Origin of the sequence: Streptomyces sp. NBC_00400 (genome assembly GCF_036048035.1) — a bacterium.
Taxonomy (GTDB): Bacteria; Actinomycetota; Actinomycetes; order Streptomycetales; family Streptomycetaceae; genus Streptomyces.
In genome coordinates, this window is record NZ_CP107940.1 from 4,598,783 (window position 1) to 4,656,453 (window position 57,671).

51 protein-coding genes and 3 tRNA genes (2 of these 54 running past the window's edge) are annotated in these 57,671 nt (G+C 71.4%); 41 read left to right on the forward strand and 13 right to left on the reverse strand.

Features of this window, described 5'->3' with window-relative positions; translation table 11 throughout:
• A protein-coding gene (locus OHS81_RS20070) for a C40 family peptidase (RefSeq protein WP_328386100.1) crosses the window boundary here: on the reverse strand, positions 1-432 show its 5' portion. Its footprint begins 369 nt before the window's first position; only the first 432 of its 801 coding nucleotides appear in the window; it begins with the start codon at positions 430-432; its stop codon lies beyond the left edge, outside the window.
• Between the two features lie 726 nt (positions 433-1,158).
• Here OHS81_RS20070 and OHS81_RS20075 point away from each other — a divergent pair.
• Genes OHS81_RS20075 through nuoN form a run of 14 tightly spaced genes read left to right on the forward strand, consistent with a single transcriptional unit; the run spans position 1,159 to position 17,357 of the window.
• Positions 1,159-1,518, forward strand: a complete 360-nt coding sequence (locus OHS81_RS20075; RefSeq protein ID WP_006604811.1) for an NADH-quinone oxidoreductase subunit A — start codon at positions 1,159-1,161, stop codon at positions 1,516-1,518.
• 9 nt (positions 1,519-1,527) lie between these two features.
• Positions 1,528-2,082, forward strand: a complete 555-nt coding sequence (locus OHS81_RS20080; protein WP_030074638.1) for a NuoB/complex I 20 kDa subunit family protein — start codon at positions 1,528-1,530, stop codon at positions 2,080-2,082.
• Entirely contained in the window at positions 2,079-2,843 is a 765-nt protein-coding gene (locus OHS81_RS20085; RefSeq protein WP_328386101.1) for an NADH-quinone oxidoreductase subunit C, read from the forward strand. Before OHS81_RS20080 ends, OHS81_RS20085 begins: the two co-directional genes overlap by 4 nt.
• Entirely contained in the window at positions 2,843-4,219 is a 1,377-nt protein-coding gene (locus OHS81_RS20090; RefSeq protein ID WP_328386102.1) for an NADH-quinone oxidoreductase subunit D, read from the forward strand. Before OHS81_RS20085 ends, OHS81_RS20090 begins: the two co-directional genes overlap by 1 nt.
• Positions 4,220-4,254: 35 nt before the next feature.
• Positions 4,255-5,112, forward strand: coding sequence for an NADH-quinone oxidoreductase subunit NuoE (nuoE, locus tag OHS81_RS20095; RefSeq protein WP_328391282.1), 858 nt, complete (start codon positions 4,255-4,257; stop codon positions 5,110-5,112).
• Complete coding sequence (gene nuoF, locus OHS81_RS20100; protein ID WP_328386103.1) at positions 5,112-6,494, forward strand: NADH-quinone oxidoreductase subunit NuoF; 1,383 nt, start codon at positions 5,112-5,114, stop codon at positions 6,492-6,494. Before nuoE ends, nuoF begins: the two co-directional genes overlap by 1 nt.
• Entirely contained in the window at positions 6,491-9,022 is a 2,532-nt protein-coding gene (locus tag OHS81_RS20105; protein ID WP_328386104.1) for an NADH-quinone oxidoreductase subunit G, read from the forward strand. Before nuoF ends, OHS81_RS20105 begins: the two co-directional genes overlap by 4 nt.
• Positions 9,019-10,404, forward strand: a complete 1,386-nt coding sequence (nuoH, locus tag OHS81_RS20110; RefSeq protein WP_443058734.1) for an NADH-quinone oxidoreductase subunit NuoH — start codon at positions 9,019-9,021, stop codon at positions 10,402-10,404. Before OHS81_RS20105 ends, nuoH begins: the two co-directional genes overlap by 4 nt.
• A complete protein-coding gene (nuoI, locus tag OHS81_RS20115; protein WP_328386105.1) occupies positions 10,397-10,987 on the forward strand; it encodes an NADH-quinone oxidoreductase subunit NuoI in 591 nt (196 codons plus the stop codon). Before nuoH ends, nuoI begins: the two co-directional genes overlap by 8 nt.
• A complete protein-coding gene (locus OHS81_RS20120) occupies positions 10,984-11,853 on the forward strand; it encodes an NADH-quinone oxidoreductase subunit J (RefSeq protein ID WP_328386106.1) in 870 nt (289 codons plus the stop codon). The genes nuoI and OHS81_RS20120 overlap by 4 nt, the downstream gene beginning before the upstream one ends.
• Positions 11,850-12,149 (forward strand): NADH-quinone oxidoreductase subunit NuoK, encoded by a 300-nt coding sequence (gene nuoK / locus OHS81_RS20125; protein ID WP_018090964.1) that lies wholly within the window; start codon positions 11,850-11,852, stop codon positions 12,147-12,149. Before OHS81_RS20120 ends, nuoK (OHS81_RS20125) begins: the two co-directional genes overlap by 4 nt.
• A gap of 13 nt (positions 12,150-12,162) precedes the next feature.
• A complete protein-coding gene (nuoL, locus tag OHS81_RS20130) occupies positions 12,163-14,046 on the forward strand; it encodes an NADH-quinone oxidoreductase subunit L (RefSeq protein WP_328386107.1) in 1,884 nt (627 codons plus the stop codon).
• 3 nt (positions 14,047-14,049) lie between these two features.
• Positions 14,050-15,708 (forward strand): NADH-quinone oxidoreductase subunit M, encoded by a 1,659-nt coding sequence (locus OHS81_RS20135; protein WP_328386108.1) that lies wholly within the window; start codon positions 14,050-14,052, stop codon positions 15,706-15,708.
• Positions 15,705-17,357, forward strand: a complete 1,653-nt coding sequence (nuoN, locus tag OHS81_RS20140; RefSeq protein WP_328386109.1) for an NADH-quinone oxidoreductase subunit NuoN — start codon at positions 15,705-15,707, stop codon at positions 17,355-17,357. The genes OHS81_RS20135 and nuoN overlap by 4 nt, the downstream gene beginning before the upstream one ends.
• Positions 17,358-17,461: 104 nt before the next feature.
• On the opposite strand, the gene OHS81_RS20145 is transcribed toward nuoN, so the two are convergent.
• Together OHS81_RS20145 and fahA are read right to left on the reverse strand one after the other, a co-directional pair.
• On the reverse strand, positions 17,462-17,947 hold the full coding sequence (locus tag OHS81_RS20145; protein ID WP_328386110.1) for a hypothetical protein: 486 nt from the start codon (positions 17,945-17,947) through the stop codon (positions 17,462-17,464).
• A gap of 270 nt (positions 17,948-18,217) precedes the next feature.
• Positions 18,218-19,420, reverse strand: a complete 1,203-nt coding sequence (gene fahA / locus OHS81_RS20150) for a fumarylacetoacetase (protein ID WP_328391286.1) — start codon at positions 19,418-19,420, stop codon at positions 18,218-18,220.
• Positions 19,421-19,705: 285 nt separating this feature from the next.
• Between fahA and OHS81_RS20155 the strand changes: the two genes are divergently transcribed.
• The 6 genes from OHS81_RS20155 (at position 19,706) to OHS81_RS20180 (ending at position 27,517) form a co-directional block, all read left to right on the forward strand.
• Complete coding sequence (locus OHS81_RS20155) at positions 19,706-20,986, forward strand: carboxylate--amine ligase (protein ID WP_328386111.1); 1,281 nt, start codon at positions 19,706-19,708, stop codon at positions 20,984-20,986.
• Complete coding sequence (locus OHS81_RS20160; protein ID WP_328386112.1) at positions 20,983-22,185, forward strand: FAD-dependent oxidoreductase; 1,203 nt, start codon at positions 20,983-20,985, stop codon at positions 22,183-22,185. The genes OHS81_RS20155 and OHS81_RS20160 overlap by 4 nt, the downstream gene beginning before the upstream one ends.
• Before the next feature lie 545 nt (positions 22,186-22,730).
• Positions 22,731-23,744 carry a polyprenyl synthetase family protein gene (locus tag OHS81_RS20165; protein WP_328386113.1) on the forward strand — a complete coding sequence of 338 codons (1,014 nt, stop codon included), beginning with the start codon at positions 22,731-22,733 and terminating at the stop codon, positions 23,742-23,744.
• A 369-nt stretch (positions 23,745-24,113) separates the two neighbouring features.
• The gene (locus OHS81_RS20170) at positions 24,114-25,379 is read left to right on the forward strand and encodes a LolA family protein (protein ID WP_328386114.1); all 1,266 of its coding nucleotides are present in this window, start codon (positions 24,114-24,116) and stop codon (positions 25,377-25,379) included.
• 163 nt (positions 25,380-25,542) lie between these two features.
• Entirely contained in the window at positions 25,543-26,661 is a 1,119-nt protein-coding gene (locus tag OHS81_RS20175; RefSeq protein WP_328386115.1) for an ABC transporter ATP-binding protein, read from the forward strand.
• Positions 26,648-27,517 (forward strand): ABC transporter permease, encoded by an 870-nt coding sequence (locus OHS81_RS20180; protein ID WP_328386116.1) that lies wholly within the window; start codon positions 26,648-26,650, stop codon positions 27,515-27,517. The genes OHS81_RS20175 and OHS81_RS20180 overlap by 14 nt, the downstream gene beginning before the upstream one ends.
• On the opposite strand, the gene rarD is transcribed toward OHS81_RS20180, so the two are convergent.
• The 6 genes from rarD to OHS81_RS20210 form a co-directional block, all read right to left on the reverse strand.
• On the reverse strand, positions 27,507-28,565 hold the full coding sequence (rarD, locus tag OHS81_RS20185; protein WP_328386117.1) for an EamA family transporter RarD: 1,059 nt from the start codon (positions 28,563-28,565) through the stop codon (positions 27,507-27,509). The two genes, OHS81_RS20180 and rarD, sit on opposite strands and share 11 nt — an antisense overlap.
• 268 nt (positions 28,566-28,833) lie before the next feature.
• A complete protein-coding gene (locus tag OHS81_RS20190) occupies positions 28,834-29,928 on the reverse strand; it encodes a 2-oxoacid:ferredoxin oxidoreductase subunit beta (protein WP_328386118.1) in 1,095 nt (364 codons plus the stop codon).
• Positions 29,921-31,873, reverse strand: coding sequence for a 2-oxoacid:acceptor oxidoreductase subunit alpha (locus OHS81_RS20195; protein WP_328386119.1), 1,953 nt, complete (start codon positions 31,871-31,873; stop codon positions 29,921-29,923). The genes OHS81_RS20190 and OHS81_RS20195 overlap by 8 nt, the downstream gene beginning before the upstream one ends.
• Before the next feature lie 293 nt (positions 31,874-32,166).
• Entirely contained in the window at positions 32,167-32,826 is a 660-nt protein-coding gene (locus tag OHS81_RS20200; RefSeq protein ID WP_328391288.1) for a response regulator transcription factor, read from the reverse strand.
• A 162-nt stretch (positions 32,827-32,988) separates the two neighbouring features.
• Positions 32,989-34,302, reverse strand: coding sequence for a sensor histidine kinase (locus OHS81_RS20205; RefSeq protein ID WP_328386120.1), 1,314 nt, complete (start codon positions 34,300-34,302; stop codon positions 32,989-32,991).
• Positions 34,303-34,544: 242 nt separating this feature from the next.
• Positions 34,545-35,843 carry a sensor histidine kinase gene (locus OHS81_RS20210; RefSeq protein WP_328386121.1) on the reverse strand — a complete coding sequence of 433 codons (1,299 nt, stop codon included), beginning with the start codon at positions 35,841-35,843 and terminating at the stop codon, positions 34,545-34,547.
• A gap of 156 nt (positions 35,844-35,999) precedes the next feature.
• Between OHS81_RS20210 and OHS81_RS20215 the strand changes: the two genes are divergently transcribed.
• From OHS81_RS20215 to OHS81_RS20280, 14 genes are all read left to right on the forward strand, one after another.
• A complete protein-coding gene (locus tag OHS81_RS20215) occupies positions 36,000-37,217 on the forward strand; it encodes a secretion protein snm4 (RefSeq protein ID WP_328386122.1) in 1,218 nt (405 codons plus the stop codon).
• Positions 37,218-37,646: 429 nt separating this feature from the next.
• Positions 37,647-39,089, forward strand: a complete 1,443-nt coding sequence (locus OHS81_RS20220; RefSeq protein WP_328386123.1) for a hypothetical protein — start codon at positions 37,647-37,649, stop codon at positions 39,087-39,089.
• A gap of 277 nt (positions 39,090-39,366) precedes the next feature.
• Entirely contained in the window at positions 39,367-39,768 is a 402-nt protein-coding gene (locus tag OHS81_RS20225) for an NADH-quinone oxidoreductase subunit A (protein ID WP_328386124.1), read from the forward strand.
• A complete protein-coding gene (locus OHS81_RS20230) occupies positions 39,759-40,421 on the forward strand; it encodes an NADH-quinone oxidoreductase subunit B (RefSeq protein WP_328386125.1) in 663 nt (220 codons plus the stop codon). The genes OHS81_RS20225 and OHS81_RS20230 overlap by 10 nt, the downstream gene beginning before the upstream one ends.
• On the forward strand, positions 40,418-41,584 hold the full coding sequence (locus OHS81_RS20235) for an NADH-quinone oxidoreductase subunit C (RefSeq protein ID WP_328386126.1): 1,167 nt from the start codon (positions 40,418-40,420) through the stop codon (positions 41,582-41,584). The genes OHS81_RS20230 and OHS81_RS20235 overlap by 4 nt, the downstream gene beginning before the upstream one ends.
• Positions 41,581-42,549 carry a complex I subunit 1/NuoH family protein gene (locus OHS81_RS20240; protein ID WP_088798433.1) on the forward strand — a complete coding sequence of 323 codons (969 nt, stop codon included), beginning with the start codon at positions 41,581-41,583 and terminating at the stop codon, positions 42,547-42,549. The genes OHS81_RS20235 and OHS81_RS20240 overlap by 4 nt, the downstream gene beginning before the upstream one ends.
• Complete coding sequence (locus tag OHS81_RS20245) at positions 42,546-43,205, forward strand: NuoI/complex I 23 kDa subunit family protein (RefSeq protein WP_328386127.1); 660 nt, start codon at positions 42,546-42,548, stop codon at positions 43,203-43,205. Before OHS81_RS20240 ends, OHS81_RS20245 begins: the two co-directional genes overlap by 4 nt.
• Positions 43,202-43,846 carry an NADH-quinone oxidoreductase subunit J family protein gene (locus OHS81_RS20250; protein WP_328386128.1) on the forward strand — a complete coding sequence of 215 codons (645 nt, stop codon included), beginning with the start codon at positions 43,202-43,204 and terminating at the stop codon, positions 43,844-43,846. Before OHS81_RS20245 ends, OHS81_RS20250 begins: the two co-directional genes overlap by 4 nt.
• Entirely contained in the window at positions 43,846-44,208 is a 363-nt protein-coding gene (gene nuoK, locus OHS81_RS20255) for an NADH-quinone oxidoreductase subunit NuoK (protein ID WP_088798430.1), read from the forward strand. Before OHS81_RS20250 ends, nuoK (OHS81_RS20255) begins: the two co-directional genes overlap by 1 nt.
• A complete protein-coding gene (locus OHS81_RS20260; protein ID WP_328386129.1) occupies positions 44,205-46,202 on the forward strand; it encodes an NADH-quinone oxidoreductase subunit 5 family protein in 1,998 nt (665 codons plus the stop codon). The genes nuoK (OHS81_RS20255) and OHS81_RS20260 overlap by 4 nt, the downstream gene beginning before the upstream one ends.
• A gap of 186 nt (positions 46,203-46,388) precedes the next feature.
• Positions 46,389-48,017: a complex I subunit 4 family protein gene (locus OHS81_RS20265; RefSeq protein ID WP_328391290.1), complete on the forward strand. Its 1,629-nt coding sequence runs from the start codon at positions 46,389-46,391 to the stop codon at positions 48,015-48,017.
• Complete coding sequence (locus OHS81_RS20270; protein ID WP_328386130.1) at positions 48,017-49,582, forward strand: NADH-quinone oxidoreductase subunit N; 1,566 nt, start codon at positions 48,017-48,019, stop codon at positions 49,580-49,582. The genes OHS81_RS20265 and OHS81_RS20270 overlap by 1 nt, the downstream gene beginning before the upstream one ends.
• Before the next feature lie 287 nt (positions 49,583-49,869).
• Positions 49,870-50,730, forward strand: coding sequence for a zinc metalloprotease HtpX (htpX, locus tag OHS81_RS20275; RefSeq protein WP_328386131.1), 861 nt, complete (start codon positions 49,870-49,872; stop codon positions 50,728-50,730).
• A gap of 132 nt (positions 50,731-50,862) precedes the next feature.
• Entirely contained in the window at positions 50,863-51,255 is a 393-nt protein-coding gene (locus tag OHS81_RS20280; protein WP_328386132.1) for a YccF domain-containing protein, read from the forward strand.
• A gap of 110 nt (positions 51,256-51,365) precedes the next feature.
• Here the strand turns inward: OHS81_RS20280 and OHS81_RS20285 are convergent, their stop codons facing one another.
• Positions 51,366-51,854, reverse strand: coding sequence for a YajQ family cyclic di-GMP-binding protein (locus OHS81_RS20285; protein ID WP_018090929.1), 489 nt, complete (start codon positions 51,852-51,854; stop codon positions 51,366-51,368).
• A 190-nt stretch (positions 51,855-52,044) separates the two neighbouring features.
• Between OHS81_RS20285 and OHS81_RS20290 the strand changes: the two genes are divergently transcribed.
• A tRNA-Tyr gene (locus OHS81_RS20290) sits at positions 52,045-52,126 on the forward strand.
• Between the two features lie 459 nt (positions 52,127-52,585).
• Here OHS81_RS20290 and OHS81_RS20295 read toward each other — a convergent pair.
• Both OHS81_RS20295 and OHS81_RS20300 read right to left on the reverse strand, forming a co-directional pair.
• The gene (locus OHS81_RS20295; RefSeq protein WP_328386133.1) at positions 52,586-53,254 is read right to left on the reverse strand and encodes an NAD(P)H-binding protein; all 669 of its coding nucleotides are present in this window, start codon (positions 53,252-53,254) and stop codon (positions 52,586-52,588) included.
• A gap of 76 nt (positions 53,255-53,330) precedes the next feature.
• Positions 53,331-54,593, reverse strand: coding sequence for an amidohydrolase family protein (locus OHS81_RS20300; protein WP_328386134.1), 1,263 nt, complete (start codon positions 54,591-54,593; stop codon positions 53,331-53,333).
• A gap of 182 nt (positions 54,594-54,775) precedes the next feature.
• On the opposite strand from OHS81_RS20300, the gene OHS81_RS20305 reads away from it, so the two are divergent.
• From OHS81_RS20305 to OHS81_RS20330, 6 genes are all read left to right on the forward strand, one after another.
• Positions 54,776-54,848 (forward strand) — tRNA-Thr (locus OHS81_RS20305).
• A 47-nt stretch (positions 54,849-54,895) separates the two neighbouring features.
• A tRNA-Met gene (locus OHS81_RS20310) sits at positions 54,896-54,968 on the forward strand.
• Between the two features lie 89 nt (positions 54,969-55,057).
• On the forward strand, positions 55,058-55,222 hold the full coding sequence (gene rpmG / locus OHS81_RS20315) for a 50S ribosomal protein L33 (protein ID WP_006604855.1): 165 nt from the start codon (positions 55,058-55,060) through the stop codon (positions 55,220-55,222).
• Positions 55,223-55,306: 84 nt separating this feature from the next.
• Complete coding sequence (locus OHS81_RS20320) at positions 55,307-55,759, forward strand: MaoC family dehydratase N-terminal domain-containing protein (RefSeq protein ID WP_088798422.1); 453 nt, start codon at positions 55,307-55,309, stop codon at positions 55,757-55,759.
• Between the two features lies 1 nt (position 55,760).
• Positions 55,761-56,195 carry a MaoC family dehydratase gene (locus OHS81_RS20325; protein WP_088798421.1) on the forward strand — a complete coding sequence of 145 codons (435 nt, stop codon included), beginning with the start codon at positions 55,761-55,763 and terminating at the stop codon, positions 56,193-56,195.
• A 61-nt stretch (positions 56,196-56,256) separates the two neighbouring features.
• On the forward strand, positions 56,257-57,312 hold the full coding sequence (locus tag OHS81_RS20330; protein ID WP_328386135.1) for a UDP-N-acetylmuramate dehydrogenase: 1,056 nt from the start codon (positions 56,257-56,259) through the stop codon (positions 57,310-57,312).
• Between the two features lie 29 nt (positions 57,313-57,341).
• On the opposite strand, the gene OHS81_RS20335 is transcribed toward OHS81_RS20330, so the two are convergent.
• On the reverse strand, positions 57,342-57,671 hold the 3' end of the coding sequence (locus tag OHS81_RS20335; protein ID WP_328386136.1) for an adenosine deaminase. Its footprint extends 714 nt past the window's final position; 330 of the gene's 1,044 nt are visible here — the last part of the coding sequence; the start codon falls outside the window, past its right edge — the gene reads right to left on this strand; it ends in the stop codon at positions 57,342-57,344.

The window sequence follows — 57,671 nt, forward strand, 5'->3', positions numbered from 1 at the left end:
CGACGGGGCGGACAGGGTCGAACGCTCGGAGGAGCGCGAGGCACGGGCCTGCGCGGCCTCCTTGGCCTTACGGGCTTCCTCGGCCTTCTTCTTCGCCTCGGCCTTGGCCTTCTTCACGGCCTCGGCCTTGTCCTTCTCGGCGGCCTTGGAGGCCTTGGAGAAGGCACTGTCCTGGAGAGCCTGGCGCTCGTAGTTGAACGCGACCTGCTCGGCGGTGTCGGCGCTCCTGGCGGCGCTGGTGGCCAGCGCCGTCGTGATCGTCGGCATCTCCTGGGTTTCGGAGACGGGCTTCTCCGCGGCGTTGGCCGGCACGGTGGCGCCGGTCACCGCAAGGGTGAGGAAGCCACCGGTCACGCCCGCGCGCAGCGCCCGCGAGGACGCGGAAGGACGGCGGGGCTTCCGGTGGCTGGGTATGAGTGCGTTCGGGGACATGGCAATAACGGCTATCAGGAGCCACAGGTTGCTGCCAAGAAAGGTGCAGTGCGCCACACTTGACGTGTACGCGGCGAATAAAACGGACTTTTGACCGCCCGGCGACCCGGCGACGGGATGTCCGAATTTCGCGATCATGTTCCTACGCATGGCATTTGCTGCTCGGCGCGGGGGCGGTGGGCGCCTATCACTTCCTCATCCGCCACGCCAAGGCTTCCCGGGCGTCAAGCACTTAGTGCTGGAAATAGCGTGGGATAGGTCACTCTTGAGTGTCCGTTATGTTCCCGTGACCTGGCGTCGGGCCGGGCGCTCGTGAATCGATGCACGTACCGATGATCACGGTCCGGTCACGAGCGGATCGCACCTGCGGGCCGCCGCCGTATAGCAGTTGACCGCACCCGGCGCCAATTTGCCTGTATCGGCCTTCGCTTGATAGTGGCAACCCCGCCCTGACCAGCGGTAACCCATGCGAATGTCACCTCTCGTGATCACTCGCGCGCTTCACGTATGAAGATCACCGCTCATCCGACTTCATGATCCTTCGCCGGGTGGTGGAGATCACAAAGACGTTCGTCACTCCCGTGTCGCAGATCACAGACCGACGGGCATAAGATGCTGGCGGTTCGGGCTTGTGAACTGCCTCACATGTGCACGGTCTCCATGGGGCAGCCGGCGGGCCCGGGCGGACCGCCATCCAGTCATCGTCGACTGAAGGGAGCGAGGACGGTGAACGCTTACGCGCCCATCCTCGTACTGGGAGCCCTCGGGGCAGGCTTTGCGATCTTCTCCGTCGTGATGGCCACCCTCGTCGGGCCCAGGCGCTACAACCGGGCCAAGCTCGAGGCGTACGAGTGCGGAATCGAGCCGACGCCACATCCGTCCGGTGGCGGTCGCTTCCCGATCAAGTACTACCTGACGGCGATGCTCTTCATCGTCTTCGACATCGAGATCGTCTTCCTCTACCCCTGGGCCGTCACCTTCGACGCCCTGGGGCTGTTCGGGCTCGTCGAGATGCTCCTCTTCGCGCTCACCGTCTTCGTCGCCTACGCCTATGTCTGGCGTCGCGGCGGCCTGGAATGGGACTAGGGGGCACACATGGGACTGGAAGAGAAGCTGCCCAGCGGCTTTCTGCTGACCACTGTCGAACAGGCCGCGGGCTGGGTGCGCAAATCATCGGTCTTCCCCGCGACCTTCGGGCTGGCCTGCTGCGCCATCGAGATGATGACGACCGGCGCCGGGCGCTACGACCTGGCCCGCTTCGGCATGGAGGTCTTCCGCGGCTCCCCGCGGCAGGCGGACCTGATGATCGTGGCCGGCCGGGTGAGCCAGAAGATGGCTCCCGTTCTGCGGCAGGTCTACGACCAGATGCCGGACCCGAAGTGGGTGATTTCCATGGGGGTTTGCGCATCGTCGGGCGGAATGTTCAATAACTACGCGATCGTGCAGGGCGTCGACCACATCGTTCCCGTCGACATCTATCTGCCGGGCTGCCCGCCGCGCCCCGAGATGTTGATGGACGCCATCCTCAAGCTGCATCAGAAGATCCAGAACACCAAGCTCGGGGTCAATCAGCAGCAGGCCGCCCGCGAGGCGGAGGAGGCGGCGCTCAAGGCACTCCCGCTGATCGAGATGAAGGGGCTGCTGCGGTGAGCGAGCAGAAGAACCCCGGTGAGCCGAACGGCGAGAACGGCACGGACGAGGCCGTTCCCGCGCAGCGCGACGACACCGGCGAGGCGATCGCCACCCACCGCGGGATGTTCGGCGCCGACAACGGCGGCGACACCAGCGGCTACGGCGGCCTGGTCCGGACCGTCCGGCTGCCCGGCGCGAGCACCCGGCCGTACGGCGGGCCCCGTGGCGAGGACTCCTACGGAGAGTTCGACGAGATCGCCGACGAGCTGGAGGGCGCCCTGGACGAACAGGGCCTGGTCCCCGAGAACGTCATCGAGAAGACGGTCGTGGACCGCGCCGAGCTGACCTTCCACATCGAGCGCAGCTACCTGCCGACGGTCGCCAGGATCCTGCGCGACGATCCGGCGCTGCGCTTCGAGCTGTGTACGGGCGTGAGCGGAGTGCACTTCCCCGGCGACACCGGCCGCGAACTGCACGCCGTCTACCACCTGCGCTCGATCACCCACAACCGGCTGATCCGGCTGGAGGTCTCCGCCCCGGACGCCGACCCGCACGTGCCCTCGCTGGTGGAGGTCTATCCGACCAACGACTGGCACGAGCGCGAGACCTACGACTTCTTCGGAATCGTTTTCGACGGCCACCCGGCGCTGACCCGGATCATGATGCCCGACGACTGGCAGGGCTTCCCGCAGCGCAAGGACTACCCGCTCGGCGGCATCCCCGTCGAGTACAAGGGCGCCCGGATTCCGGCTCCCGACCAGCGGAGGTCGTACAGCTGATGACTACTGCACCGCACTCCCACTCCCCGAACGGCCACCGCACCTCCAGCGACTTCGACACGACGGAGTCCCTGGCCCGGGAGACCACCGAGGGCACCGTCTACAACGTCTCCGGTGGCGACTGGGACGAGATCGCGGCCGCCGCCGTGAAGTCCGACGACGAGCGGATCATCGTCAACATGGGGCCGCAGCACCCCTCCACCCACGGCGTGCTCCGGCTGATCCTGGAGATCGACGGCGAGACCGTCACCGAGGCCCGCTGCGGCATCGGCTATCTGCACACCGGCATCGAGAAGAACCTCGAATTCCGGACCTGGACGCAGGGCACCACCTTCGTCACGCGCATGGATTACCTCACCCCCTTCTTCAACGAGACGGCCTACTGCCTGGCCGTGGAGAAGCTGCTGGGGATCACCGACCAGGTCCCCGACCGGGCCACCGTCCTCCGCGTGCTGCTGATGGAGCTCAACCGGATGTCCTCCCACCTCGTGGCGATCGCCACCGGCGGGATGGAGCTGGGCGCCACCACGATCATGATCTACGGCTTCCGCGACCGTGAGCTCATCCTCGACCTCTACGAGCTGATCACCGGCCTGCGGATGAACCACGCCTACATCCGGCCCGGCGGCCTCGCCCAGGACCTGCCTCCGGGCGCGGTCGACCGGGTGCGCGAGTTCGTGAAGACGATGCGCAAGAACATCGGCGAGTACGACAAGCTCGCCACCGGCAACCCCGTCTTCAAGGGCCGGATGGAAGGCATCGGCTATCTCGACCTGGCCGGCTGCATGGCCACCGGCGCCACCGGGCCCATCGTGCGCGCCGCCGGACTGCCGCACGACCTGCGCAAGACCCAGCCGTACTGCGGCTACGAGACCTACGACTTCGAGGTGCCGACCGCCGACACCTGCGACGCGTACGGCCGGTTCCTGATCCGGCTGGAGGAGATGCGCCAGTCGCTGCGGATCGTCGAGCAGTGCCTGGACCGGCTGGAGCCCGGCCCGGTGATGGTCGCGGACAAGAAGATCGCCTGGCCCGCCCAGCTGGCCCTCGGGCCGGACGGCCTGGGCAACTCCCTCGACCACATCAAGAAGATCATGGGCACCTCGATGGAGGCCCTGATCCACCACTTCAAGCTGGTGACCGAGGGCTTCCGGGTCCCGCCGGGGCAGGCGTACGCGGCCGTCGAGTCGCCCAAGGGCGAGCTGGGCGTGCATGCGGTCAGCGACGGCGGCACCCGCCCCTACCGGGTGCACTTCCGCGACCCGTCCTTCACCAATCTCCAGGCCATGGCGGCGATGTGCGAAGGCGGCCAGGTCGCCGACGTCATCGTCGCCGTCGCGTCCATCGACCCCGTGATGGGAGGCGTCGACCGGTGAACGCCACCGAGGCAAACCATGACGTGCAGCTGGGGATGCCCGCACTCCCCGCCCCCGACTACCCGGTGGACGTACGGGCCCGGCTGGAGGCGGACGCCAAGGAGGTGATCGCCCGCTACCCGGGCGCGCGCTCGGCGCTGCTGCCGCTGCTGCACCTCGTCCAGGCCGAGGAAGGGCATGTCACCCGCACCGGCATCCGCTTCTGCGCGGAGATGCTGGACCTCACCACCGCCGAGGTCACCGCGGTCTCGACCTTCTACTCCATGTACCGCCGCAAGGCGAGCGGTGACTACCAGGTCGGGGTCTGCACCAACACGCTGTGCGCGGTGATGGGCGGCGACGCCATCTTCGAGGACCTCAAGGAGCACCTGGGCGTCGGCAACGGCGAGACCACCGAGGACGGCGCCGTCACCCTCGAACACATCGAGTGCAACGCGGCCTGCGACTTCGCCCCGGTCGTGATGGTCAACTGGGAGTTCTTCGACAACCAGACGCCACAGTCCGCCCGGCAGCTCGTCGACGACCTGCGGGCCGGCCGGAGCGTGCGGCCCACCCGCGGCGCGCCGCTGTGCACCTTCAAGGACACCGCCCGGATGCTCGCCGGCTTCCCGGACGAGCGGCCGGGCGCCGTCGAGGCCACCGGCGGAGCGGGCCCCGCCTCGCTGATCGGGCTGCGGCTCGCCAAGGGCGAGGCCGTCCCCGGCCGCGGCGCCGACCACGTCATCGCGCCGCGCACCGCCGAGACCACCGACGCGACCGGCGGCGAACCCCCGTCCGGCCACCCCGCCGAGGAGCCGCCCGCCGGGCACCCCAGCTCCCACGACGCACCGCAGCAGACCGCGGCCTCGGACGACCAGCATCCGGCCGGACCCGCAGCAGAGGAGGGGGAGTGATGACCGTGGCTGCCGAACACGGGGGTGCCTCCCGGCCGGAGGCCGGCGGGGAGACCAACCCCGAGAAGCTTCTGACGCCCGTCCTGTCCGCCTTCTGGGACCAGCCCGAACCCTGGACGCTGGAGACCTACCGCCGGCACGAGGGGTACCAGGGCCTGCGCAAGGCGCTCGCCATGCCCCCGGACGACGTCATCGCGTACATCAAGGACTCCGGGCTGCGCGGCCGCGGCGGCGCCGGCTTCCCGACCGGGATGAAGTGGCAGTTCATCCCGCAGGGCGACGGCAAACCGCACTACCTCGTCGTCAACGCCGACGAATCGGAGCCCGGGACCTGCAAGGACATCCCGCTGCTCTTCGCGAACCCGCACTCCCTCATCGAGGGGATCGTGATCGCCTGCCATGCCATCCGCTCGCACCACGCCTTCATCTATCTGCGCGGCGAGGTCGTGCCCGTCCTGCGGCGGCTGCACGAAGCCGTGCGCGAGGCCTATGCGGCGGGCTTCCTCGGCAGGAACATCCTCGGCTCGGGACTCGACCTGGACGTGATCGTGCACGTGGGCGCCGGCGCGTACATCTGCGGTGAGGAGACCGCGCTGCTGGACTCGCTGGAGGGGCGTCGCGGACAGCCCCGGCTGCGTCCCCCCTTCCCGGCGGTGGCGGGCCTGTACGCCTGCCCCACTGTCGTGAACAACGTCGAGTCCATCGCCTCGGTTCCCGCGATCATGAACCGGGGCAAGGACTGGTTCCGGTCCATGGGCAGCGAGAAGTCCCCGGGTTTCACGCTCTACTCGCTCAGCGGCCATGTCGCCCGCCCCGGCCAGTACGAGGCCCCGCTGGGTGTCACCCTGCGCCAGCTGCTGGACATGAGCGGCGGAATGCGCCGCGGCCACCGGCTGAAGTTCTGGACGCCGGGCGGCTCCTCGACGCCGATGTTCACCGACGAACACCTCGATGTCCCCCTGGACTACGAGGGCGTCGGCGCGGCCGGCTCGATGCTCGGCACCAAGGCGCTGCAGTGCTTCGACGAGACCACCTGTGTGGTGCGGGCGGTCACCCGCTGGACCGAGTTCTACGCACACGAGTCCTGCGGCAAGTGCACGCCCTGCCGCGAAGGGACCTACTGGCTGGTGCAGTTGCTGCGCGACATCGAGGCCGGCAAGGGCCGGATGGACGACCTCGACAAGCTGAACGACATCGCCGACAACATCAACGGCAAGTCCTTCTGCGCCCTCGGCGACGGCGCCGCCTCGCCGATCTTCTCCTCGCTGCAGTACTTCCGCGAGGAGTACGAGCAGCACCTCACCGGCAAGGGCTGCCCCTTCGACCCGGCCAAGTCGACCCTGTGGGCCGACAACGACGCTCACCTGGGGGTGAATGCATGACCGTCACCACAACGGGGTCGAACAGCGGCTCCGCCGCGGGCCCTGCCGGGGGCGGCGAGGCCGCGGTCCCGCCGGAGGACCTCGTCACCCTGACGATCGACGGCATCGAGATCTCCGTCCCCAAGGGGACGCTGGTCATCCGTGCCGCCGAACTCCTCGGCATCGAGATCCCGCGGTTCTGCGACCACCCGCTGCTGGACCCGGCGGGCGCCTGCCGGCAGTGCATCGTGGAGGTCGAGGGCCAGCGCAAGCCGATGGCCTCCTGCACCATCACCTGCACCGACGGCATGGTCGTCAAGTCGCAGCTCACCTCGCCGGTGGCCGAGAAGGCCCAGCGCGGGGTGATGGAGCTGCTGCTGATCAACCACCCGCTGGACTGCCCGGTCTGCGACAAGGGCGGCGAGTGCCCGCTGCAGAACCAGGCGATGCAGGTCGGTGACCCGGAGTCGCGCTTCGAGGGCAAGAAGCGCACCTTCGCCAAGCCGGTGCCGATCTCCACCCAGGTGCTGCTGGACCGCGAGCGGTGCGTGCTGTGTGCGCGCTGCACCCGTTTCAGCAACCAGATCGCCGGCGACCCGATGATCGAGCTGGTCGAGCGCGGCGCCCTCCAGCAGGTCGGCACCGGGGAGGGCGACCCCTTCCAGTCGTACTTCTCCGGCAACACCATCCAGATCTGCCCGGTCGGCGCGCTCACCTCCGCCGCGTACCGCTTCCGCTCCCGCCCCTTCGACCTGGTCTCCTCGCCGTCGGTGTGCGAGCACTGCGCGGGCGGCTGTGCGACGCGTACGGACCACCGGCGCGGCAAGGTCATGCGGCGGCTGGCGGCGAACGATCCCGAGGTCAACGAGGAGTGGATCTGCGACAAGGGGAGGTTCGCCTTCCGTTACGCGCAGCAGCGCGACCGGCTGGAGCAGCCCCTCGTACGCCACCCGGAGTCCGGTGAACTGGAGCCGGCGAGCTGGCCCGAGGCCCTGGAGGCGGCGGCCCGCGGGCTGTCCGCCGCCAAGGGCCGCACCGGAGTGCTGACCGGCGGCCGGCTGACGGTCGAGGACGCCTACGCCTACGCCAAGTTCGCCCGGATCGCGCTGGACACCAACGACATCGACTTCCGGGCGCGGGTGCACAGTGCCGAGGAGGCCGGCTTCCTGGCGTCCCGCGTGGCCGGGCGCGGCCGGGACCTCGATGGCAGCGGCGTCACGTACACCGGGCTGGAGCAGGCGCCGGCCGTCCTGCTGGCCGGTATCGAGGCCGAGGAGGAGGCGCCCGGTGTCTTCCTGCGGCTGCGCAAGGCGCACCGCAAGAGCGGCCAGCGCACCTTCGGGCTGGCCGGTTACGCCTCCCGCGGGCTGATCAAGGCGGGCGGCACGCTGCTGCCGGCCGCGCCCGGCACCGAGACCGAATGGCTGGACGCGCTCGCGGGCGGCGTCGGCCTGGACGGTGAGGGGCAGGCGGCGGCCGAGGCGCTGCGGGCCGACGGCGCGGTGATCGTCGTCGGCGAACGGCTGGCGGGTGTCCCCGGCGCCCTGACCTCCGCCGTCCGCGCCGGCCTGGCCACCGGCGCCCGGCTGGTGTGGATCCCCCGGCGGGCGGGCGAACGCGGCGCCGTCGAGGCGGGCGCACTGCCCGGTCTGCTGCCCGGTGGCCGGCCGGCCACCGACCCGCGGGCCCGCGACGAGGTCGCCGCCCTCTGGGGCGTGGCCGCGCTGCCGCACCGGCACGGCCGGGACACCGGCCAGATCATCGAGGCCGCGGCGACCGGCGAGCTCGGCGCCCTGCTGGTGGCGGGCGTCGAGGTCGCCGACCTGCCGGACCCGGCCCGTGCGCTGGCCGCCCTGGACGAGGTCGGCTTCCTGGTCAGCCTGGAGCTGCGGCCCTCGCAGGTCACCGACCGGGCGGATGTGGTCCTCCCGGTGGCGGCCGTGGTCGAGAAGGCCGGCACGTTCCTCAACTGGGAAGGCCGGGCGCGGCTGTTCGAGGCCGCCCTCAAACCGGACCAGATGGCCCGCCGGCATCTGCTGTCCGACGCCCGGGTGCTGCACATGCTCGCCGACGCCCTCGACGTCCATCTGGCGCTGCCCGACATCCGCTCGGCGCGCCGCGAACTGGACCGGCTCGGCGGCTGGGACGGCCCTCACGCGGACGAGCCCCGGGAGAGCGGACGCCCGCTGCCCCGCCCCGAGCCCGGCGAGGCGGTCCTCGCCGGACACCGGCTCCTGCTGGACCAGGGGCTGCTCCAGGAGGGCGACGAGGCGCTGGCCGGCACCCGGCACGCCGCCGTTGCCCGGCTGTCGCAGATCACCGCGCAGGAGACCGGGGTCAAGGACGGCGACCTGCTGGCGGTCACCGGACCGGCCGGCGCCATCCGCCTGCCGCTCCAGGTCACGCCGATGCCCGACCGGGTGGTGTGGCTGCCGCTCAACTCGACGGGCGGTGGCGTCGCCGCCGACACCGGGGCGCAACCCGGTGACCTGGTGAAGATCTCCGCCGTCCCGGGCACCCCGGAGCCGGCCGAGGAGGTGGACGCATGATGCAGCTCGGTCAACTCGCCGCCACCGGAGGCGCGCTGGCGCAGGAAGACCTCTCGATGTTCGGCCGCGACCCGTGGTGGCTGGTCGTCATCAAGGCGGTCTTCTGCTTCGCGTTCCTGATGCTGACGGTGCTGTTCTCGATCGTCTGGGAACGCAAGGTCGTCGCCTGGATGCAGCTGCGCATCGGCCCCAACCGGCACGGCCCCTGGGGGATGCTGCAGTCCCTCGCCGACGGCATCAAGCTGATGCTGAAGGAGGACCTGGTCGTCAAGCGGGCCGACAAGGTGGTCTACATCCTCGCGCCGGTCGTGGCGGCCATCCCGGCCTTCATGGCGATCGCGGTGATCCCCTTCGGCCCGGCCGGCAACGAGATCTCGATCTTCGGCGTCCGCACCCCGATGCAGCTCACCGACCTGCCGATCGGCATCCTCTACATCCTGGCCACGGCCTCGGTCGGCATCTACGGCATCGTGCTGGCCGGCTGGTCGTCCGGTTCGACCTATCCGCTGCTCGGCGGGCTGCGTTCGTGCGCGCAGATGATCTCGTACGAGATCGCGATGGGCATGTCGTTCGCGGCGGTGTTCCTCTACTCCGGGTCGATGTCGACGTCGACCATCGTGGAGTCGCAGCAGAGCAGGTGGTACGTCCTGCTGCTGCCGGTGTCCTTCATCATCTACATCGTCGCGATGGTGGGCGAGACCAACCGTGCGCCCTTCGACATGCCGGAGTCCGAGGGCGACCTCGTCGGCGGCTTCAACACCGAGTACTCGTCCATCAAGTTCGCGATGTTCATGCTCGCCGAGTACATCAACATGGTGACCGTCTCGGCGGTCGCGATCACGCTCTTCCTGGGCGGCTGGAAGGCCCCCTGGCCGATCTCCACGTTCTGGGCGGGCGCGAACCACGGCTGGTGGCCGCTGCTCTGGTTCACGATCAAGGTGCAGCTGCTGCTGTTCTTCTTCATCTGGCTGCGCGGCACCCTTCCCCGGGTGCGCTACGACCAGTTCATGAAGCTGGGCTGGAAGGTCCTCATCCCGGTCTCGCTGGTCTGGCTGATGCTGGTCGCCACCGTCCGGGCGCTGAAGAACGAGGGCTACAACTTCTCCCAGATCGTGCTCTATGTCGCCGGCGGCGCCGTCCTGCTGCTGCTGATCTCCCTCCTCGTGGACTTCTTCCGGCGCGGGGAGCAGGAGGAGACGGACGGTGACGGGGCCTTCGACCCGATGGCCGGCGGCTTCCCCGTGCCGCCGCTGCCCGGACAGAGCCTGCCACCGGTGCCGCGACGCCGGCCGCGCCGTGAGCGCGAGCTGATTGTCAGTGGCGGGGTGGACACTGTCAGTGACGAAAATGGAAACGACGGAAAGGGGGGCGACGGTGCCTGAGTTCCAGAACCCCGTGGCCGGCTTCGGCGTGACCTTCAAGGCCATGTTCAAGAAGCGGCTGACCGAGCAGTACCCGGAGGAGAAGAAGCCGACGGCGCCGCGTTTCCACGGCCGCCACCAGCTCAACCGCCATCCCGACGGGCTGGAGAAGTGCATCGGCTGCGAGCTGTGCGCCTGGGCCTGCCCGGCGGACGCGATCTACGTCGAGGGCGCGGACAACACCGCCGAGGAGCGCTACTCCCCGGGTGAGCGCTACGGCCGCGTCTACCAGATCAACTACCTGCGCTGCATCCTGTGCGGCCTGTGCGTGGAGGCCTGCCCGACCCGCGCCCTGACCATGACCAACGAGTACGAACTCGCCGACCGGTCCCGCGAATCGCTCATCTACACCAAGGAAGAACTGCTGGCGGGCCTGTCGGAGACGATGGTCGACTCGCCGCACGCGATCTACCCCGGCATGACGGAGAAGGACTACTACCAGGGCCTGGTGACCGAGGCCGCTCCGGGGACCGTCCGTCAGGTCGCGGTCTCCAAGGGCGAGAAGGCCGACGGGAACGCCCAGGGGAAGGAGGCGGACGCATGACCTCTCTCGCCGCCGCGGCCTCCATGACCTCCACCGGAGAGGCCGTGCAGTTCTGGATCCTGGGCATCGTCGCCGTCAGCGGCGCGCTCTGCACGATCCTGATGAAGCGGGCCGTGCACAGTGCCCTCTCGCTCGCCGGGACCATGATCGTCCTGGCGGTCTTCTACCTCGCCAACGGCGCGTACTTCCTCGGCGTCGTCCAGATCGTCGTCTATACGGGCGCGATCATGATGCTGTTCCTGTTCGTCGTCATGCTGGTCGGTGTCACCGCCGCGGACTCCCTCAAGGAGACGCTGAAGGGGCAGCGCTGGCTCGCCGCCGGACTGGGCATCGGCTTCGGCATCCTGCTGATCGCCGGGATCGGCAACGCCTCGCTCAAGGAGTTCAACGGCCTGGGCGAGGCCAACGCCGGCGGCAATGTGCAGGGCCTGGCCGCGCTCATCTTCACCAAGTACGTCTTCGCCTTCGAAATCACCGGCGCGCTGCTGATCACGGCGGCCGTCGGCGCGATGGTGCTCACCCACCGGGAGCGTACGGAGCGCGCCAGGACGCAACGCGAGCAGTCCGAGGCGCGCATCCGCGAGGGCAAGCAGGTGCCGCCGCTGCCCGCCCCGGGCGTCTACGCCCGGCACAACGCCGTCGACATCCCGGGCCTGCTGCCCGACGGCACCACGTCCGAGCTGAGCGTCAGCCCGACGCTGCGGGAGCGCGGCCAGATCCGCGATGTCTCCGGGGAGTCGCTCGCCGAGCTGAAGGCGCTGGAGGAGCGCTCCGAGAACTGGCTGGGCCGGGGCTTTGAGGAGCCCCGGCCCTCGTCGTCCGGTGGCGTGGCGCCGAAGGAGCACAAGGAGGGGGCCAAGAAATGAACCCGGTCTACTACCTCTATCTCGCCGCCCTGTTGTTCACCATCGGTGCGGCCGGGGTGCTGATCAGGCGGAACGCCATCGTGGTGTTCATGTGCATCGAGCTGATGCTCAACGCCTGCAATCTCGCCTTCGTCACCTTCTCGCGGATGCACGGGAATCTGGACGGCCAGATCATCGCCTTCTTCACGATGGTCGTCGCCGCGGCCGAGGTCGTGGTCGGCCTGGCGATCATCGTGTCGATCTTCCGCACCCGTCATACGGCCTCGGTCGACGACGCCAGCCTGATGAAGCTGTAAGGGGTCGCACAAAGTGGAGAATTTGATCGCGCTGCTTGTCGCGGCACCGCTGGTCGGTGCGGCCCTGCTGCTGTGCGGCGGCACCCGGCTCGACCGCACCGGCCACCTCATCGGCACGCTGTTCTCGGTGGCGTCGTTCGCCCTCGGGGTGGTGCTCTTCGCCGACATGCTCGGCAAGGGCGCCGACGACCGTGCCCTGCACCAGCACCTGTTCACCTGGATTCCGGTCGGCGGCTTCCGGGCCGATATCGCCTTCCAGCTCGACCAGCTGTCGATGACCTTCGTCCTGCTGATCACCGGTGTCGGATCGCTGATCCACATCTACTCGATCGGCTATATGGAGCACGACGAGCGGCGCCGCCGCTTCTTCGGCTACCTCAACCTCTTCCTCGCGGCGATGCTGCTGCTCGTCCTCGCCGACAACTACCTCCTGCTGTACGTCGGCTGGGAGGGCGTCGGCCTCGCCTCGTACCTCCTCATCGGCTTCTGGCAGCACAAGCCGAGCGCGGCCACGGCCGCCAAGAAGGCGTTCCTGGTCAACCGGGTCGGCGACATGGGCCTGTCCATCGCGATCATGCTGATGTTCACGACGTTCGGGACCTTCGCCTTCGGCCCGGTGCTCGCCGCCACGGGTGACACGTCCGAGGGCAAGCTGACCGCCATCGGGCTGATGCTGCTGCTGGCCGCCTGCGGCAAGTCGGCGCAGGTGCCGCTGCAGTCCTGGCTCGGTGACGCGATGGAGGGCCCGACCCCGGTCTCGGCCCTGATCCACGCCGCCACCATGGTCACCGCCGGGGTGTATCTGATCACCCGCTCCGGGGCGATCTTCAATGCCGCGCCGACCGCCCAGCTGGCGGTCGTCGTGGTCGGTGCGGTCACCCTCCTCTTCGGTGCGATCGTCGGTTGTGCCAAGGACGACATCAAGAAGGCGCTGGCCGGCTCGACGATGTCGCAGATCGGCTACATGATCCTGGCCGCCGGCCTCGGCCCGATCGGCTACGCCTTCGCGATCATGCACCTGGTCACCCACGGCTTCTTCAAGGCGGGTCTCTTCCTCGGCGCCGGCTCCGTGATGCACGGCATGAACGACGAGGTGGACATGCGCCGTTACGGCGGCCTGCGCAAGTACCTGCCGGTCACCTTCGTCACCTTCGGCCTCGGCTATCTGGCGATCATCGGCTTCCCCGGTCTCTCCGGCTTCTTCTCCAAGGACAAGATCATCGAGGCGGCGTTCGCCAAGGGCGGCACCGAGGGCTGGATCCTCGGCGGCGCGGCCCTGCTGGGCGCGGCGATCACCGCGTTCTACATGACCCGGGTGATGCTGATGACGTTCTTCGGCGAGAAGCGCTGGAACCCCGACGAGGTACATCCCCATGAGTCGCCGAAGGTCATGACGGTCCCGATGATCGTGCTGGCCCTCGGGTCGGTCTTCGCGGGCGGGCTGTTCAGCGTCAACGAGGCCTTTGTGAAGTGGCTGGAGCCGGTCACCTCGTTCGCGCACGGCCACTCCCCGGTCAGCGCGACCACCGTCACCGCCTCGACGATCGTGGTGCTGCTCATCGGCGTCGGCATCGCCTGGCTGATGTACGGCCGCAAGCCCGTTCCGGCGCTCGCCCCGCGCGGCTCGCTGCTGACCCGGGCGGCCCGCCGCGATCTGCTCCAGGACGACTTCAACCACGTCGTGTTCGTGCGCGGTGGGGAAGAACTCACCGGCACACTCGTCCAGCTCGACCGCTCCCTGGTGGACGGTGCGGTCAACGGCACGGCGGCTTCGATGGGCGCACTCTCCGGCCTGCTGCGCCGGTTGCAGACCGGATTCGTCCGTTCGTACGCGGTCCAGATGCTGGGCGGGGCCGCCGTTCTCGTCGCCGCGACCCTGCTGATGAGGGGTGTCTGAGCCATGTCGTTTCCCCTGCTGACGGCGGTGGCCGTGGTGCCGGCGGTCGGTGCGATCGCCACCGCCGCGCTGCCCGCCGCCAAGCGCACCGCGGCCAAATGGCTCGCGCTGCTGTTCTCGCTGGCCACCTTCGCGCTGGCACTGGTGGTCGCGTTCCGCTTCGACCCCGGCGCCAAGGGCCCCTTCCAGCTCACCGAATCGCACGCCTGGATCAGCGACTTCGGCGTCCGCTACGAACTCGGTGTGGACGGCATCGCGGTCGCCCTGATCGCGCTGACCACGTTGCTGATCCCGTTCGTCATCCTGGCCGGCTGGCATGACGCCGATCCCCTGGAGGAGGCCACGCCCAACCGGCGCTGGCGGCCCACCCAGGGCTTCTTCGCGCTGATCCTGGCCGTCGAGGCGATGGTGGTCCTCTCCTTCGAGGCCACCGACGTCTTCCTCTTCTACCTCTTCTTCGAAGCCATGCTGATCCCGATGTACTTCCTCATCGGCGGCTTCGGGGACCGGGCGGGCGGGGACGGCGAGGAACAGGACGCGGGCCGGCGGTCGTCGGCCGCGGTGAAGTTCCTGCTCTACAACCTCGCCGGCGGACTGATCATGCTGGCCGCGGTGATCGGGCTGTATGCGGTCACCGCCGACCAGCTCGGCACCGGCACGTTCTCGCTGCAGCAGATCGTCGAGGCGCGGGCGGCCGGCAAGCTGGAGATCGGAGCCGGCACCGAACGGCTGCTCTTCCTCGGCTTCTTCTTCGCCTTCGCGGTGAAGGCGCCGCTGTGGCCGCTGCACACCTGGCTGCCGGGCGCCATGGGCGAGTCGACCTCGCCGGTCGCGGTGCTGATCACCGCGGTCGTCGACAAGGTCGGCACCTTCGCGATGCTCCGCTTCTGCCTCCAGCTCTTCCCCGGGGCCAGCAGCTGGGCCACCCCGGTCATCCTCGTCCTCGCGCTGATCAGCGTGCTGTACGGCGCGTTGCTGGCGGTCGCCCAGCGGGACATCAAGCGGCTGATCGCCTACGCCTCGATCTCCCACTTCGGGTTCATCATCATGGGCATCTTCGCGATGACGTCCCAGGGACAGAGCGGCGCGACGCTCTACATGGTCAACCACGGCATCTCGACCGCCGCGCTGATGCTGGTGGCCGGCTTCCTGATCGGCCGCCGCGGCTCGCGGCTGATCGCGGACTTCGGGGGCGTCCAGAAGGTCGCCCCGGTCCTCGCCGGCACCTTCCTCATCGGCGGCCTGGCCACCCTGTCGCTGCCCGGCCTGGCCCCGTTCGTCAGCGAATTCCTGGTCCTGGTCGGCACGTTCAGCCGCTATCCGGTGATCGGCATCATCGCCACCCTCGGCATCGTCCTCGCCGCGCTGTACGTCCTCGTCCTCTACCAGCGGACGATGACCGGGCCGGTGCAGGAGGACGTGCGGAGCATGCCGGACCTGCGGGTGCGGGAGCTGGTGGTGGTGGCGCCGCTGATCGCGCTGCTGCTCTTCCTCGGGGTGTACCCGAAGCCGCTCACCGACCTCGTCAATCCGGCGGTCGGCCACACCCTGTCCGTCGTGGACAAGAAGGACCCCAAGCCCCCTGTGCAGGTGGACGCCGTGCCCGGTGGAGGCCGGGCCGGCCATACCGTGCGCCCTCAAGACGTGGAGGCCGCGAAGTGAGTTCCGTGGCAAGTGTCCACAGCCTGTGGACAGCGGCGGCCGGTGCGCCGGGCAAGATCCCGGCGCCGCACATCGAGTACGCCCAGCTGTCGCCGACACTGATCGTCCTCGGCGCGGCGGTGGCCGGCATCCTCATCGAGGGGTTCGTGCCGCGCCGTCACCGCTACTTCTCCCAACTGCTGCTGACCGTGGTGGCGCTGGCCGCCGCGTTCGCCGCGGTGATCGGCCTGGCGGCCGGCGGCTTCGGCTCGTCCAAGGCGCACATCGCGGCCATGGGCGCCCTCGCCGTCGACGGACCGGCGCTGTTCCTGCAGGGCACGATCCTGCTGGTGTCCCTGGTCGCGGTCTTCACCTTCGCCGAGCGCCGGCTCGATCCGGCGGCGCACGGCAAGCGTGTGGACTCCTTCGCCGCCCAGGCCGCGGCCGTCCCCGGCGGCGCCGCCGAACAGGCCGCGGTGAAGGCCGGGTTCACCACCACCGAGGTCTTCCCCATCCTGCTCTTCGCGGTCGGCGGGATGCTGGTCTTCCCGGCGGCCAACGATCTGCTGACGCTCTTCATCGCGCTGGAGGTCTTCTCCCTCCCGCTGTACATCCTGTGTGCGCTGGCCCGCCGCCAGCGGCTGCTGTCACAGGAGTCCGCGGTGAAGTACTTCCTCCTCGGCGCCTTCTCGTCGGCCTTCCTGCTGTTCGGCGTGGCCCTGCTGTACGGCTATGCGGGCACGGTCACCTACGCCGGGATCGCCGAGGTGGTCTCGGACGGCGCCAAGCAGATCGATCCGGCGCTGGCCGGCACGATGGGCAATGACGCGCTGCTCCTGATCGGTGCGGCGCTGGTGCTGATGGGGCTGCTGTTCAAGGTCGGCGCGGTCCCCTTCCACATGTGGACCCCGGACGTCTACCAGGGCGCCCCGACCCCGGTCACCGGCTTCATGGCGGCCGCCACCAAGGTCGCCGCGTTCGGTGCGCTGCTGCGGCTGCTGTACGTCGCCCTGCCGGGCCTGCGCTGGGACTGGCAGCCGGTGATGTGGGGCGTCGCGATCCTCACGATGCTGGGCGGGGCGATCGTCGCCATCACCCAGACCGACATCAAGCGGCTGCTGGCCTACTCCTCCATCGCCCACGCCGGCTTCATCCTCGCCGGTGTCATCGCCACCAGCAAGGACGGCATCTCCTCGGTGCTCTTCTACCTCGGCGCCTACTCCTTCGTGACGCTCGGCGCCTTCGCCGTGGTCACCCTGGTGCGGGACGCGGGCGGCGAGGCCACCGCGCTGTCCAAGTGGGCCGGGCTCGGCCGGCGTTCGCCGCTGGTGGCCGCGGTCTTCGCGGTCTTTCTGCTGGCCTTCGCCGGTATCCCGCTGACCTCTGGTTTCGCCGGAAAGTTCGCGGTGTTCAAGGCGGCGGCGCAGAGCGGAGCGGGCTGGCTGGTGGTCGTCGGTGTGATCTCGTCGGCCATCGCGGCGTTCTTCTACATCCGCGTGATCGTGCTGATGTTCTTCAACGAGCCCAAGGCGGACGGCCCGACCGTCGCGGTGCCCAGTCCGCTGACGACCACGGCCATCGCCGTCGGCGTCACGGCCACGCTGGTGCTCGGCCTGGCGCCGCAGTACTTCCTCGACCTGGCCGGCCAGGCCGGGGTCTTCGTGCGCTGAGATCCGGCGGCGCGCCACGACAGCGGCCGCCGCCCGGAGCCCTCGGGGGGTTCCGGGCGGCGGCCGTGCGTCGTGCGAGGGGCGGTCCGGCGTGCGGCGGGCGGTCAGCTCTTGGGCATACCGCTCGGCAGCTGCGGCATGTCCGGGACCTTCACGCTGCCGTCGCTGGACTTGGTGTACTTCTCGGTGGGCCCGTTCTTCCAGTCGACGGTCAGGGTCTTGCCGTCGGCGGCGGGCTTGAGGGTGCCCATGGTGCGGGTGGTGTCCTTGTCGGTGCACTTGACCGCGGCCATGGTCATCCCGGCCATCTCCTGGACCTTGCCCAGGCAGGCGGCCTTGTGCCCGTTGCTGAAGGCGACGGTGCCCTTGCTGATCACCAGGATCAGCGGGCTGCTCTTCGCGCCGGCCTTCCAGGCACCCTCGACCGAGCCCGCGCCCCCGGGCTGGTCGGCGCCTCCCGGAGTCGACGGCGCGGCCTGCGGCGTCTTGCTCGGCTTGCTGTCGCTGCCGTTGTCGCCGCTGCTTCCGCAACCGCTGAGCAGCATCGCGGCGATGGCTGCCGCCCCGGCGATCTGCGCTGCCTTGCGCACGTACGTCTCCTCCGTTGTGGGTCAGGGACACGTGAGGCTAGCAGCGGTCCGCGACGGGTCCCGGACCGCGGCAACGCCGGTACGGACTTGGTGTGGGGCTGTGACGTAGCAGCACACCGGACGGGACAGGGGCCGGGGTATTCGCCGCATATCGGACGGTCTCCTCCGGCCCCTCCGGTCTCCTCCGGCCCCTCCGGCCTCAGGCGGTCGCAGCCGTTTCCTCAGGAGCCCGCATTCGACGCAGCCTCCTTGTGGCGAGCGGCGGCTCGGTCATACCGCGGGCAGGATGCGGCCGGTGACCTCGCCCAGGCCGATCCGGGCACCCTCGGGGCCGGGTGCCCAGGCGGTCAGGGTGACCTCGTCGCCGTCCTGGAGGTAGGGGCCCTTGCCCTGGGTGAGCTCCAGCAGACAGCCGAGCTGGTCGGGGTCGGGCCCGGAGACGGTGCCGGAGGCGAACAGGTCGCCGGTGCGCAGCGAGGCGCCGTTGACGGTCATATGGGCGAGCTGCTGGGCGGCAGTCCAGTACATGGTGGAGAACGGCGGCCGGGAGACCGCCTCGCCGTTGATGCGCACCTCGATGCGGATGTCGATGCCGCCCGGCTCCGCGTCCGCGTCGTCGAGGTAGGGCAGCAGCGGCACGTCCCGGGCGGGCGGGGGCGTGCGGGCCTCGTCGAGGGCGTCGAGCGGGGTGATCCAGGCGGAGACGGAGGTGGCGAAGGACTTGCCCAGGAAGGGGCCGAGCGGCACGTACTCCCAGGCCTGGATGTCGCGCGCGGACCAGTCGTTGAGCAGGCAGACGCCGAAGACGTGGTCGCGGAAGGCTTCCTGCGGGACGGGCGCGTGCAGAGTGGAGGGCGTGCCGACGACGAAGCCGACCTCGGCCTCGATGTCGAGGCGGAGGGAGGGGCCGAAGGCCGGCGCCTCGTCCGCGGGGGCCTTGCGCTGGCCGTGCGGCCGGACGACCGGGGTGCCGCTGACGACGACGGTGCCCGCCCGGCCGTGGTAACCGATCGGCAGATGCTTCCAGTTGGGGGTCAGCGCCGCGGCGTCCGGGCGGAAGATCCGGCCGACGTTGGTGGCGTGGTGCTCGCTGGCGTAGAAGTCGACGTAGTCGGCGACCTCGAACGGGAGGTGCAGCGTGACCTCGGTGAGCGGATGGAACAGCGGCGCCACCTCGTCGCGGTGCGCGGGGTCGGTGACGGCGGTGCGGACGGCCGCCCGGATCTGCTGCCAGACGGGACGGCCGGCGGCCAGCAGGGGGTTGAGGGTCGGGGCCGCGAGCAGTTCGGCGTGCGGGTGGATGGCGGCGGGCAGGGCGCTGGGCAGTGCGCTCAGATCGAGGACCCGGTCGCCGTAGCGGACGCCGATGCGCCGCTGGCCGGGCGCGTCGGCGGTGCTGAACACGCCGTAGGGCAGGTTGTGCGGGCCGAAGGGATCGCCTTCCGCCAGGTCGAACGGGCTCTGCTCGGGCATGGACAGCTCCTCGCGTTCGTCGTCGCCGGTGGGCGGCCGGGCCGGCGCGGCCTGGTGGCCCGCGGGCCGGCGGTGCCGACGATCAGCGTACGGCCGGGTGGTGACCCGCGGGGCGGTCATGGGGCGCGAGGGCGCGGAGGCGTACGGATTTGGACGGCGGGTGCGCCGTGTGGTGCGCCCCCAAGCATCGGTAATGTCCGGAAAAGCCTTGCTGCACCGCGCAATTCGGGCCTAGCTTCCTTTCCTGGCGCGGGCCGGGGAGGGACCGCGCCGTTGGGGGGACACGTGGCTCGCAGTGCCGTACGGCTCGCGGTCGACCGGAGTGTTCCGGGGCTGATCGTGAAGATCGGGTCTTACCCCCTGCACCACGGAGGTGTGGGGGCGATCCGCAGCCTGGGGCGGCTCGGGGTGCCCATGTACGCCGTGACGGAGGACCGCTTCACCCCGGCGGCTCTCTCCCGCTATCTCCGTGGCCGTTTCGTCTGGCCGACCACCGGGCGGGAGGAGCCGGACCGGCTGGTGACGGGGCTGCTGCGGATCGGCCGGCGGATCGGCCGGCCGACGCTGCTGCTCCCCACCGATGAAGAGGCGGCCGTGCTGATAGCCGAGCACGCCGAAGCGCTCGCGGGATCGTTCCTCTTTCCCCGGGTCGCCCCCCGGCTGCCGCGCCGGCTGGCCAGCAAACAGGGCCTGCACGAACTGTGCGCGGCCCATGGGGTGCCCTCGCCGGCCGCCGTCTTCCCCGGTTCCTACGCGGACATCGAGGCGTACGCCGGGCGCGCGCGCTTCCCGGTGGTGGCCAAGAACCGCGAGGCGTTCGTCCGGCGCAAACGGCCCGCCGTCGCGGGGACGACCCGGATAGGAGGGCCGGAGCAGCTGCTGGATCTGGCCCGTGACTGGGGCCCGCGGCCGGGCGTGATCCTGCAGGAGTATCTGCCGCGGGAGCAGGCCGAGGACTGGATCGTGCACGCCTGCTTCGGCGCGGACCGTGCGCCGCTGGCGCTGTTCACCGGGGTCAAGGTGCGCTCCTGGCCGCCGCACGCCGGTATGACGGCCTGCGCGTATGTCGTCGACAACCCGGAACTCGCCACCCTGTCGGCGCAGTTCGTCGACCGCATCGGGTTCACCGGCATCGCCGATCTGGACTGGCGGTTCGACCGCCGCGACGGCCGGTACAAGCTGCTGGACTTCAATCCGCGGATGGGCGCGCAGTTCCGGCTCTTCGAGAACGCCGCCGGGGTGGATGTCGTCCGCGCCCAGCATCTGGAACTCACCGGGCGCACCGTCCCCGAGGGGGCGCAGCGGGCCGGGCGCCGCTTCGTCGTCGAGAACGTCGATCTGCCCGCCCGGCTCGCGTACCGGCGCAGCGGCCCGCGCCCGCCGCACGCGCCGGCGCGGGCCTCGGGCACCGAGCTGGCGTGGTTCGCGGGCGACGACCCGCTGCCGTTCTTCACGATGCTGGCGCGGTCCGTCGGGCCGGGTGCCCGGCATCTGAGGCAGCTGCGGCAGGCGGGGCGCCGGGCGGGTACCGAGGCACCACACAGGCAAGGGGAGGGACCGAAGTGAGCACTCCGGTAGCGGTCATCGGGGCCGGCCCGTACGGCGTGTCGACGGCCGCGCACCTACGGGCGCGCGGTCTGCCGGTACGGGTCTTCGGGGCGCCGATGGCGAGCTGGCGCACGCAGATGCCCGCGGGCATGCTGCTCAAGTCGACGCCGGCGGCTTCCACCATCGATGTCCCGCAGCCCGGCCACACCCTCGGCGACTTTTGCGCAAAGACGGGGGAGGGGCCCTACGCCTCGGACTGGGACATCGTCCCCATCGAGGTGTTCACCCGGTACGGGCAGTGGGTGCAGCAGCACACGGTCCCCGGCCTGGAGCAGGTCAGGGTGGTCTCGGTCGACCGGCGGGACGGCGGCTTCGAGCTGAAGCTGGACAGCGGGGAGCAGGTCGGCGCGCGGGCGGTGGTCGTGGCCACCGGCCTGAGCGGGCTGGCGCAGCTGCCGCCGGAGCTGGCCGCCGCGATCCCGGACGGGCCGTCCGCCACGGGTCCGGTCTCGCACAGCTCGCAGCACCACGACCTGTCCGCGCTGGCCGGCCGTGAGGTGGTGGTGATCGGCGCCGGGCAGTCGGCGCTGGAGAGCGCGGTGCTGCTCGCCGAGGCGGGCGCGGCGTCCGTACGGGTGGTGGCGCGCCGCCAGGGCGCGGTGGGCTTCGGCGCGCCGCCGGACCGCCAGCCCCGCCTGCGGCCGCCGTCGCCGTTCGGCAACGCCTGGTCGCTGCATGCCCTGACGTATTACGCCGGCGGCTTCCGCCGGCTGCCGGTGCCCGCCCGGCGGTATCTGGTGCGACGGGTGCTCGGCCCGCTGGGGGCGTGGTGGCTGCGGGACCGTTTCGCCGACCGGGTGCAGGTGACGCAGGGGCGGCGGATCGTACGGGCCACGGTCCGTGACGGCCGTCCCGTGCTGGCGCTGCGCGGGGCCGACGGGCAGGGCGGGGAGCTCGCCGCCGACCATGTGCTGGCCGCGACGGGCTACCGGATGGACCTGGCGGCACTGGATTTCCTGGGCCAGGGGCTGCGCACCGGGATCGTGACGCGGGCCGGCGGGCCGCTGCTGGACGCCGGATTCGGCTCGTCCGTACCGGGGCTGTACTTCACGGGGTTGCCGGCGGCCGCCTCGTTCGGGCCGGTGATGCGCTTCGTGTGCGGCACGGAGTTCGCCTCGCCGCGGCTGGCACGGGCGGTGGCGCGGGCCTGCGGGTGAGCGGGTCCACGGGGGAGCGGAGCTGCGGGGGAGCGGGCATACGGGGGAGCGGGCCTGCGGGGGAGCGGGCTTACGGGGGAGCGGGCCTGCGGGGGAGCGGGCTTACGGGGGAGCGGGCTTACGGGGGAGCGGGCCTGCGGGGGAGCGGGCTTACGGGCGAGGTGAGCCGGTACCGCTGCTGCCGGTGGGGCCCGCGGTTCCTCTCCCGCGAGGGAAGTCACTCTGCGCTGTGGTGCTTTCGCGGGAGGCTGCGGCGTGGGCGGTGGCGAGCGGAGCCGCCGTGCCCGGGGCCGACGCCGGGCGGGAGGCCTTGCCGGACAAGAAGCAGGCCGGAAATACTCCTCTCGTTGCCGGACCCCATGCTCCCGCGTCACACTCGCGTCAACAGGTGATCCAGAACCTGTCGGCCGGGCCGCTGTGCTTCCCGGGCGGTTCGGGGGGCGGGCGCTCACGGTGATCGAACTGCGACCGGATACGCTGGCCGATGGTGGAGACAGCGACAGATCGACATTCAGTTTGATCGTCAGCAGACAGGAGTACCCCTCGTGACCGTCGTCGGGCCCTTCGGGCTGAGCGTGCGGGACCAGGCTCTTGAGGCCGATGTCCAGGCCGGGTTGGCGGCTGTCGAGGAGGGCCTGCTGGAGGCCACCAAGAGCGACGTGCCGTTCATCACCGAATCCGCGCAGCACCTCGTGCGCGCGGGCGGTAAGCGGTTCCGGCCGCTGCTGGTGACGCTGGCCGCCCAATTCGGTGACCCCTACAGCCCGGGCGTGGTGCCCTCCGCGGTCGTCGTGGAGCTGACGCATCTCGCGACGCTGTATCACGACGACGTGATGGACGAGGCCGAGGTGCGCCGCGGCGTGGCCAGCGCCAACGCCCGCTGGGGCAACTCCGTCGCGGTGCTGACCGGCGACTTCCTGTTCGCCCGCGCCTCGCACATCCTCGCCGACCTCGGTCCTGAGGCGGTCCGGATCCAGGCCGAGGCGTTCGAACGCCTGGTGACCGGCCAGATCCTGGAGACCGCGGGGCCGCGCGACGGGCGCGACCCCATCAGCCACTATCTGGACGTCCTCGCCGGCAAGACCGGCTCGCTGATCGCCGTCGCGTGCCGGTTCGGCGCGATGATGTCAGGCGCCGAGGAGTCGACGGTCAACATCCTCACCCAGTACGGCGAGCGGCTGGGCACCGCTTTCCAGCTGGCCGACGATGTGCTGGACATCGCCAGCGATTCGCATGAATCGGGCAAGACGCCCGGCACGGACCTGCGGGAGGGCATCCCGACGCTGCCCGTGCTGCATCTGCGGGCACGCGCCGAGAGCGACGCCGGTACGCCCGAGGACCGCGCCCTCGCCGAGCTGCTGTCCGGGGATCTCACGGACGACACCCGGCATGCCGAGGCGCTGGCCGGCCTGCGCGCCCACCCGGCGCTCGAAGAGGCCCGCCGCGACACCGTGCGCTATGCGCAGGAGGCCCGCGCGATGCTGGCGCCGCTGCCGTCCTGCACAGCCAAGTCGGCTCTGGAAGGGCTCTGCGACGCGGTGGTGCACCGGGCGGGCTGAGGCCTCCCTGCGGACCTGGGCCGGGTGCCCGGGTTCCGTGCCTGTGTTTCGCATCGCTCCGCTGCGGGTGCTCCGTACCCCTCTTCGGTGCTTGTGGCCTGCACCTCTCCGGTTTCTGTGCCCCGCATCCCCTAGAGCAGGTCCCCGCATCCCCTAGGGAACGGTCCGACTCCTGTGGTACGGACTCCGACCTGGGGTGACCATGCGTCATACCTCAGCAGTAGGACGAGTTGCTCCCGCCGGGTGACGTTATCCGCGAGGCGATTTGGTGAGATGGAAACCACCAGAGCGCGGCGGACGGTCACAATGAGCCCCAGGGGTGACGGGTGGACAGCGCAGCAACCGCCGCATACGACGGAGGTAGGGCAGATGCCACGGAACGAACCGACACAGGTCACCGACGGATGGGACGAGGGGCGCTCCCTGAAGCGCCGTAAGGCGGTGCGGTATGGCGTACCGGTCGCCGTCGCGGGAGTGGCGGCGGCCACGATCGGGCTGGTCCCGGCGTTCGCCGGTTCTCCGGATCTGCCGAAAATCTCCGCACAGGATCTGATAGCCAAGGTCGCCAAGTCGGACGTCCAGCAGCTCTCCGGCACGGTCCGGGTCTCCACGGACCTCGGTCTGCCGTCCCTGCCGGGCGTCGGCGGCGCGGCGGGCGGCTTCGGCGGCGGCCAGGCCGGTGCCGGCGGGAAGGGGGGCGACGGCGCCTCCGCAGCGCCCCAGAACAAGCTGATGGAGCTGGCGTCCGGTGCGCACACGCTGCGCGTCGCGGCCGACGGCCCCGAGAAGCAGCGGGTGTCGATCGTCGACAAGGCCGCCGAGTACAGCCTGGTCCACAACGGCAACGAGGTTTGGGCCTACGACAGCGGCAGCAACACCGCGGTGCACAGCACCGCACCCGACGCCGGCCGGCACGGCAAGCAGCACCGGGCGCCCGAGGGCCTGCCCAAGGGCCTGAAGGGTGCCACCCCGCAGGACCTCGCGAAGCAGGCCCTGAAGGCGGCCGGCGACACGACCTCGGTCACCGTCGACGGCACCGCCACGGTTGCCGGGCGGGACGCCTACCAGCTGCTGATCAAGCCCAAGCAGGCCGCCTCGACGGTCGGCTCGATCCGGGTCGCGGTGGACGCCGCCAACGGCGTGCCGCTGAAGTTCACCCTGACCCCCAAGAGCGGTGGCGCGGCCGCCATCGACGTCGGCTACACGAACGTCGACTTCGCCAAGCCCGCCGCGAGCACGTTCTCGTTCACCCCGCCCAAGGGCGCCAAGGTCGTCGACGGCGACAAGGCAGGGGCGAAGGCGCAGCGCGAGCACGGCAAGAACCTCCCGTCCCACCAGGACGCGAAGGACTTCAAGAAGGACAAGGGCGGGCTGAACGTCATCGGCAAGGGCTGGACGTCCATCGCCACGATCAAGGGCGCCGGCCCCGGCCTGCCCTCCGGCAAGGAGAAGGGCGCCGGCGGTGACGCCGCCAAGTTCCTGGACAGCATCGGCGAGAAGGTGCACGGCTCCTTCGGCTCCGGCCGGGTCTTCAGCACCCGCCTGGTCAACGCCCTGGTCACGGACCACGGCACGGTCTACGCCGGCGCCGTCGACAAGCAGGCCCTGATCGACGCGGCCAACGCCGCCAAGTAACGGGCCGGCGCGCGGAAGCGCAGAAGCGCCCAAGTAAGTACAGGGCGCGGAAGCCAGAGCGCGGAAGTGCTGAAGCGCGGAAGTGCGGAAGCGCCGTGTCACCCCTCGGCGGGTGGCGCGGCGCGGCTGGTGGACCACATCCGTACGTCGTTGGGGGGAGCCGATGCCACAGCCCACCGCCTCGGCGCCCGACGGCGCCCGGCCACCCGATGGCGCCCGGCCACCCGACGGCGCCCGCGCGGCCGACAGCGGCCTCCCGGCCGACGGCGGCACCGCCCGCCGGACCGACGGGGAGCCGGCGATCGAGACGCGCGGGCTGACCAAGGCCTACCGTGGCGGCCGGCTCGCCGTCGACGGTCTTGATCTGGCCGTACCGCGGGGCAGCGTCTTCGGCTTCCTCGGGCCCAACGGCTCCGGCAAGACCACCACCATCCGCATGCTGATGGGCCTGATCGAAGCGAACGCCGGCAGCGCGCGGGTGCTGGGGCAGCCGATGCCCGCCGCGGTCCGCCGGGTGCTCCCCAGGGTCGGCGCGCTCATCGAGGGCCCGGCGCACTACGGCTTCCTCAGCGGGCGGGACAATCTCCGCCGGTTCGACGCCGCCGACCCGCTCGCCGATCCCCGTACCCGTGCCGAGCGGGTCGGGCACGCACTGGAGCGGGTGGGCCTGGCCGCCGCGGCCGGCAAGAAGGCGCGTGCCTACTCCCTCGGCATGAAGCAGCGCCTCGGCCTGGCCGCGGCCCTGCTTCAGCCCCGTGAGCTGCTGGTCCTCGACGAACCGACCAACGGCCTGGACCCCCAGGGCATGCGGGAGATCCGCGCGCTGATCCGCGAACTCGCGGCGGACGGCACCACCGTCTTCCTCTCCTCCCACCTCCTCGACGAGATCGAGCAGGTCTGCACCCACGCCGCGGTGATGGCCCGCGGCCGGCTGATCACCCAGGGCACGGTCGCCGACCTCTCCGCCACGGTTCTCGACGCGCACGGTCCCGGACACGGCCGGCTGACGGTGACCACCCCCGACCCGGCCGACGCGGTCCGGGTCCTGAAGGAGCACGGTCTGACCGGTCTGGAGGTCACCGGCGACCGGGTGACCGGCGAACTCCCGGCCCCGCCCGCGACCGGGGGCACACCGGACGGCGGGGCGCCGCCGGACCTGGCGGATCTCAACGCCGCGCTGGTGCTCGCCGGTGTACGGGTCCGTGGCTTCGGCAGGGAGCGGGCGTCGCTGGAGGATGTCTTCGTTCAGCTGACCGGGGAGGGCTTCGATGTCGCAGGCTGAGACGGCGGTGCGCACGCCCCGACCGCTGTGGTCGCTGGGTCTGCTGCGCAGCGAGATCGCCACGACCTTCCGGCGCTGGCGCACCCTCGCGCTGCTGGCGGTGCTCGCAGGCGTACCGGTCCTGGTCGGTATCGCCGTCAGGATCGAGACGGGTGACGACGGCGGACCGGGCGGTGGCGGTGGCGGCCCGGCGTTCCTCTCACAGGTCACCCACAACGGCCTGTTCCTGGTCTTCACCTCGCTCGCGGTGACGCTGCCGTTCTTCCTGCCGATGTCCATCGGGGTGATAGCGGGCGACTCCCTCGCCGGTGAGGCCCACGGCGGGACGCTGCGCTATCTCCTGGTGGCGCCCGCGGGCCGCACCCGCCTGCTGCTGGTCAAATACGCCACGATCCTGACGTTCTGCCTGGTGGGCACCCTGGTCGTGGCGCTCTCCGCCCTGGCGACCGGTGCCCTGCTCTTCCCTCTGGGCGAGGTCACCCTGCTCTCGGGGACGTCCGTGTCCTTCGGCGAGGGGCTGCTGCGGGCGCTGGCCATCGCGGTCGCGGTGGCGCTGTCCCTCATCGGCGTGGCCGCCATCGGCCTGTTCATCTCGGCACTCACCACCAGCGGTATCGCCGCCATGGCGACCACGGTCGGCCTGCTGATCACCGTGCAGATCCTGGACACCCTCCCGCAGTTGCACGCCATCCAGCCCTATCTCTTCCCGCACTACTGGCTGTCGTTCGCGGATCTGCTCCGCGACCCCGTCTACTGGGACCAGTTGCAGAAGAACCTCGGCCTGCAGGCGCTGTACGCCCTGGTGTTCGGCTCGGCCGCCTGGGCGTGCTTCACGACCCGGGACATCACCGGGTGAGGCCGTCGGACCGCGGCGTCGCGGGCGGCGCTCCGGCGGGCCGTGCCGCCGCTGCTTCCGCGGCCAGGTCCGCTTCTGCCGTCTGCACCGCCCCGGCCCCGGCCGCAGTCCCGGCCCCGGCCGCCGCGCCCGCACGGGCCGCGGCATCGGCCAGTGCCGTCCGCGCCCGCCGTGCGGTCCGCAGCGCATCCCAGGTCAGTACCGTCAGGGCCGCCCACACCAGAGCGAACCCGGCCCAGCGCTCCGGCGGCATCCGCTCGTGGAAAACCATGAGCCCCAGCACGAACTGAAAGGTCGGCGCCAGATACTGCATCATCCCGATCGTCGTCAGCGGCAGCCGCACGGCCGAGGCGCCGAAGCAGATCAGCGGTACCGCCGTCGCGATACCGCAGCCCGCGAGCAGCAGTGCCTGGCCCACCCCGCCGGTGGTGAAGCGGGACTCGCCGTGCAGGGCGAGGAAGACCAGGACCCCCAGCGCGGGCAGCAGCTGGAGGGCGGTCTCGGCGCTGAAGCCCTCGATCCCGTCGAGCTTGATGCCCTTCTTGACCAGCCCGTATGTCGCGAACGAGAAGGCCAGCCCGAGCGCGATCCAGGGCACCTTGCCGTACGCGAGGGTCATCACGACGACGGCGAGGAGGCCGACCCCCACCGCCGTCCACTGCAGCGGCCGCAGCCGCTCGCGCAGCACCAGTACGCCGAAGGCGATGCTGACCAGCGGGTTGATGAAATAGCCGAGCGAGGCCTCCAGGACATGCCCGGCGTTGACCGACCAGATGTAGAGGAACCAGTTCGCCGAGATGACCAGGGCGCAGACCAGGACCAGCCCGAGCCTCCTGGGCTGCCGCAGCAGCGGGCCGATCCAGGACCAGCGGCGCAGCACGGCCAGGATGACGACGGCGACGGGCAGCGACCACACCATGCGATGGGCCAGGATCTCGAACGGCGAGGCGGCGTCCAGCAGATGCCAGTAGAGCGGCAGCAGGCCCCACATGGTGTAGGCGCCGAAACCGTAGGCAAGTCCGACACGCTGATCGTTTTGAGGCTGCAAGGGGACCTCCGCAGGGTGCTTCACCACCTCTGCGAAAGTAGCGCCGCCCTGCCCGGCTGTCATACCTGTCTTGCCATACGGTCATGACAGGCCGGCGGTCCACGAGTGCCGGGCCCGGGGAACGGAAACGGCTGCCTGTGTCGCGCCAACATGACGCGCCAACGTGGCACGCAAAGGGACCGGCCGTGGAACGCACAACGGGTGCCCGTACGGGACGCCGTCAGACGTTCCCGTACGGGCACCCGCAAGCAGCCCGCCAGGCCGGCCGTCAGCCGACGACCGTCCAGGTGTCGTTGCCGGCCAGCAGAGTGGCCAGGTCGCCCTTGCCCTTCTGCTCGATGGCGTCGTCGAGCTGGTCGGACATCAGGGTGTCGTAGACCGGCCGGTTGACGTTGCGCAGGACCCCGATGGGGGTGTGGTGGAGCGTGTCGGGGTCGGCGAGCCGGGAGAGGGCGAACGCCGTGGTGGGCGAGGGGTTGTGCGCATCGTGCACCAGCACGCCGCCCGTGCCCTCCTCCCGTACGTCGATGACCCTGAGGTCGCCGGTGTCCGGGTCGCGGATCACGCCCTTGGAGCCGAAGCCGTCGGGGGCCAGGGCGCCGAAGCGGATCGGCTGCCCGTGCTCCAGGCGGATGACGGCCTCCTCGGCCTGCTCCTTGTCCTTGAGGACTTCGAAGGCACCGTCGTTGAAGATGTTGCAGTTCTGGTAGATCTCCACCAGCGCCGTGCCGGGGTGGGCGGCGGCCTCGCGCAGCACCGAGGTGAGGTGCTTGCGGTCGGAGTCGACGGTGCGGGCGACGAAGGACGCCTCGGCGCCGAGCGCCAGCGAGACCGGGTTGAAGGGTGCGTCCAGCGACCCCATCGGCGTCGACTTGGTGATCTTGCCGACCTCGGAGGTGGGGCTGTACTGCCCCTTGGTCAGACCGTAGATCCGGTTGTTGAACAGCAGGATCTTGAGGTTGACGTTGCGCCGCAGGGCGTGGATGAGGTGGTTGCCGCCGATGGAGAGCGCATCGCCGTCGCCGGTGACGACCCACACGGACAGGTCGCGCCGGGAGGAGGCCAGGCCGGTGGCGATGGCGGGGGCGCGGCCGTGGATGGAGTGCATCCCGTAGGTGTTCATGTAGTACGGGAAGCGGGAGGAGCAGCCGATGCCGGAGACGAAGACGATGTTCTCCTTGGCCAGGCCGAGCTCGGGCATGAAGCCCTGCACGGCGGCAAGGACGGCGTAGTCACCGCAGCCGGGGCACCAGCGCACTTCCTGATCGGACTTGAAGTCCTTCATGGACTGCTTGGCATCGGCCTTGGGCACCAGGGAAAGGGCCTCGATCTGCGAGGACCCCTCCGCGATCGTCTCAGTCATTGATGGCCTCCTTAAAGACCTCCGCAAGCTGCTCGGCCTTGAACGGCATTCCGCTGACCTGGGTGTGCGACCGCGCGTCGACGAGGTACTTGGCGCGCAGCAGAGTGGCGAGCTGCCCGAGGTTCATCTCCGGCACGATCACCTTGTCGTAACGCGCCAGGACCTCGCCGAGATTCCCCGGGAAGGGGTTGAGGTGGCGCAGATGGGCCTGCGCGATGCGCTCGCCGGCCCGCCGCACGCGCCGTACCGCCGCGGTGATCGGCCCGTAGGTCGACCCCCAGCCCAGTACGAGGGTCCCGGCGCCCCGGCCGCCGTCGTCGGTGGGGTCGTCGACCTCGATGTCGGGGACGTCGACGCCGTCGACCTTCGCCTGGCGGGTGCGCACCATGAAGTCGTGGTTGGCCGGGTCGTAGGAGATGTTGCCCGTGCCGTCCTGCTTCTCGATGCCGCCGATACGGTGCTCCAGGCCCGGCGTGCCCGGCACCGCCCAGGGCCGGGCCAGCGTCTGCTCGTCCCGCTTGTACGGCCAGAACACCTCGGTGCCGTCCGCCTGCTGGTGGTTGGGGCCCGAGGCGAACTGGACCCGCAGATCCGGCAGTTCGTCGACGTCGGGGATCCGCCACGGCTCCGAACCGTTGGCCAGGTAGCCGTCGGAGAGGAGGAAGACCGGGGTGCGGTAGGCCAGTGCGATCCGGGCCGCTTCCAGGGCGGCGTCGAAGCAGTCCGCGGGCGTCTTCGGCGCCACGATCGGCACCGGCGCCTCGCCGTTGCGCCCGTACATCGCCTGCAGCAGGTCGGCCTGCTCGGTCTTCGTCGGCAGACCCGTCGACGGTCCGCCGCGCTGGATGTCCACGATCAGCAGCGGCAGTTCCAGACTGACCGCCAGACCGATCGTCTCGGACTTCAGCGCCACACCGGGACCCGACGTGGTCGTCACCGCCAGCGCACCACCGAACGCGGCGCCCAGCGCCGCGCCGATCCCGGCGATCTCGTCCTCCGCCTGGAAGGTGCGCACACCGAAGTTCTTGTGCTTGGACAGCTCGTGCAGGATGTCGGAGGCCGGGGTGATCGGGTACGAGCCCAGATACAGCGGAAGGTCCGCCTGCCGGCCGGCCGCGATCAGCCCGTAGGACAGCGCGAGGTTCCCGGAGATGTTGCGGTAGGTGCCGGTCGGGAAGGCCGTGGTCGCCGGCGCGACCTCGTAGGAGACGGCGAAGTCCTCCGTCGTCTCACCGAAGTTCCAGCCCGCCCGGAACGCCGCGACATTCGCCTCCGCGATCTCCGGCTTCTTCGCGAACTTCGCCCGCAGGAACTTCTCGGTGCTCTCGGTCGGCCGGTGGTACATCCACGACAGCAGACCCAGCGCGAACATGTTCTTGCTGCGCTCGGCCTCCTTGCGGGAGAGCCCGAACTCCTTGAGCGCCTCGATCGTCAGCGTGGTCAGCGGCACCGGGTGGACGTTGTAGGCCTCCAGCGACCCGTCCTCCAGCGGGCTGGTCGCGTATCCCACCTTCGCCATCGGGCGCTTGGTGAACTCATCGGTGTTGACGATGATGTCCGCGCCCCGCGGCACATCATCGAGGTTCGCCTTCAGCGCCGCGGGGTTCATCGCCACCAGCACATTCGGCGCGTCACCGGGCGTGAGGATGTCATGGTCGGCGAAGTGCAGCTGGAAGCTGGAGACACCCGGCAGGGTTCCGGCAGGGGCGCGGATCTCGGCGGGGAAATTCGGCAGCGTCGACAGGTCGTTTCCGAACGATGCGGTCTCGGACGTGAACCGGTCGCCGGTGAGCTGCATACCGTCACCGGAGTCACCGGCAAACCGGATGATCACCCGGTCCAGGCGCCGGACTTCCTTGCCTGCGCCGCCGTCACCGGAAGCGCGCTCTTCCCCGACAAGCGCGGCGTCGGTCTGCTCGGCTGTGCTACTGACCTGGCTGGTCACTGCTTCGGACCTCCCTCGAGGGGTGCGGCGTCCCCGCCGGAGGCAGGGCTCGGGACGTGTCGTACTGACCGGTTGTCCCATAACCATCGTACGTGGGTAAGGGTGGCCTTCCCTGGGGCGCTCGCATGTTGGACGTCAACATGAGACACCGATCTGGTGTGTTTTGTCATGAAATCACCACCCCCGTGGCCCCCTCTTCATGACGCTCCGGACTCCTCCATTGGTTCTACGACCAAAGCCCCGGACCGCGGCGGAAACGCCCCGGAACGCCCCTCTGACAGATTGTCAGACGGTTAGGAATCGAGGTAGGTGAGTACCGCAAGCACCCTGCGGTGATCCCCGTCACTCGGCGACAGCCCCAGTTTCTGGAAGATATTGCTGACGTGCTTCTCGACCGCGCCGTCGCTGACCACCAGCTGCCGGGCGACCGCGGAATTCGTCCGGCCCTCGGCCATCAAGCCCAGGACCTCCCGTTCCCGGGGTGTCAGATGGGCCAGCACGTCCTGCTTCCGGCTGCGGCCCAGCAGCTGCGCCACCACCTCCGGGTCCAGGGCGGTCCCGCCCCCGGCGACCCGGACCACCGCGTCGACGAACTCCCGCACCTCGGCCACCCGGTCCTTGAGCAGATAGCCGACGCCCCGGCTCGACCCGGCCAGCAGCTCCGTCGCGTACTGCTCCTCGACGTACTGCGAGAGCACCAGCACCCCGAGGCCGGGGTGGTCCCGGCGCAGCCGGATGGCGGCCCGGACCCCCTCGTCGGTGTGCGTGGGCGGCATCCGTACGTCCGCCACGACCACGTCCGGCAGCGCCCCCTCGTCCGCCAGCTCCCCGATCGTCTTGATCAGCGCCTCGGCGTCCCCCACGCCTGCCACGACCTCGTGCCCCCGGTCGGTGAGCAGCCGGGTCAGGCCCTCGCGGAGCAGCACCGAGTCCTCGGCGATGACCACCCGCACCTTGTCCTCCACGGCTCAGATTCCCCCATTTCTCGCGTCCCGCCCCGTCGGCCTCCAGCATTCCAGCATTCGGACGGCGGCGCGGCGGATGAGGGGGGATCGGGGGCGGATGAAGGGGGAGAGGGGGCGGTACGGGCCGGGCCGGCTACGGCAGCTCCGCCGTCACCCGCGCCACGGGAGCTCTGCGGTGATGCAGGTCGGGCCGCCGGCCGGGGAGTCCACCAGCAGCAGGCCGTCGACGGCCGCCAGCCGCTCGGTGAGGGCGGCCAGGCCCGTGCCCGGCCCGGTGTGCGCGCCACCGTGGCCGTTGTCCGCGACCAGCACCATGATCCGGTCCGCGGTGTGCCAGACGTCCAGCGTCGCGCCGGCGGCCCCGGAGTGCCGGGAGACGTTCCGCAGCAGCTCGGAGGCGGTGAAGTACGCGATGCCCTCGATCGCCGCGGCCGGCCGCCGGTCCAGGTCCACGGTCACCGTCACCGGAACCGTGCACCGCGCGGACAACGCCGACAGGGCCGGGCCGAGCCCCCGGTCGGTGAGGATCGCCGGGTGGATCCCGCGGGCCAGGTCCCGCAGCTCCTGGAGGGCGATCTTCACCTCGCCGTGCGCCTCGTCCACCATCTTCGCGGCGGCCTCCGGATCCTCGGCCAGCTTCTCCTTGGCCAGGCCCAGGTCCAGGGCGAGCGAGGCCAGTCGGGCCTGCGCCCCGTCGTGCAGATCACGCTCGATGCGCCGCAGATCCGCCGCCGCGGTGTCCACCATGACCCCGCGGTCCGACTCCAGCTGCCAGGCCCGGGTGGCGAGGGCGGAGGGCCCCAGCAGGCCGTGGACCATGACCCGGTCCACCTGCGTCAGCCCGTGGATCACCCACGGTCCGGCCAGCACCAGCAGCAGTCCTGCCCCGCTGGTGACCGCGATCTCGGCCGGAGTGTCGAGCCAGGCGCCATTGCCGTTGCCGTCGCCCCACAACTGGAGGCCCGACTGGCCGAGGTAGGCGGGGAACGTCCACCGCCACAGCGGGTAGGCCAGCAGCCCCCAGCCGAGGGTCCAGAAGGTCACCGAGAAGATGAAGGAGAAGAGCGCCCACGGGAAGTGCAGCAGCGAGTAGAGAAGGTGCCGCCAGGACGCCCCGCTCTTCAGTACGGCCCCGACCCACCCCATCAGGCTCGGCTTGGACGGCCGGACGGGCTCGGGGTCGGCGACGTCCAGCCCCAGCAGCGCGCGGGCCCGCACCCGCTCCAGGCCGCCCAGCGCACGGGCGCCGGCCAGGCCGCCGGCCAGCAGCGGGATGCCGAGGAACGTGATCAGCAGACCGGCGCCGGTGGTGATCACCACCATCGCGTAGGTGAACATCACGATGGACAGGGGGAGGCTGAGGAAGAGGTACAGGAACTCCCGCCAGGCGCGCCCGGAGAACGGGGCGCGCAGCCCCTCGGGCACCCGGGAGTCCTGGGGCTGCGGTGCGTATGCGGTTTCCATGTCGCGTCGTCCGTTCTGCCGGATGCGGCCCTATGCCCGGTCGGACCGACCCGCCGCCCGAACTGCGGGCCGCGCGGCTCTTTCCGCCATGACAAGGGTCCGCGGCCGGCGCTCCGCGCACCATGAGGTCTTTCGCAGTCTTCGCCGGGGGTTTTCCCCAGCCCCGGACCTGAGGCCGCCGCCACCCTCCGCGGGCCGGCGGTCAGCGCCTCTTCGCCGCCGTCGGCGCTCCTCCGGCCCGGTCAGCGCCCCTGCGCCCCCGCCTTCGACGCCTTCGACGCCGCCCTCGGCGCCGTCCGCGCCCGCCACGGCAGCTCCGCCGTCACCCGTGTGGGCCCGCCCACCGGCGAATCCAGCACGAACAGCCCGTCCACCGACCCCAGCCGCTCGGCGAGCCCGGCCATCCCGCTGCCGCCGTCCAGCCGCGCCCCGCCCTTCCCGTCGTCCGTCACCTGGATCAGCAGCCGGTCGCCCGCCCGGCGCCCGCCACCGCCCTTGCCCGCGGGCCCGGCCGGCCCGCCCCCCTCGGCCCGCCACACCTCGACGGACGCCGTGCGCGCCGCACTGTGCTTGGAGACGTTCTGCAGCAGCTCCGAGACCGTGAAATAGACGATGCCCTCGATGGCGGGCGCGGGCCGCTCGTCCAGGTCCACGACCGTGGTGGCGGGGACCGTGCAGCGCCCGGCCAGCGAGGCCAGGGCGGGCCCCAGCCCGCGGTCGGTGAGGATCGCCGGATGGATGCCCCGGGCCAGGTCCCGCAGCTCCTGCAGCGCCAGCTTCACCTCGCCGTGCGCCTCGTCCACCATCGCCGCCACGGTGTCGTCGGCCCGGCCCTCCAGCAGCTTCTCCTTCGCCAGGCCGAGCCCCATGGCGAGCGCCACCAGCCGGGCCTGTGCGCCGTCGTGCAGATCCCGTTCGATGCGCCGCAGATCCGCGGCAGCGGTGTCGGTGACCGTCACCCGGTCCGTCTCCAGCTCGGCGATCCGCCGCTCCAGTTCGTCGGAGGGCGAGAGCAGACCGCGCACCATGGCCCGGTCCACGGTGGTCAGCCAGCGCGCCAGCCACGGGAGCGCCGGCCAGGCCACCACGAGCGAGACCAGGGCGATGGCGAAGGTGAACAGGGCCCAGGGCAGCCGGATGAACGCGAACAGCGCATGCCGCCAGGCGACCGGGTCCTTCAGGCACGTCCACAGCCGGGGCAGGAATCCCCGCTCCCGGGTCCGCAGCGGACTCGGCTCCGGCACCCGCACCCCGAGCAGCGCCCGCGCCCGCGCCCGCTCCAGCTTCCCGTACTTGCGGCAGGCCACCAGGCCCCCGGCCAGCAGCGGCAAGCCGATCACGGTGACGGCCAGCCCGATCCCGAGGGTCAGCCACACCACCAGCACCACGAACCCGACGAGACCCAGCGGGAAGTTGGACAGCAGGTAGGCGACCTCCCGCCAGGTCGCGCCGCTGAGTGGCCTTGCGGGCGGCGGTAGTGACACATCGTCAGGGTCGGTATCGCCAACGTCGGCAGCTCTGGGCCGGGGACTCTCCGTCATGCGCCCAGCCTGCCCGGTCGCCGGTCCCCGTGCCATGGGGTGGCTGGGGTGGTGGGGGTGGGGTTTTCCCCAGCCGCCGCTGCCGACCGTGCTGGACAGCGTGTCGGAGGGGGGCCGTATCGTGTCGCGGTACGGAAACGGGAGGGGGAGCGTGCGATGGCGCGGCGGTTGGTGACGGCGGACGGGTCGGCGCTTTCGCAGGACGATTCGCACGCTTCGGCGCAAGTGCCCGACGGCTCGGTGGTGCGGTTCGTAGGGGAGCACGGGGCGGCGGTGGCGGCACCGGTGGCATCGATGGCGCCGGTGATGCAGCACGCCACCGATAGCGCCGCTGATGAAGCCGCTGGTGAGGCCACCGGCGGTCCGGCGGTGCGCGGCCGGTGCTGGGACGAGCGGAGCCGGACGTGGACGGCCGGTGCGGTGAGCGTGCTGTTGGCGCTGGTCGCCGGGGTCGCGGCGGCGAGGTGGTACGGGCCGGGCCCGGCCGCGTTCGGGAGCGGGGTCGTCGCTGTGCTCGCCGCGGCCGGCGGAGCTGTTGCCGGACGGCTCGGACGGCGTCCGCTGGGCACCGCACTGCTGGTGTGGGGCGGAGCGCTCGGCACGCTCGCCGCCTGGCAGGCCGCCCCGGCCGGCGCGGTGCGGCTGGCCGCCGTCGGACTGACCGTTGCGGCCGCGCTCGCGCTGCTCGGCCTCCGTACGGAGCTGGGGCGCGGCGGACTCATCGGCGCGGCGGCGGTCGCGCTCGCGGTGGGAGCGTGGGAGGCCGCACTGGCGCTGACCGGCGTGGCGCGTACGGGAGTCGTACTCGGTGTGGTCTCGGTGCTCGTGCTGGGGTACCTGCCCCGACTGGCGTTGACGGCGGCCGGGTTGACCCGGCTCGATGACCGGCGTTCCGGTGGCGCGCCGGTGAGCCGGCATCAGGTGGCGACCGCCCTCGGTGCGACCCACCGTGGTCTCGCGCCGGCCACCGTCGCCATGGCGGTCTCCGCGGGAGCGGCGGGAGTGCTTGCGGCTGGTTCGGAGGACGGCTGGTCGGTGGCGGCCGCGGCCCTGCTGTGTCTGGTGACGCTTTCGCGTGCGCGTGCCTATCCCCTGGTGGTCGAGGTCGTCGCCCTGTTGGCCGCCGGTACGGCGGTGGGGGTGAGCCTGGTGTGGCAAGGGGCTGCGGACGGCGCCGGGGCACCGGGCGCGCTCGCCGCGCTGTGGGTGCCGGCGGTGCTGCCGCTGGTGGTGCTCGCGGTGCGGGTGCCGGAACACGTTCAGGTCCGGCTGCGCCGGCTGATGAACCTCGTCGAGTCGGTCAGTGTGGTGGCGCTGATCCCGGTGGCCCTCGGGGCGTTCGGGGTCTTCAGCCGGCTGCTGCACACGTTCTGACGGAACCGGAAAGGCGGCCGCGGGACCATGTCAGCAGAGGGAACAACGGAATCGAGCGGGCCGGGTGGACCTGTACCAGCGGGTGGACCTGGGCAACCGGGTGGGCCTGGGCAACCGGGTGGGCCTGGGCAAGACCGGCAGCACGATCTGCCGGTCGGCTCTGGCGGGGCAGCGATGACGCCGCGGATGCCCGTGGGAACGGGCGCCGCGGAGGGCACGGGGGGCGGCCCTGGTGCGCTCAGCCTTGAGAAGAGCGGCACTGGCGCTCCCACCGTATGGGACACGCCGCTGACGGGGCGGGCGGAGCCGAACGCGCCGGACGCCGGTGCGGCCGCGCCCGGCGCCATGCCTTCCGCCGTGCCTCCTGCCATGCCCCCGGTCATGCCTCCTGCCGTGCCTCCTGCCATGCCCCCCGTCATGCCGCCTGCCATGTCCTCCGCCGGACCGCTGCCGGCTGCCGCTCCGCCGCCGCAGCCCGTGGCGGAACCGGCACCCGCGCCGGGCACGTACGGCGCGCCGGGTACCTACGACGCGCCGGCCTCCCACGGCGCCATGGCCCCCCACACCACGCCGCCCCCGTCCACCACCCCGCCCCTGCCCGCCACGCCGCCCCCGTCCACCGCGGCGGCCCCTTCCAACCCGGCGGTTCCCTCCAACCCGGCGGCCGCCTCCACCGCGCCGCCCCCGTCCGCCCCGGTTCACACGCCCACGCCCGTACACAGGCCTCAGCCCACGCCTGTACGCAGGTCCCAGCCCACGCCCGTTTCGGTACCGCTGCTGCCGCCCGAGCTGGACGCCGTGCGGTCCAAGCCGCGGCACGGAGAGTCCGTCGCGCAGCGTGCGGGGCGGGCCGTGCGGCGGGCGATCGCCTCGTCGCCCGCCGCGGAGACCACTGCTGTCACCCAGACCGCGTATGCCATCCAGCAGCCGGTGGCCACCGGCCGGCAGATCTCCGTGACGAGCATCCGGGGCGGTGCGGGCAAGTCCACCGTGGCCGCCCTGCTGGCCCTCACCTATGCGCACTACCGCGCCGATCCGGTGCTGGCGATCGAGGCCGATCCCGCGCTCGGCACGCTGCCGCACCGGCTGGGCGCGCGGGAAGTGCGCTGGTCGGGCACCGACCTGGCGCAGATCGTGGATCCGTCGATGCTGATCACGGACCTGACCGGCTATCTGATCCCGTTCCCCGGTGGCGGCTGGCTGCTGCCGGGCAGCCAGGGCGCCATCGGGACGAGGCTGGACATCGACACCTACCGGGTGGTGATGACCTCCCTGCGCCGGTACTTCGCGACCACCGTCGTGGACTGCGAGACGCTGCCCGCCGAGGTGGCGCGTACCGCGCTGGTGACGACGCAGGCGCGGGTGCTGGTGTCCCCGGCGACCCCGGAGGGAGTGGCGGCCACCCGCTCGGTACTGGACTGGGCCGGAGGGCTCCACCCCGGCATCCTGCCGACGACGGTGGTGGTGCTCAGCCATGTGTCCCCCGATTCCGGGCTGGACCTGCGCAAGGCCACCGAGCATCTGGGCGTCGGCGGCGCGACGGTGCTCCCGCTTCCCTACGACCGCCATCTCGCGGCGGGCGGTGCGATCCGCACGGAGCTGCTCGGCGAACGGACGCTGCAGGCGGCGGCGCGGATCGCGGCCGAGGCGATGAACCGGGCCGTCTTGCACGGACCGGGCCGGCAGCCTACGGGCCGGAACACACCGGCCGCCGCGGACGGCGGCCACTCCGGTCCCGCCCACCCCGGTCCTGCCCAGCCGGGCCCCGCTCACTCAGGCCCTGTTCACTCCGGCCCCGCCCACCCCGGTCCCGCCCACCCGGGCCCCGCTCACTCCGGCCCCGCCCACCCCCACGCCGGGCCGCCCCGGTGACAGAACGAGACCCACGACGTTCCGCCCCGCCCGGATCCCCCCGGATCCCCCCGGATCCGCCCGGATCCCCCCGCGTCCGTCCGCTCCGTGAGACACCTTCTGGGACAACTGTCCGCGCCGTCTACGCTGCCGGCCGCCCAGGCAGGGCGAAGTAGGGGCAACCCCACCGTCCGCGACGATCCGGCTGCTCACCGCGGCCGGGGCAGGGCCTAGACTCCCGTCCGTACAGATCGTCGAAGTCGTTTGAACAAGCGCAGTCAGGGAGCGAGGGGCGGACGTGCCGGACGCGACCGTGGGCACCACCGTCGCCGCGGACTATTTCCAGGGCTACTCGGTCGTCGGCATCATCGCCGTGATCGGGGTGCTCTTCGTGGCCGTGGCCTTCGGTGCCGGGCGGCTGCTGCGGCCCGTGGTGCCGACGCCCGAGAAGCTGTTGACGTACGAGTGCGGCGTGGACCCCGTCGGCGAGGGCTGGGCACACACCCAGGTCCGCTACTACGTGTACGCCTTCCTCTACGTCATCTTCGCCGTTGACTCGATCTTCCTTTTCCCCTGGGCGACGATCTTCGCCGCCCCCGGTTTCGGTGGTGTGACGCTGGTGGAGATGTTCATCTTCCTCGGCTTCCTCACCATCGGCCTGCTCTACGCATGGAAGAAGGGCGTCCTGGAATGGACGTGACCCCCGCCTCCCACAGCTCCGCAGCCGCGTCCGAGGGCGCCGACCCGCAGTTCCTGCCGGAGCCGCGGCGCCTGGGCACCCTGGCCCGGCTCGCGCCCGAACCGATGAAGGTGGTCCTCAACTGGGGCCGCCGCTACAGCCTCTGGGTCTTCAACTTCGGCCTCGCCTGCTGCGCCATCGAGTTCATCGCCGCGTCCATGGCCCGGCACGACTTCATCCGGCTCGGTGTGATCCCGTTCGCGCCCGGCCCGCGCCAGGCCGACCTGATGGTCGTCTCCGGCACGGTCACCGACAAGATGGCGCCCGCGGTCAAGCGGCTCTACGAGCAGATGCCCGAGCCGAAGTACGTCATCTCCTTCGGGGCCTGCTCCAACTGCGGCGGCCCGTACTGGGACTCGTACTCGGTCACCAAGGGCGTCGACCAGATCATTCCGGTGGATGTGTACGTACCGGGCTGCCCGCCGCGTCCGGAGGCGCTGCTCCAGGGCATTCTCAAGCTCCAGGAGAAGATCGCCCGCGAGTCGCTGGGGGAGCGGTACGCGCAGGGCGGCGCGGCCCGGCCCTCCGCCGCCGCGCTGCGCAGCGGTCTGGTCACGCCGCCCGCGCCGAAGCCGGCGGATGAGCCGAAGGCGGCGGGGGAGGAGCCCCGATGAGCGAGCAGCCGGACCAGCAGCCGGAGCGGCAGGCGGAGACCGCCGCCCAGGACGAGCAGCCCGAGCAGCCCGTCGCCGAGCCCGTTGTCGGCTGGCTGCCGCGGTCGGCGAGCGAGATCTTCGGTACGGGGGCCACGGCGGAGCTGGCGTACGACGCGCTGACCGTCGACGTCCCCGTGGACGGCTGGCTCACCGCACTGACGGCCGCCCGCGACGACCTGGGCTGCAGCTACTTCGACTGGCTGAGCGCCGTCGACGAGCCCGGCACCGGCTTCCGGGTCTGTGTGCACCTCGCCGATGTGGCGCGGCCCGGCACTGTCCACCGGCTGATCGTGCGGACGACCGTGCCGCACGAGGGGGCCGCGCTGCCCACCGCCGTCGGTGTGTACGCGGGCGCGGGCTGGCACGAGCGCGAGACCCACGAGATGTTCGGTGTCGACTTCACCGGCCATCCGCACCTCGTACCGCTGCTGCTCCCGGACAACTTCGAGGGGCACCCGCTGCGCAAGGACTTCGTGCTGGCGGCGCGGGTCGCCAAGGCATGGCCGGGGGCCAAGGAACCGGGGGAGTCCGAGCACGGCGGGCCCAAGCGCCGCCAGATGCTGCCCCCTGGCGTCCCGGACCCGAACGAGTGGGGCCCGCTGAAGGGCCAGCTGCCGCCTGCCCCCGCGCGTCCGGCGCGGGGTGCGCGGGCGGCCGGTGGTGCACGTGCGGCCGGTGGTGCCGCGGGCGAGCGGCCGGCACGGCGTACGCGGACCGCGGGCGAGGGCTCGGCCGGCCAGCGGCAGGCAGCGGGGGAGGCGACCGAGACCCCGGCGGCCGAAGCACGTCCCGAGCGGCCGGAGCGCCCGGCGCGGCGTACACGGTCGGCGAGCGAGGGTTCGGCCGCCCAGCGGCAGGCGGCTGAGGCTGCCACCCCCGAGGCCGCCCCCGAGGCCGCCCCGACCGGGGAGACCCCGGCCAAGGAGGCCGCGGCGGCTCCCCCGAAGGAGGCTCCCCCGAAGGAGGCGGCCCCCCGCTCCTCGGACGCGCCCTGGCACCACGCCCGTCCGGCCTTCGACGAGCCGGAGAAGCAGCCGGAACCGGAGAAAAAGGCGGAGCCGGAGAAGCAGCCGGAGCCGAAGGAGCAGCCGGAGCCGGAGCAAGGAGGCGACACCCCATGAGCGACGCCCTCGACATCGCGCTGCGCCTCGTCGCCGTCTTCGTCGTCTTCCTGGTCTTCCCCCTGGTCATCGGGCAGACCGAGCACAAGGTCATGGCCCATATGCAGGGCCGGCTGGGCCCCATGTACGCGGGCGGGTTCCACGGCTGGGCGCAGCTCGTGGCCGACGGTGTGAAGTTCGCGCAGAAGGAGGATATCGTCCCGGCCGGCGCCGACCGGCGGATCTTCCAGCTCGCGCCCGCCGTCGCCCTGCTGCCGTACCTCCTGGTCCTGGTCGCCATCCCGATAGGCCCGCACAACGCCGTGGGACAGGCCCTGGACGCGGGGATCTTCTTCGTGCTCGCCGTCATGGGCGTCGGCGTGCTCGGCTCGCTGATGGCGGGCTGGGCCTCGGCGAACAAGTTCTCGCTGCTCGGCGGTCTGCGGACGGCCGCACAGCTGCTGGCGTACGAGCTGCCGATGCTGCTGGCCGCGGCCTCCGTCGCGATGGCGGCCGGCACGCTCTCGCTGCCCGGCATCATCGAGGCCTTCCACTGGTGGTGGGTGCCGTGGCAGATCGTCGGCGGCGTCGTCTTCTTCACCGCGGGGCTCGCCGAGCTGCAGCGGCCGCCGTTCGACATGCCGGTCGCCGACTCGGAGATCATCTTCGGTGCCTACACCGAGTACACCGGACTGCGCTTCGCGCTCTTCCTGCTCGCCGAGTACGCCGGCATCGTCGTCCTCTGCGCCCTGACCTCCGTCCTCTTCCTCGGCGGCTGGCACGGCCCGTTCGGCGCCGACGGCCTGGGCTGGCTGTGGACGCTGCTGAAGACCGTGATCCTCGCCTTCGGCGTCATCTGGCTGCGGGTGACCTACCCGCGGCTGCGCGAGGACCAGCTGCAAAAGCTCGCCTGGACGGTCCTCATCCCGCTCGCCCTCGCCCAGATCGCCCTCACCGGCGTCGTCAAGGTGGTGATCTCGTCATGAGCTTCCCCGGTTCCGGCCTCGCCAAGGGGCTGGCCGTCACCCTGCGGACGATGACGAAACGATCGGTCACCGCGCAGTACCCGGACGTCCAGCCCGACCTCGCGCCCCGTACCCGTGGCGTCATCGGGCTGTTCGAGGAGAACTGCACGGTCTGCATGCTGTGCGCCCGTGAGTGCCCGGACTGGTGCATCTACATCGACTCCCACAAGGAGACCGTGCCGCCGGCCGCCCCCGGAGGCCGCGAGCGCAGCCGCAATGTGCTGGACCGCTTCGCCATCGACTTCGCGCTGTGCATGTACTGCGGAATCTGCATCGAGGTCTGCCCCTTCGACGCGCTCTTCTGGTCTCCGGAGTTCGAGTACGCCGAGACGGACATCCGCGATCTGACCCATGAGCGCGACAAGCTCCGCGAGTGGATGTGGACGGTGCCCGAACCGCCGGCGCTCGACCCGGCGGCCGAGGAGCCCAAGGAGCTCGCCGCCGCCCGCAAGGCCGCGGACAAGCTCGCCGCTCAGCAGCAGGCCGAAGCCGAAGCCGAGGCCGAAGCCGCGCGGGCCCAGGCCCAGGAGCAGACCGCGGATCAGGCCGGAGCCGCGGATCAGGCCACGGACCGGAACCGGCCGGACCGACCCGACAACCCAGGGGAGGGACAGTGACGCTCGCCGCCGCCACCGCAGCCGGCCACGGTTTCCTCTCGACCACCGGTGTCGAGATCGCCTTCCTCCTCGTCGGGATCGCCACCCTCGGCGCGGCCGTCATCACCGTCACCACCCGGCAGCTGGTGCACGCCGCCCTCTGGCTGGTCGTCGCCCTCGGCGGGATCGCCGTCGAATACCTGCTGCTGACGGCCGAGTTCATCGCCTGGGTGCAGGTGCTGATCTACGTCGGTTCCGTCGTCGTCCTCCTGCTCTTCGGGCTGATGCTCACCAAGGCGCCCATCGGCCGCTCCCCGGACGCCGATTCGGGCAACCGCTGGGCCGCGCTCGCGGTGGCCCTCGCCTCGGCCGCCGCCCTGGTCTGGGTCGTCGTGGATGCCTTCCGCACCACCTGGATCAGCTTCGAGGGCGCCGCCCAGGGCTCCACCGAGGCGTCCGGGCGCAGTCTCTTCCAGTACTGGGTGCTGCCCTTCGAGGCGCTGTCCGTGCTGCTGCTGGCCGCGCTCGTCGGGGCGATCGTGCTGTCCCGCAGGACGGGGGAGGAGCGGTCCGCCGCGGCAGGCCTCAAGAACGCCGCCTCTCCGGCCCCCGCCGCCTCCCGGGCCCCTGCCGCCCCCGCCCCGCGAGAGGAGCAGCGCTGATGCATCTCGTCTACCCGGCCGTCCTCGCCGTCCTCCTCTTCTGCACCGGGCTGTACGGCGTGCTCGCGCGCCGCAACGCGATCCTGGTGCTGATGTCCGTCGAGCTGATGCTCAACGCCGTCAACCTCAACCTCGTCGCCTTCGACGTCTGGCTGCGCGACACCCTGCACACCGGCCAGGCCCTCACCCTCTTCACCATCGCGATCGCCGCCGCCGAGATCGGCATCGGCCTGGCGATCGTGCTGCTCGTCTACCGCAACCGCGGCAGCTCCGACATCGACCGGCTCCGCGATCTCGCCGAGAAGACGGGCGCCACGGACGGGGACCCGCAGCCGGACACCACGGCGGAGGCCGCCGCGTGACCCTCACGACCACCGCCGTTCTCGTTCCCCTCCTGCCCTTCCTCGGGGCCGTCGCCGGCCTCCTCCTCGGCCGCCGTGCGCCCGGTTTCGTCCGGCCGCTGGCCGTGCTGCCGACGCTGGCCGCTGCCGTGCTCACCGTGGCCGTCGCCGTCGGCCAGGGCACCGGCCCGGCCACCGACATCGCCACCGAGCTCACCCCGACCGGTTCGATCCCCATCGACCTGGCCCTGCACATCGACGGCTTCGCCGCGCTGATCGCCGTCCTGGTCGGTGTCGTGGCGACCTGTGTGCAGATCTACTCCACCGGCTATCTGCGCGACGACCCGCGCTACCCCTCCTACGCCGCACTGGTCTCGCTCTTCACCTCCGCGATGCTGCTGGTCGTCTACACCGGCGACCTGATGCTGCTGCTGGTCGGCTGGGAAGTCATGGGCATCTGCTCCTACTTCCTCGTCGGCCACTACTGGGAGACCGAGGCCGCCCGCGCCGCCTCCCTCAAGGCCTTCCTCGTCACCAAGCTCGGTGACGTCCCCTTCCTCTTCGGCATCTTCGCGCTGGCCGCCGATGCCGGAACCTTCCGCATCACCGGCATCCTCGGCTCCGTCGCCGCCGGCGGCCTGGACCATCCGACGCTGATCGCACTGCTGCTGCTGGCCGGTGTCGCGGGCAAGTCGGCGCAGTTCCCGCTGCACACCTGGCTCCCGGACGCGATGGCCGGTCCGACGCCCGTCTCGGCGCTGATCCATGCCGCGACGATGGTGGCGGCCGGTGTCTATCTCGTGGCCCGTCTCCTCCCGGTCTTCGCCGCCTCCGCGGCCGCGCTGGTCGTGCTCGCCGTCATGGCCGCGATCACCATGGTCGGCTCGGGGCTGGCCGCCCTGGCCCAGGACGACATCAAGCGCGTCCTGGCCTATTCGACGGTCGGCCAGCTCGGCTACATGCTCGGTGCCCTGGCCGTCGGCGACCGCGGTGCCGCCGTCTTCCACCTCATCTCGCACGGTGCGTTCAAGGCCCTCCTCTTCCTCGGCGCCGGCGTGATCATTCACGCCGCCGGCACCAACTCGCTGGCCGCCATGTCCCGGATGAGCGGCCTGGCCCGGCGCATCCCGGACGCCTACTGGACGGTCACCGTGGCGCTGCTCGCGCTCGCCGCGATCCCGCCGTTCGCCGGCTTCTTCTCCAAGGAAGCCGTCCTGGGCGCCGCCGAACACGCCGCCACCGGCCACGCGCACGGCATCCCCGGCGCGGCCGGCTGGACCGTACTGGTCTCCGGACTGCTGACCGCCCTGCTCACCGCGGCCTACGCCACCCGCCTGTGGCTGCTGGCCTTCAAGGGCAAGGGCGCCGAAGCCCCCGACCACGGCCCGCAGCCGGTCGCCATGAACGCCGTCCTGTGGGTGCTCTTCGTCCCGACCGTCGCGCTCGGCCTCGCCGCCCCCTTCCTGCCCGGCTGGTTCGACGGGCGTTCGCTCGCGCCGACCCTGACCACCTCCGTCCTGGGCACCGGTATCGCCCTCGTCGGCGGCCTGGTCACCTATGCGGCCTGGCGGCACACCACCGCGCTCGCCGCCCGCATCCCCCTCGGCGCGGTCGTCGCCGCTCCGGACGCCACCCCCGCGCTCGCCGAGGAGGTGGCCATCGACACCCACGCCCCGGCCTACGGCGACAACGCCGGCGCCCCGGACCCGGCCGACCCCGGCCGCCTCCTCCTGGGCCCGCTGCAGCGTCATGCCGCGGTCGGCTTCCACCTGGACGCCGTCTACTCCGCCCTCTTCGTCCGGCCCGTACGCGCCGCCGCCACGCTCGTGCGCTTCCTCGACCGCGAGGTCGTCGACACCTACGTCCGCGGCGCCGGCGCCGCCCCCCGCCTGCTGGGCGCCGCGGTCCGCCGCGCCCAGACCGGAAACGTGCAGACCTACCTCGCCGCGCTGCTCGCGGGCTCGCTCGTCCTGGCCGTCGCCGCCGTCCTCGTCGCCACGGGCACGGGAGCCTGACCGATGCCTATGCCGATGTTCCACGCCCCTGGCGCACGTATGCCTGATGGCCGTACCCCTGGCGCACGTGTGCCTGACGGCCGCACCCCCGGTGCACGCACCCCGCACCCCCAGCCGACGCCCCTCGTGGCCGGGCTCGCCGGAGCCGAACCCCTGAGGAGGGCCTGACCCGTGAACCCCACCGCTCTGCAGTACCTCCTCGCGGCGGTCGTCGTCCTCCCCCTGCTGGGCGCTGCCGGCGCCCTGCTCCCGCCGCCCCCAGGGCTCAAGGGCCGCAACCCCGGCCAGGCCGTACTGCGCCACGGCGTGACCGTCACCGGTGTCGTGCTCGCCGCCGCCGTCGCGCTGGCCGCCGGCTTCGACCACGACCACCCGGCCCGTATGCAGGCCACCACCGACATCAGCTGGATCCCGGCGCTGGACATCCGCATCCACCTCGGCGTCGACGGCATCTCGCTCCCCCTTGTCGTACTGACCGCGCTGCTGACCTTCCTCTGCGCCCTCTACAGCTACTCCCACATGCCGAAGGGCCCGTCCCCCAAGGCATTTGTGGCCCTGCTGCTCACGCTCGAAGCCGGCACCCTCGCCAGCTTCGCCGTCCTCGACCTGATGCTGTTCTTCCTCGCCTTCGAGATGGTCCTCATCCCGATGTACTTCCTCATCGCCCGCTGGGGCGGCGCGGGGAAGCAGGCGGCGGCCTGGAAGTTCATCCTCTACACGCTGCTCGGCTCCGTCGTGATGCTGCTCGGCCTCCTCCTCATCGGCGTGAAATCCGGCACGTTCGACATGGTGGCACTCGCCACTGACAACGGGCCGAAAGACCAGCTCAGCCACACGGTTCAGCTCCTGGCGGTGCTCGCGATCGGCATCGGACTGGCCGTCAAGTCCCCGCTGTGGCCGCTGCACAGCTGGCTGCCGGACGCCCACACCGCCGCCCCCACCGTCGGCTCGGTGCTGCTGGCCGGCGTCCTGCTGAAGATGGGCACCTACGGCTTCGTGCGGATCGCGCTGCCCATCACACCCGAGGGCATGCACACCTTCGCGCCCTACCTCGCCGCGCTGGCCGCCATCGGCATCATCTACGGCTCGCTCGCCTGCCTCGCCCTCGTACGCAAGGGCGCGGGCGGCGACCTCAAGCGCCTGATCGCCTACAGCTCCGTCGGCCATATGGGCTTCGTGCTGCTCGGCATCGCCGGCATGACCCCCACCGGCGTCAACGGCGCGCTGTTCGCCAACATCGCCCACGGCCTGATCACCGGCCTGCTGTTCTTCCTGGTCGGCGCCCTCAAGGACCGCACCGGCAGCACCGACCTCGACGCTCTTGCGGGCAGCACCGGCGCCGCCCTCTACGGCAAGGCCCCCCGCTTCGGCGGCCTGCTCGCCTTCGCGGCGGTCGCCTCGCTCGGCATCCCCGGGCTGGCCGGCTTCTGGGGCGAGATGCTGGCGATGTTCGGCGCCTTCCGGCCCGCCGCCGGCCTCAGCCGCCCCGCCTTCCTGACGTTCATGGCGCTGGCCGGCCTCGGCACCCTGCTGACCGCCGCCTACCTGCTGCTCGTCGTCCGCCGTGTCTGCATGGGCGGCACCCCGGCAGTCGCCGAAGCCGTACCGGCGATCGAGGAAGGCACCGCCACGGCGGCCGAAGCGGCCACCACGGCCCCGGCCGCACCGGACCCCGTCATCCCCGACCTCGCGCGCTACGAGTACGCGGCCTGGACCCCCCTCGCCGTCCTCACCGTCCTCGCCGGACTGTGGCCCGCGGCCCTCCTCGGCCTCACCGACCCGGCCGTCCAGCAGCTCCTCGGAGGCGGTAAGTGATGAGCACGGTGACCTCTCTGGTCCAGTCCGTCGACTGGCTCGCCCTCGCGCCGCCCACGATCGCCGCGGCCGTCGCCCTGGTGATCCTCGTCGCCGACCTCTTCCTCCCGGCGGCCCGCAAGCCGCTGCTGGGGTGGATCGCCACGGCGGGCCTCGCGCTCGCCGCGCTGTCCCTGCTGCCCCTCCTGGACGGCGACCGCCGCACCTTCTGCCTGCCCGCCCACCCGGACGTGTGCAGCTATGCGGCCGACCCGTTCGCCCTGGTCATCCAGTTCCTGGTGCTCGGCGGGGCGCTGCTGACCGCCCTGCTGTCCATCGACACCCTCAAGGACCAGGACCTGCCCGCCGGCGAGTACTGGTTCCTGCTGCTCTCCTCGGCGGCCGGCGCCGCCCTGCTGCCCGCCTCCCGCGACCTCGCCACCCTGGTCATCGCCCTCGAAGTCGCCTCCCTGCCCGCCTTCGCGCTGGTCGGGCTGCGGCGCGGCGACCGGCTCTCCTCCGAGGCCGCCCTCAAGTTCTTCCTGTCCTCGGTGGCCGCCACCGCGGTGATGCTGCTCGGCGTGAGCTTCCTGTACGCGGCCACCGGCAGCCTGCACCTCTCCCAGGTGGCACACGCCCTCACCGACCTCCCCGACCCGCGGCTGGCCACCCTGGCGAGCGCCGGCGTCGCCCTCACCCTGGTCGGCTTCGCCTTCAAGACCGCCGCCGCCCCGTTCCACTTCTGGGTGCCGGACACCTACGTCGGCGCGCCGCTGCCCATCGCCGGCTACCTCTCCGTGGTGGGCAAGGCCGTCGGCTTCTCCGGCCTGATCCTCGTCACCGTCCAGGGCTTCCCCTCGTACGCGAACGTCTGGGGCCCGGCGCTGGCCGTCCTCGCCGCGCTCACCATGACCGTCGGCAACGTCGCGGCCCTGCGCCAGGACCCCCGCCGCGCGCACAGCGCCGTACGCCTGCTCGCCTGGTCCTCGGTCGGCCAGGCCGGCTACCTCCTGGTCCCGATCGCGGCGGCGGGCTACGCCCACGACCCGGGGCACGCGATCGGCTCCACCGTGGCCTACGCCCTGATGTACGCGGCCGTGAACCTCGGCGCCTTCGCCGTCGCCGCCCTGGTGGCCCGTACCCACCCTGCCCACCGCATCAGCGACTACCAGGGCCTGTACCACCAGCGGCCCGTCGTGGCGCTCGCCCTCGGCTTCTTCCTGCTCTGCCTCGCCGGACTGCCGCCCGGCATCATCGGCCTGTTCGCCAAGGTCACGGTCTTCTCCGCGGCCGTCGACGCGGGCCTGGCCTGGCTTGCCGTGATCATGGCCGTCAATGTCGTGATCGCGCTCTACTACTACCTGCAGTGGACCACGGTCCTCTTCCGGGGAGCCGGGGAAGCCGGCGAAACGGAGCGCACCGGGGAGGCGGCAGGGACCAAAACCCCCGCCCCCGCGGGGCACCCGGCCCCCGCCGCGATCCCGGCCCCCCTGGCCACCGCCATCGCGCTCGCCGCCGTCCTCGGCATCGCCCTCTCCGGCGCTCCGCAGCTCGTCCTGCGCTTCGCCTCCGGGGCGCTGCTCTAACGGCCTGCTCGCACGGCCTGCGCCAACGGCCGGCCCGCCCCGCAGGAATCCTCACCGGCGGCCCCACGGGACCGACACGGACGGCCCCAGGGGGCCCACACCGGCCTCCACCCCACCCGTACGGCGCCACGCCCCGGCGGACGCGCCCGCGTGCCCTCCCCGGTCCGCCGCCGGCGGACAAGGGAACCTGGCTCGTTCATCTCGCGTTGACCGGTGAGTAAGGGTCCACTGGTCAGTGGAGAAACGCAGCACAGGGTTCCCCTGCCGCACCGCTTGGAGGGCGTACCGTGCACCGCCGGCACAACGGGCTCAGGACCGCCGTACTCCTCGGGGGCCTGTCCGCCCTCATCATCGTCATCGGCAGCCTGTTCGGCCGTACGGGCCTGATCATCGCCGTCGTCGTGGCCCTGGGCACCAACGCCTACGCCTACTGGAACAGCGACAAACTGGCCCTGCGGGCGATGCGCGCCCGCCCGGTCAGCGAGTTCGAGGCGCCACAGCTCTACCGCATGGTCCGCGAGCTCTCCACCGCGGCCCGCCAGCCCATGCCGCGCCTGTACATCTCCCCGACCCAGGCGCCCAACGCCTTCGCCACCGGCCGCAACCCCCGCAACGCCGCGGTCTGCTGCACCGACGGCATCCTCCAACTGCTCGACGAACGCGAGCTGCGCGGCGTGATCGGCCATGAGCTCAGCCATGTCTACAACCGCGACATCCTGATCTCCTCCGTCGCCGGCGCGCTGGCCTCCGTCGTGATGTTCCTCGTCAACTTCGCCTGGCTGATTCCCCTGGGCCGCTCCGACGACGACGAGGGCCCCGGCCTCCTCGGCATGCTGCTGATCATGATCCTCGGGCCGGTCGCGGCCTCGCTCATCCAGCTCGCCGTCAGCCGCTCGCGCGAGTACGAGGCCGACGCCGCGGGCGCCCAGCTCACCGGCGACCCGCTGGCCCTGGCCTCCGCACTGCGCAAGCTGGAGACCGGAACCCGGCAGCTCCCGCTCCCGCCCGAGCCGCGCCTGGAAGCCGCCGGCCACATGATGATCGCCAACCCGTTCCGGGGCGGCGGCCTGTCCCGGCTCTTCTCCACCCACCCCCCGATGGACGAACGGATCGCCCGCCTCGAAAACATGGCGGGCCACCGACCCTGACGCCCCCGAGGCCGCCGGGACCGGTGGCCGTCAGCAGGCACCCGGCGCATCATGAACGCAACGATTCACCGGGCCCAGCGCGTCTAGCACGGCAGACACATTCTCCGCCGTGCCCGTGGAAGGCTGCTGATCATGAAGTTCATCCTCAACGTCCTCTGGCTGGTCCTCAGCGGCTTCTGGCTGGCGCTCGGCTACGTCTTCGCGGGCATCATCTGCTGCGTCTTGATCATTACCATTCCATTTGGCATTGCTAGCTTTCGTATCGCGGGCTACGCCCTGTGGCCGTTCGGTCGGACGACCGTGGAGCGCCGCGATGCTGGCGCCGGCTCGATGATCGGCAACGTGATCTGGATCATCTTCGCGGGCTGGTGGCTGGCCCTGGGCCACATCGTCACCGGCCTCGTCCTGTGCGTGACGATCATCGGCATCCCGTTCGGCATCGCCAACTTCAAGATGATCCCGATCTCCCTGATGCCCCTGGGCCGCGACATCGTCTCCACCGACGAGCCGTTCGCCGCCCGCTGACGGCCCTCTGACCGCCTGCCGCCCGCTCCTCGTGGTGCCGCCCCGACACACCGGTGGGGCGGCACGCCGAAGCGCGCCGCCCCATCCCGTGGCCTCCGAAAGCCGGGCTGCTACCGGTAGTTCACGAACTGCAGGGCGAAGTCCAGGTCCTTGCCCTTGAGCAGCTGCTGCACCGCCTGCAGGTCGTCCCGGCTCTTCGAGCTGACCCGCAGCTCGTCGCCCTGCACCTGCGCCTTGACGCCCTTCGGGCCCTCATCGCGGATGATCTTGGCGACCTTCTTGGCGTTGTCCTGCGAGATCCCCTCCTCGATCGAGGCGAAGATCTTGTACTCCTTGCCCGAGGCCTGCGGCTCACCGGCGTCCAGCGCCTTCAGCGAGATCCCGCGCTTGACCAGCTTGGACTGGAAGATGTCGAGCACGGCCTTCACCCGCTCCTCGGCGTTGGCGCGCATCTCGATCTTCTCGCCCGACCACTCGATCGACGCGCCCACGCCCTTGAAGTCGTAGCGCTGCGAGATCTCCTTGGCGGCCTGGTTGAGGGCGTTGTCGACCTCCTGCCGCTCTACCTTCGAGACGATGTCGAAACTGGAGTCGGCCATGTTGAGTTGGCTCCTCGTACGTAGATCCGTCAGGGCTGCGGCCCTTCCCGGGCCCGCCTGCCAAGCCTAGCCACCCGGCCAAGATCCAGCGCTCCCGAATCGAGTGGCGAACCACCCCCAGCCATCGGGTATGGTTTACGTCGTTGCCACGGAGCACCGCCCCACAGCGGCTCTCCCGGCAGCAAACCCAGGCGGTGTGCCCGAGCGGCCAAAGGGAGCAGACTGTAAATCTGCCGGCTCAGCCTTCCCAGGTTCGAATCCTGGCGCCGCCACAGGGAACAAAGAGCCCCTGGTCTGCGATTACCGCATACCAGGGGCTCTTTGGCATGCTTCTTCGGGTGAGGCCGGACCGCCTCCCTCTTTCCCGTCCTCCCGCAGTCTTTCCCGGGGCATCGATGGCCTTCCGGATGCCGCCCCCGGGCTCGGCGGGTCTTGAGTTCCCGCCCGCCAGGTCGTCAGCTGCGAAGGCCAACGGCACCTCCGCCGTGACCAGGAGGCATGCCCCCACAAATGTGCCGATGAGAAGCCCGCCACCTGGGCTTCCGGGGCGGGTGGGCTTCGTCACTGTCCGAGCGCTTCCTTCGCTTGGCCGACACGGCACCGTGACTGCCGTGGGCCGGCGCCCGCAGTGCAAGCCGCTCAGCAGGGAAAAACCGGGCCCCCGCCCCGCCCGCGCCGACGGGCCGGGGTGGGCGGGGGCCGGAGTGGCCTTCGGGCTCCCGGCGGACGTCCTACCGCTGCGCCGCCGACACCGCCCGCACCGCGTCCACCACCGGTACATCCCCGGCGATCAGCTCCAACGTCTTGCCGATCGTGCCCGGTTCGTCGAGGAGTGCCATCAGGGTGGCGGCGACGTCGTCGCGAGGGACGGGGCCGCGGCCGGTCGCGTCGGCCAGTGTGACCCGGCCCGGTCCGGGGTCGTTCGTCAGCCGGCCGGGCCGCAGGATCGTCCAGTCCAGGCCGGCCCGGGAGCGGATGTCCGCGTCGGCTGCGGCCTTGGCCCGCAGGTAGGCGGCGAAGACCGGGTCGGTGCCCTCGGGGGGCTCACGGTCCGCGCCCATGGAGGAGATGACGAGGAAGCGCCGTACGCCCGCCGCCTCGGCCGCGTCCGCGAAGAGCCGCGCCGCGCCGCGGTCCACCGTTTCCTTGCGTTCGGTGCCGCTGCCGGGCCCCGCACCCGCCGCGAAGACGGCCGCGTCGGCGCCTTCCATGTGCCGGGTGACGTCCTCCACCGACGCCGACTCCAGGTCGCAGACCACCGGCTCGGCGCCCGCGGCCAGCAAATCGCCGGCCTGCTCCGGCCGGCGGACGATGCCCGCGACCTCGTCCCCGCGCCCGGCGAGCAACCGCTCCAGCCGCAGCGCGATCTGACCATGTCCACCTGCGATGACAATGCGCATGATCCCGACCGTACGCCGAAGGCCCGTCGCACCGTGCGGGACCGGCCGGGGGCCGGGGGCTTCTCGCCGCCGTGGCTCAGCGCTGCGACTGCCGGGGCAGCTCCAGCGCCACCTCCGCCGCCGAGTCGCAGTACTCCCGCACCGCGCTGGTACGGGCGACCACCCGCCCGCGGTGGATCACGATCCGGCTGTAGGCCAGCGAGAGCACCCCGGCGATCCGCTCGCCGCGCACCGCCAGCAGCTCCGCGGGGAAGCCCGCCTCGACGCGCACCTCGGGCAGGCCCAGCGTCGCCCGCGCCGCCGAACTCACGGTCTCGTACGCCGCATCCGGCGTGGCCTCCCCCAGGGAAGCCAGCAGATAGGCCGCCTCCAGCGGGTCGCCCCGTCCGACCGGGTTCGCCACGTCCCGCAGCGCCCCGCTGCCCGCCGCCACCCGCACCCCGGCCGCCCGCAGCAGCCGTACGGGCGCCGGCCGCGACACCCGTGAGCCGTACCGCTCCAGCCCCGTGCAGTCGCCCTGCGGCAGACAGACGACGGCGACCCCGGCGGCCGCCAGCTGCTCGGCGACCCGCGCCGCCACGCTCCGCGGCATCCGGGCCATCCCCGCGCACGGCCCGAGGGTGACACCAGGCCGCAGTCCGCCGGACATCGCCGCGAACCGCGCCAGCCGTGCCGGATCGTCGCCGTCGGTGTGCAGGTCCACCGGGCAGCCGTGCTCCCCGGCCAGCTCCAGGACCGTTTCGACATACCCGGCCGGGTCGGGGTCGAGATCCGGGCAGCCGCCGATGACCGCGGCGCCCATCTTCACGGCGTCCCGCAGCATCGCCAGCCCGTCCGCCCCGGCCACCCCGGTCAGCACCCGCGGCACCGCGACCGCCGCCAGGTCGGCCAGCCCCCGCAGCGACCGGCGGGCCTGCAGCACCGCCTCCAGCGAGCGCAGGCCCTGTACGTCGCCGATCCGGACGTGACTGCGCGAAGCGGTGGCGCCGTGCCCCAGCTGCAGCAGTGCGGCCTCGGTCGTCCGCCGCTGGACGTCCTCGGGGGACCCGGGGGCGGGGCCGTCGGCGTCCGCCGTCAGGGCGGTGTCGCAGTGCGCATGGGGTTCGGCGGGGGCGGGGAGCAGGAGGTAGCCGGCGAGGTCGACGCGGGCGCCCTGCGGGGCGAGGCTGCCGGCCGTCCCGACGGCCTCGATGCGTCCGCCGCCGAGCCGTACGTCCACCGTCCGGCCGTCGGCGAGCCGGGCGCCGCACAGCACCAGCGCACCGCTGTCCGGCCCGGCGTAGCGGCCGGCACCGCCGGGCTTTCCCGGCTGGGGCTGCGGCGAACTGCTGTCGGACATCGCGCTCCTCGAAGCCACCGGCGTGCAAGATCACGCAGCGTTCTTCCGAGCCTAGGGCGCGGCCGGGAGAGCTTCGCGCAGGCGCGAAATAGTCGTACCGGTGTGGTGCGCGGGGCCGTTGGGGCACGGCCCGGATACGGATTTCACGTTTGGCGGCGGGCCGTGTAATGTCTTCATCGCTCGCCCCAATAGCTCAGTCGGCAGAGCGTCTCCATGGTAAGGAGAAGGTCTACGGTTCGATTCCGTATTGGGGCTCTGATGTGTGAGGTACCTCGCCTTCGGGCGGGGGACTCTTACATCACAGCGGTGTAGCTCAGTCGGTAGAGCAAGCGGCTCATAATCGCTGTGTCACCGGTTCAAGTCCGGTCACCGCTACTGACAGTAGCCGATTGTGGGGTCGGTCCTCCGATCGGCTACTCTTTTATGCGTTAATCCGACCACCCGTCCGTCCAAGGAGCACTCACGTGGCTGCCACCGACGTCCGCCCGAAGATCACGCTGGCCTGCGTGGAGTGCAAGGAGCGGAACTACATCACCAAGAAGAACCGGCGTAACGACCCGGACCGTCTTGAGATGAAGAAGCACTGCCCCCGTTGCAACTCGCACACCGCGCACCGCGAGACGCGATAACACAGGCTCGTCCGTGAGGCCGTCCCCATTCGTGGGGGCGGCCTCACGGCGTTATCACCATCAGTACAGGGAGGTTGCGAGCCCATGGCGCTCGACCAGTCTTTTGTCGGACGCACGTACCCGCCCACCGACCCGTACGAGGTCGGCCGGGAAAAGATCCGCGAATTCGCCGAGGCCATCGGTGACACCAACCCCGCCTACACGGACGCCGAGGCGGCCAAGGCACTCGGTCACTCCGATGTGATCGCGCCGCCGACTTTTGTGTTTGCGATCACTTTCCAGGCGGCCGGTCAGGTCATCGAGGATCCGCAACTGGGGCTGGACTACAGCCGGGTGGTGCACGGCGACCAGAAGTTCGCCTACACCCGGCCGGTGCGCAGCGGGGACCGGCTGAGCGTCACCTCCACCATCGAGGCCATCAAGTCCATGGCGGGCAACGACATCATCGATATCCGCGGCGAGGTGCACGACGAGGCGGGCGAACATGTCGTGACCGCCGTCACCAAGCTGGTGGCCCGTGCCGCGAAGGAGGCCTGAGATGACCGCCACGATTTCTTACGACGAGGTCGAGGTCGGCACCGAACTCCCGGCGCAGACCTTCCCCGTGAGCCGCGCCACGCTCGTCCGGTACGCGGGCGCCTCCGGCGACTTCAACCCGATCCACTGGAACGAGAAGTTCGCCAAGGAGGTCGGCCTGCCGGACGTCATCGCCCACGGCATGTTCACCATGGCCGAGGCGATCCGGGTGGTCACCGACTGGGCCGGTGACCCGGGTGCGGTCGCCGAGTACGGCGTGCGCTTCACCAAGCCCGTCGTCGTCCCCAACGACGAGACCGGTGCCCTGATCGAGGTCACCGCCAAGGTCGCCGCCAAGCTGGACGACGACGACCGTACGGTCCGGGTCGACCTCACCGCGGTGAGCGCGGGCCAGAAGGTGCTGGGCATGTCCCGCGCCGTGGTCCGTCTCGCCTGAGCGGCGTCCTGCGGGGGCGGCCGGCCGGGCATCGCCGGACCGCCCCCGTACCCTTGGGCGCGTGCAGGAACTCCACGACGCGCCCCTCGCCCCGCTGACCACCTTCCGCCTCGGCGGACCGGCCACCCGCCTCGTCACGGCCACCACCGACGACGAGGTGATCGCGACGGTCCGCGCGGCCGACGAAGCCGGGACCCCGCTGCTGATCATCGGCGGCGGCAGCAACCTCGTGATCGGCGACAAGGGCTTCGACGGCACGGCCCTGCGCATCGCCACCCGCGGCTTCGCGCTCGACGGCACGGACCTCACCCTCGCCGCCGGCGAGAACTGGTCCGACGCGGTCGCCCGTACGGTCGAGGCCGGACTGGCCGGTGTGGAGTGCCTGGCCGGCATCCCCGGCTCGGCGGGCGCCACCCCGATCCAGAACGTGGGCGCGTACGGCCAGGAGGTCTCCGCCACGATCACCGAGGTCGTCGCCTACGACCGCCGCACCGGCGAGACGGTCACCCTCCCGAACGCGGAGTGCGGCTTCTCGTACCGCCACAGCCGCTTCAAGGAGCACCCCGACCGGTTCGTGGTGCTGCGGGTGCGCTTCGCCCTGGAGGACGCCGGAGGCCTCTCCGCGCCCCTGAAGTACCCCGAGACGGCCCGCGCCCTCGGCGTCGAGGCCGGGGACCGGGTCCCGGCCGCCGTGGCCCGGGAGACCGTTCTGGCGCTGCGCGCCGGAAAGGGCATGGTGCTGGACGCCGAGGACCACGACACCTGGTCGGCCGGCTCCTTCTTCACCAACCCGATCCTCACCGAGGCCGAGCACGCCGTCTTCCTGCGGCGGGTCCAGGACCGCCTCGGCCCCGACACCGCCCCGCCCGCGTTCCCGGCCGGCGAGGGCCTGGTGAAGACCTCCGCCGCCTGGCTCATCGACCGGGCCGGCTTCACCAAGGGCTACGGCAGCGGCCCGGCCCGTATCTCCACCAAGCACACCCTTGCGCTCACCAACCGCGGCAGGGCCACCACCGAGGACCTGCTCGCCCTGGCCCGCGAGGTCCGCGACGGTGTCCATGCGGCCTTCGGCGTCACGCTCGTCAACGAACCGGTCACGGTCGGCGTCAGTCTCTAGGGAAGCCTCCCCGGGGCGGCCCGGGGGCGCTACGCGCCCAGCCAGCCGTCGATCTCCGTCAGCAGCCGCTGCTGCTCGTCCTGCGGGGCGCACGAGCCGCGGACCGACTGCCGGGCGAGTTCGGCCAGTTCGGCGTCCGTGAAGCCGTGTGAGGTGCGGGCGATCTCGTACTGCGCGGCCAGCCGCGCGCCGAACAGCAGCGGATCGTCCGCGCCCAGCGCCATCGGCACGCCGGCGTCGAAGAGCGCCCGCAGCGGTACGTCCTCCGGCTTCTCGTAGACCCCCAGCGCCACATTCGACGCCGGGCACACCTCGCAGGTCACCCCGCGCGAGGCCAGCCGGCGCAGCAGCACGGGGTC

Bases quoted from the DNA above. Each gene is read 5' to 3' on its own strand.
- OHS81_RS20080 (WP_030074638.1), top strand. From the start codon at position 1,528: ATGGGACTGGAAGAGAAGCTGCCCAGCGGCTTTCTGCTGACCACTGTC.
- OHS81_RS20090 (WP_328386102.1), top strand. From the start codon at position 2,843: ATGACTACTGCACCGCACTCCCACTCCCCGAACGGCCACCGCACCTCC.
- nuoE (WP_328391282.1), top strand. From the start codon at position 4,255: ATGCCCGCACTCCCCGCCCCCGACTACCCGGTGGACGTACGGGCCCGG.
- nuoF (WP_328386103.1), top strand. From the start codon at position 5,112: ATGACCGTGGCTGCCGAACACGGGGGTGCCTCCCGGCCGGAGGCCGGC.
- OHS81_RS20105 (WP_328386104.1), top strand. From the start codon at position 6,491: ATGACCGTCACCACAACGGGGTCGAACAGCGGCTCCGCCGCGGGCCCT.
- nuoH (WP_443058734.1), top strand. From the start codon at position 9,019: ATGATGCAGCTCGGTCAACTCGCCGCCACCGGAGGCGCGCTGGCGCAG.
- OHS81_RS20120 (WP_328386106.1), top strand. From the start codon at position 10,984: ATGACCTCTCTCGCCGCCGCGGCCTCCATGACCTCCACCGGAGAGGCC.
- nuoK (WP_018090964.1), top strand. From the start codon at position 11,850: ATGAACCCGGTCTACTACCTCTATCTCGCCGCCCTGTTGTTCACCATC.
- OHS81_RS20135 (WP_328386108.1), top strand. From the start codon at position 14,050: ATGTCGTTTCCCCTGCTGACGGCGGTGGCCGTGGTGCCGGCGGTCGGT.
- fahA (WP_328391286.1), bottom strand. From the start codon at position 19,420: ATGCCCGAGCAGAGCCCGTTCGACCTGGCGGAAGGCGATCCCTTCGGC.
- OHS81_RS20170 (WP_328386114.1), top strand. From the start codon at position 24,114: ATGCCACGGAACGAACCGACACAGGTCACCGACGGATGGGACGAGGGG.
- OHS81_RS20175 (WP_328386115.1), top strand. From the start codon at position 25,543: ATGCCACAGCCCACCGCCTCGGCGCCCGACGGCGCCCGGCCACCCGAT.
- OHS81_RS20180 (WP_328386116.1), top strand. From the start codon at position 26,648: ATGTCGCAGGCTGAGACGGCGGTGCGCACGCCCCGACCGCTGTGGTCG.
- OHS81_RS20190 (WP_328386118.1), bottom strand. From the start codon at position 29,928: ATGACTGAGACGATCGCGGAGGGGTCCTCGCAGATCGAGGCCCTTTCC.
- OHS81_RS20205 (WP_328386120.1), bottom strand. From the start codon at position 34,302: ATGGAAACCGCATACGCACCGCAGCCCCAGGACTCCCGGGTGCCCGAG.
- OHS81_RS20210 (WP_328386121.1), bottom strand. From the start codon at position 35,843: ATGACGGAGAGTCCCCGGCCCAGAGCTGCCGACGTTGGCGATACCGAC.
- OHS81_RS20215 (WP_328386122.1), top strand. From the start codon at position 36,000: ATGGCGCGGCGGTTGGTGACGGCGGACGGGTCGGCGCTTTCGCAGGAC.
- OHS81_RS20220 (WP_328386123.1), top strand. From the start codon at position 37,647: ATGTCCTCCGCCGGACCGCTGCCGGCTGCCGCTCCGCCGCCGCAGCCC.
- OHS81_RS20230 (WP_328386125.1), top strand. From the start codon at position 39,759: ATGGACGTGACCCCCGCCTCCCACAGCTCCGCAGCCGCGTCCGAGGGC.
- OHS81_RS20235 (WP_328386126.1), top strand. From the start codon at position 40,418: ATGAGCGAGCAGCCGGACCAGCAGCCGGAGCGGCAGGCGGAGACCGCC.
- OHS81_RS20240 (WP_088798433.1), top strand. From the start codon at position 41,581: ATGAGCGACGCCCTCGACATCGCGCTGCGCCTCGTCGCCGTCTTCGTC.
- OHS81_RS20245 (WP_328386127.1), top strand. From the start codon at position 42,546: ATGAGCTTCCCCGGTTCCGGCCTCGCCAAGGGGCTGGCCGTCACCCTG.
- nuoK (WP_088798430.1), top strand. From the start codon at position 43,846: ATGCATCTCGTCTACCCGGCCGTCCTCGCCGTCCTCCTCTTCTGCACC.
- OHS81_RS20270 (WP_328386130.1), top strand. From the start codon at position 48,017: ATGAGCACGGTGACCTCTCTGGTCCAGTCCGTCGACTGGCTCGCCCTC.
- OHS81_RS20280 (WP_328386132.1), top strand. From the start codon at position 50,863: ATGAAGTTCATCCTCAACGTCCTCTGGCTGGTCCTCAGCGGCTTCTGG.
- OHS81_RS20285 (WP_018090929.1), bottom strand. From the start codon at position 51,854: ATGGCCGACTCCAGTTTCGACATCGTCTCGAAGGTAGAGCGGCAGGAG.
- OHS81_RS20295 (WP_328386133.1), bottom strand. From the start codon at position 53,254: ATGCGCATTGTCATCGCAGGTGGACATGGTCAGATCGCGCTGCGGCTG.
- OHS81_RS20300 (WP_328386134.1), bottom strand. From the start codon at position 54,593: ATGTCCGACAGCAGTTCGCCGCAGCCCCAGCCGGGAAAGCCCGGCGGT.
- OHS81_RS20320 (WP_088798422.1), top strand. From the start codon at position 55,307: ATGGCGCTCGACCAGTCTTTTGTCGGACGCACGTACCCGCCCACCGAC.
- OHS81_RS20325 (WP_088798421.1), top strand. From the start codon at position 55,761: ATGACCGCCACGATTTCTTACGACGAGGTCGAGGTCGGCACCGAACTC.